Annotated in this window: 41 protein-coding genes, 1 tRNA gene and 3 rRNA genes (2 of these 45 running past the window's edge); 3 read left to right on the forward strand and 42 right to left on the reverse strand. The window is 44.8% G+C overall.

All coding sequences use genetic code 11. The annotated features are described in order from the left end of the window. From gltX to NST83_RS22315, 22 genes are all read right to left on the reverse strand, one after another. Positions 1–46, reverse strand: the beginning of a protein-coding gene (gene gltX / locus NST83_RS22210; protein ID WP_342415680.1) for a glutamate--tRNA ligase. 1,415 nt of this gene lie to the left of the window's left edge; only the first 46 of its 1,461 coding nucleotides appear in the window; it begins with the start codon at positions 44–46; its stop codon lies off the left edge, out of view. Between the two features lie 24 nt (positions 47–70). Beyond that, a complete protein-coding gene (ispF, locus tag NST83_RS22215; RefSeq protein ID WP_342415681.1) occupies positions 71–562 on the reverse strand; it encodes a 2-C-methyl-D-erythritol 2,4-cyclodiphosphate synthase in 492 nt (163 codons plus the stop codon). Then, positions 559–1,257 carry a 2-C-methyl-D-erythritol 4-phosphate cytidylyltransferase gene (gene ispD / locus NST83_RS22220; protein ID WP_342415682.1) on the reverse strand — a complete coding sequence of 233 codons (699 nt, stop codon included), beginning with the start codon at positions 1,255–1,257 and terminating at the stop codon, positions 559–561. Before ispD ends, ispF begins: the two co-directional genes overlap by 4 nt. 70 nt (positions 1,258–1,327) lie before the next feature. After that, positions 1,328–2,413, reverse strand: a complete 1,086-nt coding sequence (locus NST83_RS22225) for a PIN/TRAM domain-containing protein (protein WP_342415683.1) — start codon at positions 2,411–2,413, stop codon at positions 1,328–1,330. A 191-nt stretch (positions 2,414–2,604) separates the two neighbouring features. Further along, positions 2,605–3,351, reverse strand: coding sequence for a CDP-diacylglycerol--serine O-phosphatidyltransferase (pssA, locus tag NST83_RS22230; protein WP_137060435.1), 747 nt, complete (start codon positions 3,349–3,351; stop codon positions 2,605–2,607). A 54-nt stretch (positions 3,352–3,405) separates the two neighbouring features. Further along, positions 3,406–4,482 (reverse strand): DNA integrity scanning diadenylate cyclase DisA, encoded by a 1,077-nt coding sequence (disA, locus tag NST83_RS22235; protein WP_137060436.1) that lies wholly within the window; start codon positions 4,480–4,482, stop codon positions 3,406–3,408. 12 nt (positions 4,483–4,494) lie between these two features. Further along, positions 4,495–5,868, reverse strand: a complete 1,374-nt coding sequence (gene radA, locus NST83_RS22240) for a DNA repair protein RadA (protein ID WP_137060437.1) — start codon at positions 5,866–5,868, stop codon at positions 4,495–4,497. A 301-nt stretch (positions 5,869–6,169) separates the two neighbouring features. After that, positions 6,170–8,614 (reverse strand): ATP-dependent protease ATP-binding subunit ClpC, encoded by a 2,445-nt coding sequence (gene clpC, locus NST83_RS22245; RefSeq protein ID WP_137060438.1) that lies wholly within the window; start codon positions 8,612–8,614, stop codon positions 6,170–6,172. 44 nt (positions 8,615–8,658) lie between these two features. After that, entirely contained in the window at positions 8,659–9,723 is a 1,065-nt protein-coding gene (locus NST83_RS22250) for a protein arginine kinase (protein WP_137060439.1), read from the reverse strand. Positions 9,724–9,752: 29 nt separating this feature from the next. Further along, positions 9,753–10,277: a UvrB/UvrC motif-containing protein gene (locus NST83_RS22255; RefSeq protein WP_342415684.1), complete on the reverse strand. Its 525-nt coding sequence runs from the start codon at positions 10,275–10,277 to the stop codon at positions 9,753–9,755. 63 nt (positions 10,278–10,340) lie between these two features. Continuing rightward, a complete protein-coding gene (locus tag NST83_RS22260; RefSeq protein WP_137060441.1) occupies positions 10,341–10,805 on the reverse strand; it encodes a CtsR family transcriptional regulator in 465 nt (154 codons plus the stop codon). Positions 10,806–11,373: 568 nt separating this feature from the next. Further along, positions 11,374–12,561 carry a GNAT family N-acetyltransferase gene (locus NST83_RS22265; protein WP_342415685.1) on the reverse strand — a complete coding sequence of 396 codons (1,188 nt, stop codon included), beginning with the start codon at positions 12,559–12,561 and terminating at the stop codon, positions 11,374–11,376. Between the two features lie 164 nt (positions 12,562–12,725). Then, a 5S ribosomal RNA gene (gene rrf / locus NST83_RS22270) occupies positions 12,726–12,842 on the reverse strand. 152 nt (positions 12,843–12,994) lie between these two features. Continuing rightward, positions 12,995–15,924, reverse strand: a 23S ribosomal RNA gene (locus NST83_RS22275). Between the two features lie 256 nt (positions 15,925–16,180). After that, a tRNA-Ala gene (locus tag NST83_RS22280) sits at positions 16,181–16,256 on the reverse strand. A gap of 98 nt (positions 16,257–16,354) precedes the next feature. Next, a 16S ribosomal RNA gene (locus tag NST83_RS22285) occupies positions 16,355–17,912 on the reverse strand. The 16S, 23S and 5S rRNA genes sit together here with 1 tRNA gene alongside, the layout of an rRNA operon. Before the next feature lie 394 nt (positions 17,913–18,306). Beyond that, positions 18,307–20,322, reverse strand: a complete 2,016-nt coding sequence (gene ligA, locus NST83_RS22290) for an NAD-dependent DNA ligase LigA (RefSeq protein WP_342415686.1) — start codon at positions 20,320–20,322, stop codon at positions 18,307–18,309. Positions 20,323–20,410: 88 nt separating this feature from the next. Beyond that, positions 20,411–22,735 (reverse strand): DNA helicase PcrA, encoded by a 2,325-nt coding sequence (gene pcrA / locus NST83_RS22295; protein ID WP_342415687.1) that lies wholly within the window; start codon positions 22,733–22,735, stop codon positions 20,411–20,413. 41 nt (positions 22,736–22,776) lie between these two features. After that, complete coding sequence (locus NST83_RS22300; protein ID WP_342418021.1) at positions 22,777–23,487, reverse strand: heptaprenylglyceryl phosphate synthase; 711 nt, start codon at positions 23,485–23,487, stop codon at positions 22,777–22,779. A 184-nt stretch (positions 23,488–23,671) separates the two neighbouring features. Further along, positions 23,672–25,072: an undecaprenyl-phosphate glucose phosphotransferase gene (locus NST83_RS22305; protein WP_342415688.1), complete on the reverse strand. Its 1,401-nt coding sequence runs from the start codon at positions 25,070–25,072 to the stop codon at positions 23,672–23,674. Beyond that, positions 25,069–25,977, reverse strand: a complete 909-nt coding sequence (locus tag NST83_RS22310) for a glycosyltransferase family 2 protein (protein WP_137060448.1) — start codon at positions 25,975–25,977, stop codon at positions 25,069–25,071. Before NST83_RS22310 ends, NST83_RS22305 begins: the two co-directional genes overlap by 4 nt. A gap of 487 nt (positions 25,978–26,464) precedes the next feature. Further along, positions 26,465–27,424, reverse strand: coding sequence for a glycosyltransferase family 2 protein (locus NST83_RS22315; RefSeq protein WP_342415689.1), 960 nt, complete (start codon positions 27,422–27,424; stop codon positions 26,465–26,467). Positions 27,425–28,453: 1,029 nt separating this feature from the next. Between NST83_RS22315 and NST83_RS22320 the strand changes: the two genes are divergently transcribed. Continuing rightward, positions 28,454–29,611 carry an acyltransferase gene (locus NST83_RS22320; RefSeq protein ID WP_342415690.1) on the forward strand — a complete coding sequence of 386 codons (1,158 nt, stop codon included), beginning with the start codon at positions 28,454–28,456 and terminating at the stop codon, positions 29,609–29,611. Between the two features lie 930 nt (positions 29,612–30,541). Here NST83_RS22320 and rfbD read toward each other — a convergent pair. The 13 genes from rfbD to NST83_RS22385 form a co-directional block, all read right to left on the reverse strand. Beyond that, positions 30,542–31,417: a dTDP-4-dehydrorhamnose reductase gene (gene rfbD, locus NST83_RS22325; RefSeq protein WP_342415691.1), complete on the reverse strand. Its 876-nt coding sequence runs from the start codon at positions 31,415–31,417 to the stop codon at positions 30,542–30,544. Position 31,418: 1 nt separating this feature from the next. Next, positions 31,419–32,438, reverse strand: a complete 1,020-nt coding sequence (rfbB, locus tag NST83_RS22330; RefSeq protein WP_342415692.1) for a dTDP-glucose 4,6-dehydratase — start codon at positions 32,436–32,438, stop codon at positions 31,419–31,421. A gap of 114 nt (positions 32,439–32,552) precedes the next feature. Then, on the reverse strand, positions 32,553–33,101 hold the full coding sequence (gene rfbC / locus NST83_RS22335; protein ID WP_342415693.1) for a dTDP-4-dehydrorhamnose 3,5-epimerase: 549 nt from the start codon (positions 33,099–33,101) through the stop codon (positions 32,553–32,555). A gap of 29 nt (positions 33,102–33,130) precedes the next feature. Further along, positions 33,131–33,874, reverse strand: coding sequence for a sugar phosphate nucleotidyltransferase (locus tag NST83_RS22340; protein WP_342415694.1), 744 nt, complete (start codon positions 33,872–33,874; stop codon positions 33,131–33,133). 24 nt (positions 33,875–33,898) lie between these two features. Continuing rightward, entirely contained in the window at positions 33,899–34,264 is a 366-nt protein-coding gene (locus NST83_RS22345; RefSeq protein WP_342415695.1) for an EamA family transporter, read from the reverse strand. Between the two features lies 1 nt (position 34,265). After that, a complete protein-coding gene (locus tag NST83_RS22350) occupies positions 34,266–34,631 on the reverse strand; it encodes a DUF2304 domain-containing protein (RefSeq protein ID WP_342415696.1) in 366 nt (121 codons plus the stop codon). Between the two features lie 8 nt (positions 34,632–34,639). Next, positions 34,640–35,359, reverse strand: a complete 720-nt coding sequence (locus NST83_RS22355) for a glycosyltransferase family 2 protein (RefSeq protein WP_342415697.1) — start codon at positions 35,357–35,359, stop codon at positions 34,640–34,642. Between the two features lie 13 nt (positions 35,360–35,372). After that, positions 35,373–36,815 (reverse strand): DUF2142 domain-containing protein, encoded by a 1,443-nt coding sequence (locus NST83_RS22360; protein ID WP_342415698.1) that lies wholly within the window; start codon positions 36,813–36,815, stop codon positions 35,373–35,375. Between the two features lie 35 nt (positions 36,816–36,850). Then, positions 36,851–37,402: a hypothetical protein gene (locus NST83_RS22365; RefSeq protein ID WP_342415699.1), complete on the reverse strand. Its 552-nt coding sequence runs from the start codon at positions 37,400–37,402 to the stop codon at positions 36,851–36,853. Then, on the reverse strand, positions 37,383–39,620 hold the full coding sequence (locus tag NST83_RS22370; RefSeq protein ID WP_342415700.1) for a glycosyltransferase: 2,238 nt from the start codon (positions 39,618–39,620) through the stop codon (positions 37,383–37,385). Before NST83_RS22370 ends, NST83_RS22365 begins: the two co-directional genes overlap by 20 nt. 4 nt (positions 39,621–39,624) lie before the next feature. Further along, positions 39,625–40,560, reverse strand: a complete 936-nt coding sequence (locus NST83_RS22375) for a glycosyltransferase (RefSeq protein ID WP_342415701.1) — start codon at positions 40,558–40,560, stop codon at positions 39,625–39,627. Then, positions 40,526–41,269 (reverse strand): ABC transporter ATP-binding protein, encoded by a 744-nt coding sequence (locus NST83_RS22380; protein ID WP_342415702.1) that lies wholly within the window; start codon positions 41,267–41,269, stop codon positions 40,526–40,528. Before NST83_RS22380 ends, NST83_RS22375 begins: the two co-directional genes overlap by 35 nt. A gap of 12 nt (positions 41,270–41,281) precedes the next feature. Next, positions 41,282–42,067 carry an ABC transporter permease gene (locus NST83_RS22385; RefSeq protein ID WP_342415703.1) on the reverse strand — a complete coding sequence of 262 codons (786 nt, stop codon included), beginning with the start codon at positions 42,065–42,067 and terminating at the stop codon, positions 41,282–41,284. Between the two features lie 165 nt (positions 42,068–42,232). Here NST83_RS22385 and NST83_RS22390 point away from each other — a divergent pair, with 165 nt between their 5' ends. Further along, the gene (locus NST83_RS22390; protein ID WP_342415704.1) at positions 42,233–44,686 is read left to right on the forward strand and encodes an O-antigen ligase family protein; all 2,454 of its coding nucleotides are present in this window, start codon (positions 42,233–42,235) and stop codon (positions 44,684–44,686) included. A gap of 72 nt (positions 44,687–44,758) precedes the next feature. Here NST83_RS22390 and NST83_RS22395 read toward each other — a convergent pair. From NST83_RS22395 to NST83_RS22415, 5 genes are all read right to left on the reverse strand, one after another. After that, positions 44,759–46,107, reverse strand: a protein-coding gene (locus NST83_RS22395; protein ID WP_342415705.1) for an IS3 family transposase whose coding sequence is annotated in 2 segments (ribosomal slippage) — positions 44,759–45,663 and positions 45,663–46,107 — 1,350 coding nt in all. Because the reading frame shifts where the segments join, the coding sequence is not laid out codon by codon here. Between the two features lie 95 nt (positions 46,108–46,202). After that, positions 46,203–47,096 (reverse strand): UTP--glucose-1-phosphate uridylyltransferase GalU, encoded by an 894-nt coding sequence (gene galU, locus NST83_RS22400; RefSeq protein ID WP_342415706.1) that lies wholly within the window; start codon positions 47,094–47,096, stop codon positions 46,203–46,205. Between the two features lie 193 nt (positions 47,097–47,289). Beyond that, complete coding sequence (locus NST83_RS22405; protein ID WP_342418022.1) at positions 47,290–49,800, reverse strand: DUF3656 domain-containing protein; 2,511 nt, start codon at positions 49,798–49,800, stop codon at positions 47,290–47,292. A 591-nt stretch (positions 49,801–50,391) separates the two neighbouring features. Next, positions 50,392–52,305: a stalk domain-containing protein gene (locus NST83_RS22410; protein ID WP_342415707.1), complete on the reverse strand. Its 1,914-nt coding sequence runs from the start codon at positions 52,303–52,305 to the stop codon at positions 50,392–50,394. 48 nt (positions 52,306–52,353) lie between these two features. Next, positions 52,354–53,595, reverse strand: coding sequence for a trypsin-like peptidase domain-containing protein (locus NST83_RS22415; RefSeq protein ID WP_342415708.1), 1,242 nt, complete (start codon positions 53,593–53,595; stop codon positions 52,354–52,356). 341 nt (positions 53,596–53,936) lie between these two features. On the opposite strand from NST83_RS22415, the gene NST83_RS22420 reads away from it, so the two are divergent. Further along, entirely contained in the window at positions 53,937–55,562 is a 1,626-nt protein-coding gene (locus tag NST83_RS22420) for a nitrite/sulfite reductase (RefSeq protein WP_342415709.1), read from the forward strand. A gap of 157 nt (positions 55,563–55,719) precedes the next feature. Here NST83_RS22420 and NST83_RS22425 read toward each other — a convergent pair whose 3' ends face one another. Then, positions 55,720–56,925, reverse strand: coding sequence for a hypothetical protein (locus NST83_RS22425; protein WP_342418023.1), 1,206 nt, complete (start codon positions 56,923–56,925; stop codon positions 55,720–55,722). 416 nt (positions 56,926–57,341) lie between these two features. Further along, a protein-coding gene (gene uvrA / locus NST83_RS22430) for an excinuclease ABC subunit UvrA (RefSeq protein WP_342415710.1) crosses the window boundary here: on the reverse strand, positions 57,342–57,671 show its 3' portion. 2,532 nt of this gene lie beyond the right edge of the window; 330 of the gene's 2,862 nt are visible here — the last part of the coding sequence; the start codon falls outside the window, past its right edge — the gene reads right to left on this strand; it ends in the stop codon at positions 57,342–57,344.

The following is a 57,671-nucleotide window of genomic DNA, read 5'->3' on the forward strand; positions in this document are numbered from 1 at the left end:
GCCCTGTTGGGCTTGGGGCATAACGTACACGAACTTCCGTGCTCATAAAATCTCCTCCAAATCTTAGTTCTCAAGATGATAGCATACCCTTAACAAGACAGACAACCGATTGAGCAGCAATCCCTTCACCTCGCCCGGCAAAGCCGAGCTGCTCTGTCGTAGTCGCCTTGACGTTTACCTGGGATAGCTCCTCCGCTTCCAGCACACGAGCGATAACTTCATTCATCTGCGGGATGTAAGATGCCATTTTGGGCTTTTGTGCAATAATCGTAGAATCAATATTCCCCAAGCGATATCCCCGCTCTTTGGCCAAACTCCATACATGCTCCAGCAGCTTGAGACTGTCGGCATCCTTGAATTCCGGATCATTATCCGGAAAGTGCTTCCCGATGTCCCCTAGACCGAGCGCGCCCAGAATGGCGTCGCTAACCGCATGCAACAGCACGTCAGCATCGGAATGACCCAGCAATCCCTTTTCATAAGGAATATTCACGCTTCCGATAATGCACGGCCTTCCTTCCACCAACTGGTGAACGTCAAACCCTTGTCCCACTCTGATCATCTGATATCCTCTCCCTCTGTCTTTACCCATAACTCCGCCATATCCAAGTCCTCAGGCGTGGTAATTTTGATATTTTTGTAGCTGCCCTGAACGACAGTAACTGGAATTCCTAATCGCTCGACCAGCATCGAATCATCTGTCCCCAAAAATCCTGCCTGCTCCGCTTCCTCGTAGGCCCGCAGAAGATCGGAAAGACGAAAAGTCTGTGGCGTTTGAATGCTCCACAGACTTCGGCGATCCGGCGTTGCCGTAATGATACCATCCCCGTTCACTTGCTTGACTGTATCCTTTACAGGCACCGCCGCTACAGAAGCACCGGTACGCATAGCTGTCTCCAGACATGAACGTACAAGCTCAGGCTGAATGAGTGGGCGTACACCATCATGCACCATCACCCAATCTGCTTGCAGGTGGCTCAGACCGCGATATACCGAATGCTGACGTTCACTGCCTCCAGGCACTACCTGTACGTTCTTGCCGATTCGGTATTGACGAATCCATTCTTGACAGCGCTCGACATCTTCTGCCCCCGTCACCATCACCATTTCATCCACTTCGGGCATGGCTGCGAATATCTCAAGTGTATGTATGAAGATGGGCTTGTCCCGCAAAAGCAAAAATTGCTTACTTTCCGGCGTTCCCATACGGGAGCCGCGCCCAGCCGCCACAATGACGACTCCTACCCGATTGTTCATTGAAATGACTCCTGCCTTGATCGCTCTTGGACGATCCGTATGATTACACATCTACTTCATCATACAGCGTTTATTGAGCTTTTTCCAATAATTTCGGTTTGGCAAAAATCATACGGCCCGCAGAGGTCTGAAGTACACTCGTAACCAGCACCTCCATCAGAGAACCGATGTAGTCACGACCGCCTTCCACAACGATCATTGTACCATCGTCCAGATAAGCCACACCTTGCCCATGCTCCTTGCCGTCTTTGATAATCTGCACCATAATTTCCTCACCGGGCAGCACTACAGGCTTCACTGCATTTGCCAAGTCATTAATATTCAGCACCGATACACCTTGAAGCTCGCATACCTTATTCAGGTTAAAATCGTTCGTTACCACCTTACCTTGTAGCACCTTTGCCAGTTTGACCAATTTGCTGTCAACCTCTGAAATCTCCTCAAAATCGCCTTCGTAAATCAATACATTTACATCCAGCTCTTTTTGAATCTTGTTCAAAATATCCAGACCACGCCGCCCACGGTTACGCTTGAGCAAATCCGACGAATCTGCAATATGCTGAAGCTCCTCCAGCACAAATTCGGGAATAACAATCGTTCCTTCAATAAAACCCGTCTTGCAAATATCTGCAATACGTCCGTCTATAATCACGCTGGTGTCCAAAATTTTATGTTCCTCCAGCTTGCGTTCTTCCACACCCGTACCTCGACCAAAAAATCCCGAACTCCAAAATGAGGACAGCTCGTCCCGCTTTTCCAGTCCGACCATCAAGCCCACATATCCGCATACGATGGTAACAGCCGTTTGAATCAGTTGACCTGGTGCTCCCAGCCATGACAAGAGCGGATAAACTGCTAAGGAAAGGATCAAGCCCACCGCTAGTCCAATCGCACCTGCCATCATCTCGTTCATCGGAATCCGTACCAAACCTTCAATCCCCTGCTGTAACCGATTGGCCACAGCTGTTCCAGCGAGCGAGCATCCAGCCATAAACAACACAGCTCCCACAATCATCCAAACAGCCATTCCCGGCAAAGAACCATCACTTAACCAATGGGGCAACCATGATACGATGCCTCCTACCCGATGGTATAACGTATAGCCGAACCACGCTCCGCACAAACCTGTAAAAGTTAAAATAGCCTTTCTCCACATCGAGTGTCTATACCTCCTTTGTTTTCTTTTCATACACCCTGTAATTATTGGATATACATCACTTCTCTTACCAGTATGATCCAATTTTCACCCAACTAACCCTATGTATTTGATTTTTATGCATAAAAAAAGCACCTATCTCCCTGAAGTGGTCCAAGGAAATAAATGCTTAATTGATTTCTCGCTTAATACTAATGCTGTGAATGACGATATTGATCATCCTGTTCTTCCTGAGTGGAACGTCCCCGACCGCGCCCACGTCTACGTGACAGCTTACGGATATTGAGTTTCATGCCATACAATGCATACAGCACCAACGGTACGAAAATCAGCTTCGATAATTGATCCGGAAATTTAACCGCCAGTACAACGGCAGCAATTACAACCCATGGAGCGATCCAGATCGCTTTCTTCGGAAGGCCCACCTTTTTTAAGTTCGGATATTTCATCGAGCTGACCATCAAATAAGAGACAAGCAGCATCGCAATCGACATGTATAACAGAGAAATATCGTTATGGAATAAGGACAAAGTGGCTAACACACCACCTGCTGCCGGAATCGGCAAGCCTGTAAAATAACCCGGTACACCGGGACGTACATTAAAACGAGCCAAACGTAACGCTCCGCACATCGGAAAAATAGCCGTAACCGTCCAGGCCAAAGCCGAATTAGCATCATGAAAAGCAACCATGTACATAATAACTGCGGGAGCTACACCAAAAGATATCATATCTGATAAGGAGTCCAGTTCTTTACCGAATTCGCTCTGGGCATTTAGCGCCCGGGCCACTCGTCCATCCAGTCCGTCCAACAGCATGGCGACAATAACCATAATAGCGGCAAGACTGTATTTTCCGTCTACGGCCAATAAAATGGCGATCATTCCGAGAAACAAGTTACCCAAGGTAAACATGTTCGGAATTGATTTGGTAATCATCTCTTCACCTCAATGTATGAATTGTTCCATTATAATCCTTTCACTGTATTACATTTACATTTGCCTGTCAATGAAAACTTGTTCCTGCAATCGTTTGAGTCCCTCTTTAATGGTGCGTGCACGGACTTCTCCAATGCCATCCACTTCATCCAGTTCTTCAATCGTCGCTGTCATGACTTGCGGAAAACGTCCAAAACGCTCTACCAGATTATGAATAATCACATTCGGTAGACGCGGTATTTTGTTCAACACCCGATAACCGCGCGCCACGATATATTCCTCTGATGTCGCAGCCGAAGACGGGTAACCCAGCAAACGCACAATATGATTTGCATCCAGCAGCTCATCGTCCGTGGAACGCTTGAGACCCAATATAATGCCACGGATTTTCTCATCGCTATCGTCTTTGGCATAATCCTTATACAGCAGCCAAGCCTCTTCCTCAATATTACTGACAAGCTCATCCATCTGCATGCTAATCAAACGGCCCTCATTCCCCAGCTCGTTGATAAATCGTTTAATTTCCATTTTGATGCGCAGCACCATTTCGATCCGTTGGATAACATTTACAACTTCAGGCATGGTCACCAACTCTTCAAATTCAGATGCAGTTAAATTCGTTGAGGCTTGCCCCAGCACGGATCTATACTTTTCCAGCGTCTGAATGGCCTGATTAGCTTTCGTTAAAATAACCCCGATTTCCTTGAGCGCATATCGCAGCGTTCCCTGGTACAACGTAATAATATTACGCCGCTGAGAAATCGACACGACTAACTTGCCAGTTTGCTTGGCAACCCGCTCCGCTGTCCGGTGACGAATACCCGTTTCAATCGAGGAGATGGAAGAGTCAGGAATCAGTTGCGTATTTGCGTATAAAATCCGTTTCAAATCCTCACTCAGTATGATTGCGCCGTCCATCTTGGCAAGTTCATACAAATAGTTCGGCGAAAAATCACAGTTAATCGAGAAGCCGCCGTCCACGACCTCCATTACCTCCGGGCTATAGCCAACGACCAGAAGAGCGCCCGTTTTGGCGCGCAACACGTTTTCCAGTCCGTCGCGAAAGGGAGTTCCCGGTGCCACAAGCCGCAGCAAATCATTCATTTTATCCAGTTGGCTCGCTTCTTTCATTCTCATTGCCCCCTAATCTAATGCGGCTGCCAATGCATCTGCCACCGTTCCTACTCCTACAATCTGTATCCCTTTCGGATGCGTCCAGCCCTTCAGGCTCTTTTCCGGCATAATCACCCGTTTAAAACCCAGCTTCTCTGCTTCCCGCACACGCTGCTCCGCTCTGGATACAGCACGCACCTCCCCCGTCAGCCCTACCTCGCCAAAAATCACATCATACGGCTTGGTAGGCGCATCTCGAAAACTGGAAGCAATACTCACCGCTATTGCCAGGTCCACCGCTGGTTCATCCAGTTTTACGCCTCCAGCTACATTTAGATACGCATCCTGATTTTGCAAAAACATGCCCATCCGCTTTTCCAACACGGCTATAATCAATCCCATTCGATGATGGTCAACCCCTGTACCCATTCGGCGTGGAGAAGGAAAATGCGTGGTCGCAATCAGCGCTTGCAGCTCAACCAATACAGGTCGGGTTCCTTCCATACTGGCAACGACAGTCGAACCAGCCACCCCCAGCGGTCGTTCGGACAGAAACAGCTCCGAAGGATTCGACACCTCACGCAAGCCGCTTTCAGCCATTTCAAAAATACCAATTTCATTCGTAGAACCAAAGCGGTTCTTAACTGCACGCAATAGCCGATACGTATGATGACGCTCTCCTTCAAAATAAAGCACGCAATCGACCATATGTTCCAACAGACGCGGGCCTGCAATGGCCCCTTCCTTGGTCACATGTCCTACCAGCACCGTTGCAATACCTAGTCCCTTGGCAATCCGCATAAAACGTGAAGTACATTCCCGCACCTGTGCTACACTCCCCGGCGCACTCGTCACCTCAGGCAAATATACGGTCTGGATAGAATCAATCACCAGAAACTCCGGTTTCAGGCTGTCCACCGCTTCTTCAATCGTCTCCAAATTCGTCTCACATAATACGTATAGGTTGGGGGACAAGGCACCAAGGCGGTCTGCACGCAGCTTCGTCTGGCGGACCGATTCCTCACCTGACACATACAGCACCCTCAGACCGGTTAAGGCCAGCTCATTCGATGTCTGTAGCATAAGCGTAGATTTCCCAATCCCTGGATCACCGCCCACCAGAACCAGTGAACCCGGCACCACGCCTCCCCCGAGCACGCGATTCAATTCGCCAATTCCCGTCAAAATTCGTGCTTCTTTGCCACTCTCCACCTCAATAATAGGGAGTGGCTTATCTTTTGTGCTATGAGTAAGAAGGGAAGAACCCATTCCTTGAGTTTTTACAACGCTTTCCGTTTCCTCCACCATGGAATTCCATGCCTGGCATCCGGGACATTTTCCATACCATTTGGGCGATTCATAACCGCACTCTGTACAGGAAAATTTAGTTTTCACTTTAGCCATACTTTGTTCCTTGGCTCCTTATTTGACAACTATCAATGTCGGATTTATCTTCATACAGCCGGAAAGAGCTGTAACAATAAAAGTTTACCATTGAAGCTTGGCGGACGTAAAGCGATATCACAAACTTTTCCAAAGCTCTTATCCGACCGCTCCACAGAGCTTTATACACAAAAAGGGTGCCCTCGCCACAGCTTTTCAGCCTGCGAGACACCCTTTCGTACTTCTTTTATTGTGCTAACCTATCGTACCTCTATCCTTTTGGGCAAAAGCCGATTGATTATCGTTAACTTTTATTGCCTGCTCAGGACTTCGCGGATACGTTATCCTTTTTTGTAACGGTCAACGCACCGTTCTCTTCATCAATAAAGAGAGAATCACCTTTAGTGATATTACCCGACAGCAACTCCTCAGACAGACGGTCCTCGATATGCTTCTGGATTGCACGACGTAGTGGACGCGCACCATACGCCGGATCAAAGCCTTCCTTCGCAAGGAATGCCTTAGCCTTGTCTGTCAACTCAAAGTCCACCTCGTACTCATTCAGACGCTTACGCAGCTCTTCGGACATGAGGGACACGATTTCGGCGATGTGTTTTTCTTCGAGAGAATGGAAAACGATAATTTCATCAATCCGGTTCAAGAACTCGGGACGGAAGCTTTTCTTCAGTTCATCCATCACTTTGCCCTTCATGTTATCATAATCCGCACCAGCGTCCACAACAGCTGTAAAGCCGAGCGTGGAGTTGCGTTTGATCGCCTGTGCACCCACATTGGATGTCAGGATGATGAGTGTGTTGCGGAAATCGACAACACGGCCTTTGGAATCCGTCAGACGTCCATCTTCCAGCACTTGCAGAAGAATGTTGAATACTTCTGGATGTGCTTTTTCAATCTCATCCAGCAGTACGACGGAGTAAGGTTTACGACGTACCTTCTCAGTCAATTGGCCGCCTTCTTCATATCCAACATATCCTGGAGGCGCTCCTACCAGGCGGGACGTGGAATGCTTCTCCATGTATTCGGACATATCGATTCGGATAACCGCATTTTCATCTCCGAACATGGATTCAGCCAACGCGCGTGCCAGCTCAGTTTTACCAACCCCGGTTGGACCGAGGAAAATAAAGGAGCCGATTGGACGTTTCGGATCTTTCAGTCCGGCACGTGCCCGGCGAATAGCCCGACTAACTGCCTTAACTGCTTCATCCTGCCCAATTACCCGCTCATGCAGCAATTCTTCCATGTTCAACAAGCGATGCGTTTCTTCCTCTTTCAGCTTGCTAACTGGAACACCTGTCCAAATCGCAACGACCTGAGCAATATCCTCCGGTGTTACTTCGGAATCTGTACGTCCCTGTTGCTCTTTCCATTGGTTTTTCGTAACATCCAGCTCTTCACGAATTTTCTGCTCTGTATCACGCAATGCAGCCGCCTTTTCGAACTCTTGGCTTTGTACAGCCGAATCCTTTTCCTTACGAATATCTTCCAGACGGTTTTCCAGCTGTTTCAAGTTTGGCGGTACCGTATAGGAATTCAGCCTTACCTTGGAACCTGCTTCATCAATAAGGTCAATTGCTTTATCCGGCAGGAAGCGGTCGGTGATATAACGATCTGACAATTTTACTGCCGCTTCAATGGCTTCATCCGTAATTTTCACACGGTGATGCGCTTCATAACGGTCACGCAGGCCGTACAGAATTTGAATAGCTTCTTCTGGAGAAGGCTGATCTACCGTAATCGGCTGGAAGCGACGTTCCAAAGCAGCATCCTTCTCAATATATTTGCGGTATTCGTCCAGCGTTGTCGCACCGATGCATTGCAGCTCGCCACGTGCCAGAGCAGGCTTTAAAATGTTGGAGGCATCAATGGCACCTTCAGCTCCACCAGCACCAATCAGCGTATGCAGCTCATCAATGAACAATACGATGTTTCCTGCTTGACGAATCTCGTCCATAATCTTTTTCAAACGATCCTCAAATTCACCACGATATTTGGTGCCTGCTACTACAGAGCCCATATCCAGTGTCATTACACGCTTGTCGCGCAATGTTTCGGGAATCTCATTGGCAATAATTTTTTGCGCCAATCCTTCGGCAATTGCTGTTTTACCTACCCCTGGCTCACCGATCAGAACCGGATTGTTCTTTGTACGGCGACTGAGCACCTGAATTACACGTTCAATTTCCTTACTACGCCCAATGACAGGGTCCAGGTTGTTCTCCTTCGCAGATGCCGTCAAATCACGTGCCAAGCTGTCCAGCGTTGGTGTGCTGACATTAGCTGGAGCACCATGATGGCTGGAAACAGCCTCGCTGCTGCCGAGCAATTGAAGCACTTGCTGACGTGCTTTATTCAGGCTGATACCCAAGTTATTCAGTACACGAGCTGCTACACCTTCGCCTTCACGGATAAGACCAAGCAAAATATGCTCCGTACCTACATAAGTATGGCCCAGCTTACGAGCTTCATCCATAGACAGCTCGATGACCTTTTTGGCGCGTGGAGTATAGGCAATGTTCGTCGGTTGTTCTTGACCGCGTCCAATCAGCGTTTCCACTTCATCCTGAATTTTTTCCAGTCCCAGCCCTAAACCAATCAAGGCTTTCGCTGCAATTCCTTCACCTTCACGAATGAGGCCGAGCAAAATGTGCTCCGTGCCAATGTTGTTGTGTCCCAATCGAACAGCTTCTTCCTGAGCCAAGGCAAGCACTTTTTGTGCGCGTTCCGTAAATCTTCCAAACATCATATATCCTGCACCTCCACAGTGTGTATTTCAGATCATTCTCTATATTAAAGGGTTGTGCCTAATTTTTGCCGGATCAGCTTCGCCCGGTACATATCGCGCTCACCGGTATTCATTTTATCACCAAAGCTTTTTTGCAGAAATCCGGGCTGCGTCATCACATTCAGCTCATTCATCGTTGCCGTGGATGGACGCTCCAAAATCCCCAAGTCTACGCCAAGACGTACATCGGACAACCGCTGTGCGGCTTCCTTAGATTCCAGTACCGCTGCATATGACAAAATACCGAATGAACGCATCACCCGATCTGTAATCCGCAGCATGGACTCATTCATCAGCCGTTCCCTGGCGGAACGTTCATGCTCTATAATTTGCAGCACTACGCCATGCAGATTTTCGATAATTTCCGCCTCGGTCTGTCCCAGTGTAATTTGATTGGATACCTGAAACAGATTGCCGACTGCTTCACTGCCTTCACCATAAATACCGCGAACGGTAAGACCTACCTGTGAAACAGCAGACAAAATGCGGTTAATCTGATGAGTCATGACCAATGCGGGCAGATGCATCATCACCGAAGCTCTCATCCCTGTGCCGACATTCGTCGGACAACTGGTCAGAAAGCCTCTACGATCATCAAATGCATAATCGACATGCGCCTCAAATGCATCATCAATAACCATAGCACGTTCCCAAGCTTCTCTAACCTGACATCCCGGATATAAGCACTGGATACGCAGATGATCCTCTTCGTTTATCATAACACTAACCGATTCATCATCGCTAATCAAAACAGCACCGTTACGAGATTCGTTCGCCAAATTAGGGCTAATCAAATGCTTCTCAACCAGCACCTGCTTGTCGATCTCATCCAACTCGGATATTTTCAGGGTATGAAAGGTACCAAAGCGTCCTAAATCATCATACTGAAGGATATCCGTCAAGCGTTGAAGTGCTTCTTCCGACTGCTGGTTGGTAGCAAGCATGGGAAAAGGCAGATGCTGCAAGTTACGCGCAATTCTTACCCGACTGCTAATGACAATCTCCGAATCCGCAGCATCACCACGCATCCAATCACTTAGCGGCTTTTCCGTAAACCGGATATTGGGCATTACGCATCCCCTCCTACTCTTCACAAACTTTACTCTTCAGTCATTTCTTTTTCAAGCTTTCTGATTTGATCCCTAAGCTCAGCGGCTGATTCAAATTCTTCCTGTACAATATGCTGTTGCATCTCTTTTTTCAGATCATCAATTTGCCGTTTAACCTTCAATCGGCCTCCGGTGCGAACCGGAACCTTGCCCACATGGCTCGTGCTGCCATGCACACGCTTGAACAGCGGGTCCAGACGGCTGTCAAAATATTGATAGCACGACGGGCACCCAAAGCGCCCCAGCTTACTGAACTGTGCATAGGTCATGCCGCAATCCTTGCATTGCAGGTTTTGCGAACCACTGTGGCCTGGAGTCTGGCTCTTTGTGCTGGAGTCAAAATCCAGCATCCCCGACAACAAGCTATGAATCGAAAAGCCGTTAGGTGTTCCAGGGATCATCTCCCCTTTTTCCTTCGCACACGTCTCACAAATATGAAACTCTGTCTTTTCGCCATTCACGATTTTGGTGAAATGCAAAGTTGCCGGCCGTTTATTACATTCTTGGCACAGCATAAAAGCACCTCCTTCAGCGTCAAGATTTTTGAAAATCCCTACATCTAAATCTTGAATCACACGCTATCTGGCCACCAGCAACGAAATCAGCATAGCTTTAAGCAGCCTTGCCCGCAACTGGTCACGATAGGGAAGTTTCAGCAATAATGTGTCCCTTGATAAAGCGGCCTTCATTAAACTAGCTTCCCTTTTGCTTAAAAAATGTGCTTCTTCCAGCTGATAAATCAGACCTTCTGCTGCCGATTGGCTAATTTCCTCTCCAATGCTTTGATGGAGATGGGTATGGATCGCATGCTGTGCGGGCAGTTGAATTCGCTGAATGCGAATGTAACCCCCACCACCGCGCTTACTTTCCACCACATAGCCTTTTTCCAGCGTAAAACGGGTACTGATTACATAATTAATTTGCGACGGCACGCAGGAAAAGCGGTCAGCCAAATCATTACGCTGAATTTCCACTAAACCTTTGGGACTCTCCAGCAATATGCTCTTCAAATATTGTTCAATAATATCGGAAACATTGCGCATTTCATCATCCTCCACTAACGGAAACGCAAATATTCAGTACATTTCACGCTCCACAGAGTCCGCCATATATTGAACTTAACCAAACGGTAAAATCACGAATCTAAGCCTGTATGGAGGCTAATCAGCTCTCTTACCTCACTTAAAAACATCCCGTTTAGTTTCTAGTGTGACCTTTAATCCTAATAAATCATACACCTTCCCTCATCCTCATGAGATTACAGTGACGTTTAACTACAGATCAGGTCTGTCTTTGCATGCTGTGTTGGTGTCAATGTATTATATACGGCTAAAAACTCAGCGAATTCACACCATTCTAATGAAGCATTACAGGCTCCATTGACTTTGACTTTCTTTGACTATATTCACATTATAGCACAAAATATATTTTTGCCAAGGGGTCAATATCATTTTTCGCAATCTAATTATGTTTTATACAATATAAGAAAAACTCTTCCCTTTACGGAAAGAGTTCTGAAAAATATCGTTAAAATCATCCACACCTTATAAAAGGTATTTAAGCTATATTCCCTAAAAAGTAAAGACTCAAGAGCATTTAAGAGCGTTACAATTAGAAAAAATCCAGCAAAAATGTTTGTGTTACCGGTATTACTCGTTCTAATGCAGATACAGACTCGCTGCGCCCTGTAATACGACTCCACTTATACAGATCAATAGGCCGCTGAAAGCCAAGCATCAGGGCCGTCAGCGACTGGATTCCCAGACTCAAGTCAGCTTCTATAGCGCCCTCGAAAGAACTGCTTGAATCTACTCTGTCCAAATGTCCCTGCCCTTCCGCGTTGACCGTCAATGTCCATATTCCTTCATTCCATGGAGCATAACGATCTGTCAGATGTAAGGTCAAACGTATTTCCTCTCCAATGGCCTTAAAAGGGTATTTCTCCACAAAAGCATCAGCATCTACAATACGGCCCATAAAATAAGGCACTATTTCCTGCTGAATTCTCGGATCATCCAGTAGATATGGCAGATTATCATCAGCCGGAATGTAAATGAATTTACCCTGGGTTATCATCGAATCATGATTGGCAAAATACGTCCACAACGCCCGCCGTGCCGTCTCATTAATATATACCAGTTCGTCGCAATTCAGCTGCTTATCTTCAATTTTGTAGAGTGCATATCCCTGAGGATCGCCTGCTTCAGAGTAATACACTGCGGTCCGGTAGTTCTTATTTAATGTCCGCTCTTGCCACCATTCCTTATCTCGTACCAGCGTACCATTATAACGCGAAGCATATGCTTGATATACTTGGTTCAGCTCAGAAATATCTTTTACATCCCGTTTGACTGTACCTTCGGTTTTAAGCTTGGCAGGGAATTTATCGATCGGAATAATATACTTTTTGTATTCAATATACGTTTCCCACCCAAATTTACGATAGAAGGCAAAGGAGAAAGGATGTAGAAAAGAAAGGCTCTGTCCCGCGGTCTTCATCTCTGCAAGTGTATGTGTCAAAAGACGTGAAACCAGACCGCCGCGCCGCTTTTCCGGCCAAGTTGCCACACCAGCAATGCCCCCCATGTCAAAAACCCGACCCTGTATGTATACCTGTAACGGTAGCAAAGTCAGCTTCGCATTCAAGTCATTTCCGTCGAATATCCCCCAAGTTTGTTCTGGTTTGAATTTCTTTTTGGATTTCTCCAGATCCTCCGGGGACATTGTAAACTGAAAAGCATATTGAGACAACTCAATAGCAGCTTCAAATTCCTCACGTTGTAATTGCCTGATTTCCATAAGTTCGTCACCTCGCTCGTATACTTGGACTTCCACAAAAAGATCACACCTTTAGAGTGTCGCAAAGCCTTGGTTCTCTGTCAACCTTAGGAACAGATGGTTATAGTAAAAATGTATAAAAAAAGAACCACAATCTCAAGGAGATCATGGTCCTTCTTCCTTTTGCTTGGCGACGTCCTACTCTCCCAGGACCCTGCGGTCCAAGTACCATCGGCGCTGGAGGGCTTAACGGTCGTGTTCGGGATGGGTACGTGTGGAACCCCTCCGCTATCGCCACCAAACATGAATTTACATCGTAAATTCTTCCGTGCAGATTTCTGGTACCACGCTACTGCGTGTATAGAAATCCAACGTATTCGTATGTATCTTCTACATACCTTCAAGGTATTACACCCTGAAAACTGAATCCGAAACTCCATTGCGTTCTATACTTTAGGATAAGCCCTCGACCGATTAGTATTGGTCAGCTCCATGCATTACTGCACTTCCACCCCCAACCTATCTACCTCGTCGTCTTCAAGGGGTCTTACATACTGGGAAATCTCATCTTGAGGGGGGCTTCACGCTTAGATGCTTTCAGCGCTTATCCCTTCCGTACATAGCTACCCAGCGGTGCTCCTGGCGGAACAACTGGTACACCAGCGGTACGTCCATCCCGGTCCTCTCGTACTAAGGACAGCTCCTCTCAAATTTCCTACGCCCACGACAGATAGGGACCGAACTGTCTCACGACGTTCTGAACCCAGCTCGCGTACCGCTTTAATGGGCGAACAGCCCAACCCTTGGGACCTACTTCAGCCCCAGGATGCGATGAGCCGACATCGAGGTGCCAAACCTCCCCGTCGATGTGGACTCTTGGGGGAGATAAGCCTGTTATCCCCAGGGTAGCTTTTATCCGTTGAGCGATGGCCCTTCCATGCGGTACCACCGGATCACTAAGCCCGACTTTCGTCCCTGCTCGACTTGTAGGTCTCGCAGTCAAGCTCCCTTCTGCCTTTGCACTCTTCGAATGATTTCCAACCATTCTGAGGGAACCTTGGGGCGCCTCCGTTACTCTTTAGGAGGCGACCGCCCCAGTCAAACTGCCCACCTGACACTGTCCTCGCACCGGATCACGGTACCAAGTTAGAACCTAGATACGATCAGGGTGGTATCCCAAGGATGCCTCCTCTCAAGCTGGCGCTCAAGTCTCTCAGGCTCCCACCTATCCTGTACAGATCGTACCCAAATTCAATATCAAGCTGCAGTAAAGCTCCATGGGGTCTTTCCGTCTTGTCGCGGGTAACCTGCATCTTCACAGGTATTAAAATTTCACCGGATCTCTCGTTGAGACAGCGCCCAAGTCGTTACGCCATTCGTGCGGGTCAGAATTTACCTGACAAGGAATTTCGCTACCTTAGGACCGTTATAGTTACGGCCGCCGTTTACTGGGGCTTCGGTTCATAGCTTCGCCCTAAAAGGACTTACCACTCCCCTTAACCTTCCAGCACCGGGCAGGCGTCAGCCCGTATACTTCGCCTTGCGGCTTCGCACAGACCTGTGTTTTTGCTAAACAGTCGCTTGGGCCTTTTCACTGCGGCCCCCTCGGGCTATTCACCCTACCGAGGCACCCCTTCTCCCGAAGTTACGGGGTCATTTTGCCGAGTTCCTTAACGAGAGTTCTTCCGCGCGCCTTAGAATTCTCTTCTCGCCTACCTGTGTCGGTTTGCGGTACGGGCACCTTCTCCTGGCTAGAGGCTTTTCTTGGCAGTCTGAGATCATGACCTTCGCTACTACAATTTTCGCTCCCCATCACAGCCCAGCCTTACGATGTGCGGATTTGCCTACACACCAGCCTCACTGCTTAGACGGACATCCATCAGTCCGCGTCACTACCCTACTGCGTCACCCCATCGCTCATAACGGATTACGGTGGTACAGGAATTTCGACCTGTTGTCCTTCGACTACGCCTTTCGGCCTCGCCTTAGGTCCCGACTTACCCTGAGCGGACGAACCTTCCTCAGGAACCCTTAGGCTTTCGGCGGATCTGATTCTCACAGATCTTTTCGTTACTCATACCGGCATTCTCACTTGAATGCAGTCCAGCGCTCCTTACGGTACACCTTCAACCCGCATTCAACGCTCCCCTACCCCTGATACCTAAGTATCAAGCCATAGCTTCGGTGGCGTGTTTAGCCCCGTTACATTTTCGGCGCAGAGTCACTCGACCAGTGAGCTATTACGCACTCTTTCAATGGTGGCTGCTTCTAAGCCAACATCCTGGTTGTCTGTGCAACTCCACATCCTTTCCCACTTAACACACACTTGGGGACCTTAGCTGATGGTCTGGGCTGTTTCCCTTTCGACAATGGATCTTAGCACTCACTGTCTGACTCCCGGAACCAAGTCTATGGCATTCGGAGTTTGACTGAGCTTGGTAACCCTTGCGGGCCCCGCACCCAATCAGTGCTCTACCTCCACGACTCTTATTCCGAGGCTAGCCCTAAAGCTATTTCGGGGAGAACCAGCTATCTCCGGGTTCGATTGGAATTTCTCCGCTACCCCCACCTCATCCCCGCATTTTTCAACATGCGTGGGTTCGGGCCTCCAGTGCGTGTTACCGCACCTTCACCCTGGACAGGGGTAGATCACCCGGTTTCGGGTCTACGTCCACGTACTCAAGTCGCCCTATTCAGACTCGCTTTCGCTACGGCTACAGTTTTTCACCTTAACCTTGCACGGGAACGTAACTCGCCGGTTCATTCTACAAAAGGCACGCCATCACCCATAGATCGGGCTCTGACTTCTTGTAAGCACACGGTTTCAGGATCTATTTCACTCCCCTTCCGGGGTGCTTTTCACCTTTCCCTCACGGTACTGCTTCACTATCGGTCGCCAGGGAGTATTTAGCCTTGGCAGATGGTCCTGCCGGATTCATACGGGGTTTCACGTGCCCCGCACTACTCGGGATCCGTCTCGGAGGGAACAGGTTTTGAACTACAGGGCTTTTACCTTCTCTGGCGGGCCTTTCCAGACCTCTTCATCTAACCGGTTCCTTTGTAACTCCATGTGAGACGTCCCACAACCCCAAGGAGCAAGCTCCTTGGTTTGGGCTAATCCGCGTTCGCTCGCCGCTACTGACGGAATCACTATTGTTTTCTCTTCCTCAGGGTACTTAGATGTTTCAGTTCCCCTGGTATGCCTCTGTTCTGCCTATGTATTCAGCAGAAAGTGACTGTCGATGAAGACAGCCGGGTTTCCCCATTCGGACATCCCCGGATCAAAGCTTGCTTACAGCTCCCCGAGGCTTTATCGTTGTTCGCCACGTCCTTCGTCGGCTCCTGGCGCCTAGGCATCCTCCGTGTGCTCTTTGTAGCTTAACCTAGCATTTACTTCGTAAATGCGATTTGCTTTGAATTTCGGTTCCACACGAATGTGTGAATGAAATTCAAGGCAGCTACCTTTATTTCACTTGTTTACACAAGATCAGCGTAAAGGAATATTCTAAAACGCAATTTCGTTTCGGTATCCAGTTTTCAAGGTGCAAGACAGTTTCGATGAAACTGTATCCTGTGTGAATATCGATCCAACTCCGAAGAGTGGATGATCATCATCCAGTTTTTTTGATGAAGTTGTAATTGGTGGAGCCAAGCGGGATCGAACCGCTGACCTCCTGCTTGCAAGGCAGGCGCTCTCCCAGCTGAGCTATGGCCCCTCACAAGTTCCATCAAAACTGAACAAATGGAATGATGATGTTTTGAAGCTTACGCTTCATATTTGAATGTTTCCGTTGCAGGAAACGATTCTCCATAGAAAGGAGGTGATCCAGCCGCACCTTCCGATACGGCTACCTTGTTACGACTTCACCCCAATCATCTACCCCACCTTCGGCGGCTGGCTCCCTTGCGGGTTACCCCACCGACTTCGGGTGTTGTAAACTCTCGTGGTGTGACGGGCGGTGTGTACAAGACCCGGGAACGTATTCACCGCGGCATGCTGATCCGCGATTACTAGCAATTCCGACTTCATGCAGGCGAGTTGCAGCCTGCAATCCGAACTGAGACCGGCTTTTCTAGGATTCGCTCCAGATCGCTCTTTCGCTTCCCGTTGTACCGGCCATTGTAGTACGTGTGTAGCCCAGGTCATAAGGGGCATGATGATTTGACGTCATCCCCACCTTCCTCCGGTTTGTCACCGGCAGTCTGCTTAGAGTGCCCAGCTTGACCTGCTGGCAACTAAGCATAAGGGTTGCGCTCGTTGCGGGACTTAACCCAACATCTCACGACACGAGCTGACGACAACCATGCACCACCTGTCTCCCCTGTCCCGAAGGAAAGGTCTATCTCTAGACCGGTCAGGGGGATGTCAAGACCTGGTAAGGTTCTTCGCGTTGCTTCGAATTAAACCACATACTCCACTGCTTGTGCGGGTCCCCGTCAATTCCTTTGAGTTTCAGTCTTGCGACCGTACTCCCCAGGCGGAATGCTTAATGTGTTAACTTCGGCACCAAGGGTATCGAAACCCCTAACACCTAGCATTCATCGTTTACGGCGTGGACTACCAGGGTATCTAATCCTGTTTGCTCCCCACGCTTTCGCGCCTCAGCGTCAGTTACAGCCCAGAGAGTCGCCTTCGCCACTGGTGTTCCTCCACATATCTACGCATTTCACCGCTACACGTGGAATTCCACTCTCCTCTTCTGCACTCAAGCTCCCCAGTTTCCAGTGCGACCCGAAGTTGAGCCTCGGGATTAAACACCAGACTTAAAGAGCCGCCTGCGCGCGCTTTACGCCCAATAATTCCGGACAACGCTTGCCCCCTACGTATTACCGCGGCTGCTGGCACGTAGTTAGCCGGGGCTTTCTTCTCAGGTACCGTCACTCTTGTAGCAGTTACTCTACAAGACGTTCTTCCCTGGCAACAGAGCTTTACGATCCGAAAACCTTCATCACTCACGCGGCGTTGCTCCGTCAGGCTTTCGCCCATTGCGGAAGATTCCCTACTGCTGCCTCCCGTAGGAGTCTGGGCCGTGTCTCAGTCCCAGTGTGGCCGATCACCCTCTCAGGTCGGCTACGCATCGTCGCCTTGGTAGGCCTTTACCCCACCAACTAGCTAATGCGCCGCAGGCCCATCCATCAGTGACAGATTGCTCCGTCTTTCCTCCTCTCCCCATGCAGGGAAAGGATGTATCCGGTATTAGCTACCGTTTCCGGTAGTTATCCCAGTCTGAGGGGCAGGTTGCCTACGTGTTACTCACCCGTCCGCCGCTAGGTTATTTTAAAAGCAAGCTTCTAAAATAACCCCGCTCGACTTGCATGTATTAGGCACGCCGCCAGCGTTCGTCCTGAGCCAGGATCAAACTCTCCATTAAAGACCAACCGAAGCTGGTTTATAGAAAGAGCGATTCGCTCATTTTTAATGCTAGCGATTCTTCTTTAATATAAAGAAGAAATCTTTATTTTCATCATCCATTTGTTCAGTTTTCAAAGAACTTGTCTGTCCTCGTTTCTTCAACGAGTCAGGAATTAGATCATATCATGTCGGTTGCTTTCTTGTCAAATCTTTTTTTGATTTTCTTTTTAGCATCCTCAGCTTCGAGAAATGTTATTCTCAAAGCAACGTCTAATAATGTAACATGCCTAAAGTTATTTAGCAAGCATTTTTTTAATTTCTTTTTCCGTAGCTATTATACCTCCTATCTATACAGTAGATAACAAAACAGCCACCCCGCAATAGAGCGGAATGGCTGTACTCTTGCAAACGAATTATTCTTGCTCCAGCAGTCTGATGAATTCATCCTCATCTTCTATGGTATCAATTCCGAGCTGTTGGGCCTTGGCTAGTTTACTGCCCGCCTTTTCACCAGCTATGACTAGATCCGTCTTTTTCGATACAGACCCGGTCACATGGGCTCCGAGTGCCTCCAGCTTGAAAGCAGCTTCATCACGCGTAAGCTGATGCAAGGTACCTGTAAGCACAACCGTTTTGCCACTGAAAAAGCTGTCTGTCTTCTTCTCCTCTGGAGCTTCGGGAGCCTGAGCCTTCACCCCTAGGGATAACATCTTTTCAATCCCTGCTTGGGTAAATGGATCAGCAAAGAAGGCAACAATACTTTCAGCTACAATCCCGCCTACATCCGGCAATTCTATCAATTCCTCCACTGTAGCGGACATGACCTTGTGCAAATCACGGTAATGGTCAGCCAACATGCGCGTCGTCGCTTTACCTGTATTTGGTATACCGAGGGCATAAAGGAATGATGCCAAATCCCTTTCTTTACTCTTCTCAAGCGCTGCCAAAAGGTTATTGGCTTTTTTCTCACCAAATCGCTCCAGCTTCACAAGATCATCAAATTGGAGTTTATACAGATCCGCAGGCTCGCGCACTTCCAATTCGTCATGCAGTTGGATTGCTGTTTTGTCGCTGAAGGTTTCAATATCCATGGCATCACGTGACGCAAAATGGGAAATACGAGCCACAATCTGCGGCTTGCACCCCAGCTTATTATCGCAGAATAAATGAGCCCCTCGCTGCTGCAATGGGAATCCACAGGCTGGACAATGATCCGGTACGATAATTTCCTCTCCGTCGTCCTCAGACGTAACTTTTCCCAAAATTTCCGGGATGACATCATTCGAACGGCGGATAAATACACGAGCACCCAAAGCGAACTTCAGATTTTTCCGCTCGATATCCCCAGCATTGTTTAGTGTACAATTTTGTACGGTGACTCCCGCCAGCTCTACCGGTTCTACCCTTGCCAGTGGAGTAATTTTACCCGTACGACCTACATTCCACTCAACAGCGTTAAGCACCGTGGTCGTTTCCTCCGCCTCGAACTTATATGCCACTGCCCAGCGCGGAAATTTATCGGTATAGCCAAGAACCTCACGTGTGCGCATATCCGTAATTTTGAGTACCGCCCCGTCAATGAGATAATCCAGTCCGGCACGAGACTCTTCGATATCAGTCAGTTGTTCCATAGCATCATCAAAATCGTCAAAGTAAGTCAGATACGGATTCACCTTAAAATGATTGTCACGCAGGAACGTCATCATCTCCTGGTGGCTACTAAACTGGATGCGGTCCGCGTACCCCACATTGTAGAAGAATGCATTCAGCCGCCGCTCTGCTGTCGCTTTGGGATTCAAATTACGCAGAGCGCCAGCTGCGGCATTGCGTGCATTTTTAAGAGGGTCCACAGCGGTCTCATTATATTTCGCCAGCACAGACAGATTCATAATGCCTTCTCCCTGTACTTCAATGGTCCCATCCTGAAAAGGAATCGTAAGCGGCACAGATTTAATGGTCTTCACCTGTGCCAGTATTCCCTCGCCCACCACGCCATTGCCGCGTGTAGAAGCCTGTACCAGCTTCCCGTCGGTATAAGTCAGGTTCAGCGTCAGTCCATCAAATTTAAACTCTATCGCATATCCCGGAGGCGGTAAAGGCTGCTCTGGGTTCTTGGTGTTGTAATCGTTGACCAGCTTCACGACACGCGCGTTCCAGGCACGCAGCTGCTCCACATTCTGTGCTTTATCCAAGCTCCATAATGGGGCGAGGTGGCGATGCGGTGTGAAGCCTTTGAGTAACTCCCCGCCTACACGCTGTGTCGGCGAATCCGGCAGCACAAGACCGCTCGTCTGTTCAAGCGTTACCAGTTCGTCATAAAGCACATCATATTCTTTGTCGCTGATCTTGGGCTCATCCAGTGTGTAGTAATGATAGTTATATGTGTTCAGTTCAGCAACAAGCTGCTCCATCCTGTGCATTGGGTTCATGCAGGCGTATCCCTCCGGGAACTTCATCAGGGCAGAGGCCTAAACCAAGCTGCCGCTGTGAGGTTCGAGATTTAATGATGTTTGAGATTTATTCTACTTTTGTAATAGGTGCAAAGCCAGCCAGCAGGCGTTTAACTCCTACCGGAGCCGGGAAAGCGATCTGAAGCTCCATATCATTGCCTGTACCTTTTACAGCTACAATGGTCCCAATTCCCCACTTGCCATGCTGTACCTTGTCTCCGGCAACAAAAATGGAGGGGCCTCCTGCCGAAGTAGCCGGAGTTGGTTTCGCGGATGAAGATGTCGTTACTGTTACGCGGGGCGACGCAGAAGCGGACGAGCCACTGCGGCTCATCGTATCAAAGGAACGTTCTCCGCCAAAGTTACTACCGTTGGTATTACCCAGTCCACGTCCGCCATAAGAGCCGCCTACATTGCCTGAGCGGCGATAGCGGTCACGTTTGATAATTGTATCCTCTTTGAGCTCTTCCGGAATCTCTTCAAGAAAGCGGGAAGGCGGATTAGCGGTGGTACGGCCAAACAGCGTGCGCATCTGTGCGCATGTAAGGAACAGTTGCTCCTCTGCACGGGTAATCCCAACATACGCCAATCTGCGCTCTTCTTCCAGCTCTTCATTATCCAAAAAGGCCCGACTGTGAGGGAATACTCCCTCCTCCATACCGACAATAAATACAATCGGAAACTCCAGTCCTTTTGCGCTATGCATGGTCATCAATACAACCGCATCGCTTTGTTCCTCTTCATCGTCATTCATGGAATCTATATCCGCGATAAGAGCAAGATCGGTCAGGAAGGAGACGAGTGACTTGTCCTCCGCTCCTTTTTCAAATTCCATCGTTACCGACAGGAACTCATCAATATTCTCCAAACGTGAGCGTGATTCGAGCGTATTCTCATTTTGCAGTTCCAATCGATATTGGCTGGTTTCTAGCATTTTTTCCGTTAACTCGGTAACCGACAGATAATCCACCATCCGACTCAAGCCTTCGATCATGTCGTAAAACTCGACAAGCGCATTACGTGTACGTCCGGCAAAGCCCAAATCGTCTACCACCTGCAACACACGGAAAATAGAAACTCCACGCTCCGCTGCGGCTGCCTGCAATTTACCGACCGTTGTATCCCCGATACTCCGTTTTGGCACATTAATGATTCGGATCAAGCTGATATCGTCATCAGGATTGGAGAGCAGACGAAGATACGCCAGTAAGTCCTTAATCTCTTTGCGATCATAGAACTTGATGCCGCCAACGATCTGGTATGGAATATCTGATTTGATCAAAATTTCCTCGACAACCCGTGACTGAGCATTGGTACGATACAAAATAGCATGATGGCTATAGGTTTTGCCTGCATTGATATTTTTATGAATTTCCGAGGCGATAAAATAGCCCTCATCATGCTCCGAGTCAGCCCGGTAAACTTTAATCTTGGACCCGCCTTCTTTGTCGGTCCATAGCTTCTTCGGCTTGCGGCCTGTATTTAGTCCAATCACTTCATTGGCAGCATTCAGAATATTCGAGGTTGACCGATAGTTTTGCTCCAGCAAAATGGTACGTGCTTCCGGGTAGTCCTCTTCAAAGTTCAAAATGTTGCTAATATCCGCCCCGCGCCAACGATAGATGGACTGATCACTGTCACCTACTACGCAAATCCGGTGATGCTTGTCAGCCAACATTTTACACAGCATATACTGTGCACGGTTCGTATCCTGATATTCATCGACATGAATGTATTGAAATTTCTTCTGATAGAAGTCCAGCACTTCAGGTACTTCTTTAAATAGTTGAATGGTTGCCATAATCAGATCATCAAAATCCAGAGAGTTGTTGTTTTTGAGACGTTGTTGGTATTTGGTGTATACCTTCGCCACAATTCCCTCAAAATAGTCTCCAATCTTGCGCTCATACATTTCAGGAGTGACCAGTTCATTTTTAGCTGTGCTCATCATGGACTGAACCGCTTTGGGCTCGAACTTTTTGGTGTCTATGTTCAGATCCTTCATGCAGCTCCGAATGACAGACAACTGATCTGTAGAATCGAGAATGCTGAAATTGGAGGTAAATCCAATCCGCTCGATATCTCGGCGCAAAATACGCACACACATGGAGTGAAAGGTGGATACCCACACATCTCTCCCCTGCGGGCCAATCAGCTTGGATACGCGATCCTGCATTTCACGCGCGGCCTTGTTCGTAAAGGTAATTGCCAAAATGCCCCATGGAGCCGTCTTGCGGGTCGCGATGAGGTAGGCAATCCGGTGCGTGAGCACCCGGGTCTTGCCGCTACCCGCGCCAGCCATAATCAGCAGTGGTCCGTCTGTCGCTTCCACTGCCTGACGCTGAGGCGGATTGAGGCGGGCTACAGCCTCGTGTATATCTATTGATTGCATGCGTGCATGCTCCTTTCTGCAAACTTCCATAAAATCAAGTTCTATACTTCCAATTTCACAGCTACCGTTTCCAGCGCTTTCGCCAAGTCACGATAAATGATATTCCCTACTACAATGGTGTCACAAACGGCAGCCGCTTGTAACGCGGTAGATTTATCCACGATACCCCCTCCATATAGGACACGGGCGCGCTCTGTACTGCGGTGTATTTTTTGTACCAGTTCCATATCTCCAAAGGCACCGCTATACTCCACATATACAATCGGCAGATGCATGAGCTTGTCAGCAACCTGTGCATATGAAGCGGCAGACGAAGCATCGAGTGATGCATCCGCTCCGGTAAGCTTGGCCACCGTAGAATCACCATTCAAAACTATATATCCTTCTGTCACAAGTAAATCCCAAGGGATCATATAACCAAACTGCTTAATCGCACGCTGGTGCTGTCCTACGATCCAATTACTGTCCGTGGTATTAAGCACCATTGGAATCATATACAGATCAAACCCAGGCACCACAGCTTCCAGATCGGACACTTCAAGTACACACGGCACCTCATAACGCCGAACCCGCGACAGCAAATCCACCGTATTTTCATAAGTAACGCCCGACGAGCCTCCTACCATTATGGCATCCGTACCAGACATACACACGGCATCCAGCCCCTCATCGTCCAGTTCCTTGTCAGGGTCCAGCTTAAATACATGCCTCCATAATTGAATCGAATCTGCCAACACACATTCCTCCAGCATCCATTGTGCTTTTGCCACGAACCGGTCTAGCCAGATTCCAATATCCAAAAGCGTTCTATGCTAAGTCTATGACAGTGCTTAAAAGGTGTCAATGTTCGTATTCGATGGGAACACTCCGTTCTCACTCAAAACAACTTCCAGACACAAAAACACCCTCCGGCTGAACCGAAGGGTGAATCCTGAATTAATACGCATTCTTGAAGCCGTTACGGATGGTGCGGAAAATAATTTTAATATCGAATAAGAGCGACCAATTCTCAATATAGAAAATATCATGTTTAATCCGTTCCTCAATGGACGTGTCACCGCGAAGCCCGTTGCTCTGTGCCCAGCCTGTAATACCAGGACGAACATGGTGCTTCACCATATATTTTGGAATCTCCTCGCGGAACTGATCCACGTAATACGGGCGCTCCGGGCGAGGCCCCACGACGCTCATATCTCCTAGTAGCACATTAAAAAATTGCGGCAGCTCGTCGAGACTCGTTTTACGAATAAAGGTGCCAAAGCGAGTACGCCGAGGGTCATTGGCCGTCGTCCAGCCTGTATCGTCAGTCCCGGGTGGCAGTACCTTCATTGAGCGGAATTTGTACATCATAAAGGTACGCCGATTCAAGCCCACCCGCTCCTGTTTAAAAATGACCGGGCCTCTCGATGTCGTCATCACGCCAATCGCCACTGCCAGCATAACCGGGGAAGTTAGAATAATAGCGAACAATGAGAACAGAATATCGAACGAACGCTTAAACAATCGGTTCCCCGCCACATCCAGCGGAATATCCCGTACATTAATCATTGGCATACCTGCAAAGTTATCAAAATACGGTCGAGCTGGCAGATAGTCGAAAAAGTCAGGGATAATGAGCGTGCGTACTCCAGCCTTTTCACACATATTGATAATCTTGGGGTACTTATCATGCGCATCCAGCGGAAGAGCCAAAATGACCTCGTCAATCATCATACGTGACAGCGTAGCTTCTAGCTGGTCCAAACCGCCAAGAATTGGACGAAAATTCGCTTCTTCCTCTTCATCCCAGTGGCGTTTATCATCGAGAAAACCCACCACTTCATATCCCAGATCAGGATACTGTCCAAGATTATGATAAAAGCGTTGGCCCAGAGTACCCGCCCCGAGAATGAGCATGAATTGCTTATTGTACCCTTTTTGGCGGAGAGCTTTCAGTACCTGTTTCAGAACATATCGATAAAACAAAATAAGCAGTACGTTCCCAATCATATAGATCGCCAGATAGGACCGCGAAATGTCGATTTGCTTCACAAAAAACATGACACTCAACAGCACGAACAGACCAACAATATGAATCTGGGTGACGCGAAATACGTCGTCTGCAAACCGTTTTTTGCGTTTGGGTGAATAAAGAGAGAATAACATCCCCAGCACCACGGCAATCAGACCGTAGATTAAGCTCCAGCCTCCATATACTTGAATAGGAAGCGGCTCTTGATAGGCAATCCATTCACTTTCAAATTTGAAGAACCAGGCGATCAGAAAGGATAACTGAATGACCGCGAAATCCGCCACAATATACAATTGGGTTAAAAAACGTTGATTTCTGCGTATCATGCTTTCACCTCAGTACGAGATTGTTCGCCACTGTCCGGCTTGGCCGGTGCAGTGAGCTTGTTTTTCAAAAAGGCCATTCCGAATTTCACCGTAATTCCCGCATAGACAGCCATGTTCGTGATCCAGCTATACTGCTGTTTATAATGCTTGCGGTGGAAGACCCACATGGCTCTATGAAACTCGTAAATAATTTTCAAAGGACGACGGCGAGCGCTGCCCCCTTTGATATGAATAATATATGTGCGCGGGTAGTAGTAAATGCCCCACCCTGCTTGCTTAATCCGGTAACACCAGTCAATGTCCTCACCATACATGAAAAAGGTTTCGTCCAAGCCGCCGACCTGTTCAATCGTCTCCCGACGCACCAGCATAAAAGCACCCACCAGCACATCCACTGGATACTCATCATCCGGGCTTAAATGCCCGAGCTGGTATTGATTGTACTTCGGGTTATCCGGGTAACGCTTCGACCAGCCGAAGGCGTAGTAAAAGGATGCAGAAGGCGTAGGAAACCCACGCTTACAAGCCTTATCCAGCGAACCATCTGGCAAAATAACCTTGCAGCCCGATGCTCCCATCTCCGGATGCGTATCCATGAACCGAATCATCGTATCCAGCGTGTCCGGCTGCACCAGCGTATCGGAATTCAACAACAATACGTAACGCCCGCCCGCTACCTCGATGCCCTGATTGTTTGCCTTGGCAAAACCTGTGTTATCCTCATTGGCAATCAACGTAATCTCCGGATATGCAGCACGAATGGCTTCCACAGACCCATCATTGGAGTGATTGTCGATAACAATCACTTCATATCGATATTGCGTCTCTGACGCATACACCGACTGCAAACAATCCAGCGTCAAACGGCATGTATTATAGTTGACGACCAGTATGCTTACATCCATATTTAAAACGCTCCTGACAAATTCAGTAATCTGTTCTACTATCGACTATTATAGCATACCCCACAGGTAACGGGGCGCAAAAAAGCACATAACCTGTAGCCTTACACCGTTAGCAGGATTTTGCAAAATTCTTGAGGTATAAAAATCATCGTGGTAAGATATACATGGAAAAAGGGCTGGTGCCAGCCAGCCCCTGCGCAACCAACGCTCCAAGAGCGGACGGTTTTGGAACATCAGGCCGAAAATAGACCCTTCCTTTCGGGGGCGGTCTATTTTCGTTTGTTAAACTCTAACAGTGTGACGATCAACGCCCCGAACGTCAGCATTAAACTGAGCGCCTCAAACACTGTCACAGGCTTCACCCCCCTCCTCGGGAGAGTTAGCCGACCGCCCTTGTCAGCCTATATCGGTTGCACCCTTCAATTATACTATATTTTTCCATAAAGGAACATGTATTCGATGATGTTTTGTTGAATTCAATATTTTATTAAGCTTTTGATTTATTTTGATGATGACGAAGGGCAATCTTCTTTCTAAGTTGTCTTCTTTTTTCTCGAAGCTCGGGCAGTTCTTTGAAAAAGGCCTTCCAAGCTCCAAACACTTTTGGCTCTCTTAAAAGAAAGTACAGATTACTTGCTATCTCATACGATAGGAGAGAAATAATATTTTTCATCCATTCAGAGAGAGTATCGTTTTTATACATCATTTTATATCGATTAATATATGAGAGCCTTCGTACAAACAACGGTTGGGATGTTCGGCTTGTTTCCTTCCAGCCACGTTCATGGTAGGCTATGGCCCCAGCATCATAATATGCCTCCCAGCCAAGCAAGGCTGCTCGCCAAGCGACATCCACATCTTCTTTGTATGCAAAAAAGCTTCCATCATAAAACTCACCATTTAGAGCAATGTCGTTAATCATTCTCCGTGAATACATGGCTGCTGCACCAGAAACACCAAATACTTTTCCTGACTCAGGCCACCGAACTGAAGACTCTCCTGCTCCCCGATCAAAGGCTCTTCTAGCTGAATTCATAACAATACCCGTGCTATCGATCATCTCCCGGTTCGCTTTACGCAGCAATTGACCTGTAGCGCTGCCTATGTGCTGATTATGCTCCATCACTGCAACCAGGCGCTCAATGTAATCAGGTTCTATAGTAACGTCTGGGTTAAGTACAAGCACATAGTCAGTATCGTTTAATGCTATTGCTTGATTATGGCCAGGAGCAAAACCGACATTTTGGACATTGGAGATATACTTGAGTTTTGAACCAAACAAATCAGCTAATTCTTTAACTTGTTCCCCCGTCTGGTCCCTGGATTGATTATCTATGATAACCACCGCTTGCAGAGGGTGGCTTTGCTTGCTGACAGCCTTTAAACACTCTTTGATATCTTTTTCACTGTTATACGTTACAATATGAACACTTACGGATTTAGTCATAGATTACAAGTTCCTCGTTTATAGGATTTTGGCGTATTTACTCCAAATGTACTTATTCCTATCATAGAGCAAACTTGTATAGTTTCAAAGGGGTATCGAAATTCATAATTTCCCATGTATACTGATAGATACACTCAGCTTGACAAACGGTCAAAAAAAGAAAAGTAGAATATTTTCGAAATCTAGATGTTTGATCAACTTCAAAAAATAAGAGGTTAATAAAATAGATTCCTATTGTTTAATACCGCACTTCCATGCATAATACTCTTTATTGTAAGGAGCCATTCCTCCTGTAATGAATTAATTTGAGATTTGAAAAGAAAAATCGCCTCCTGTATGCTGGGTCTCGAATGCAGTCACATTCTTGCCTGAATTAAAAATAGGGCGCTCACTATGAAGTAAAACCAGTCGGGGAAACAGAATCAACGAATTACAGGAAATAACATGGTTGTCAGTGCAGACATCGCCAAAGAAACACATGTGGCACGCAACATTGATTTTCCCGGGATTGAGTTAGTAAAATATTGTGTGTTTTCAGAGCAACCAAAGTGGGCTAGAGCAACTGATACAGTGGATGAAGGAGGTTCAGCGGGATCATACCCAGAGTGACGCCCTTTTCGGCATCGAGCCCACCGGACACTACTGGTTTACACTGGCTGAATATAAGGAACCAAAGAGAATGGAAGTACGGAGTAGCTGTAAGAACGATTCCATAAGGACAACGACCCCGTAAAGGAGCAAGAAATGGCGTCAAACCTTTAGATAGGCAGAACGAAGGAATGTAAGTGGAAAGCCCCCGCTAGCATGAGAAAGTAAGCCATCAAAAGAAGGGTGTGAATACCCAAAGTGCGATCACCAAGTATCCATAGGCGGGGACAAGCTCTCCAATCCCTATTCCCGACACTGGCGTCACCAAAAAATAATGCCATCCTTACATGACTTACCAATCTCCTAACTAGTTCATGGTTAAAAATCTAAGAACGAGTGAGCAAACAAGAGAAAATTTCGATTAAAAGTAGGAGGGAAACGATGCAAAAAATTAAGTACTTAAATGGGATTAGGGGACTGGCCGCATTATTTGTTGTGGCGAATCATTTTGTAGTAGCTTTCTATCCAGCCTTATATAACAGCGATATCAATCAAATTCATACTGCTAGCGCAGTTGAGTTGCTCATCGCAAAGAGTCCTCTCAACTTATTTTATAATGGAAATTTCGCAGTTTGCATATTTTTTATTTTGAGTGGTTACGTTCTTAGTAATAAATACTTCTCTACAATGGATAACGAAGTACTTGTTGCGAGTGCAGTAAAAAGGTACTTTAGATTGTTAGTACCCGTATTTGTCACTGTGTTATTGGTCTTCTTTTTAATGAAGATTTCCTTTTTCTTCAATAATAAAGCGGGAGCACTCAGTTTTTCAGATTGGTGGTTGGGAAGTTTTTGGAATTTTGAACCCACGCTTTTACATACGCTTCAAAATGCTGTATTCGATGTTTTTTTTAAGTATAATGCTCAATATAATAGTGTATTATGGACAATAACTTATGAAATGTATGGATCATTTTTAGTATTTGGATTCGCTTCCTTATTCGGAGAAATAAAAAAAAGATATCTGTTTTATATCATTTTTATTATTTTATTTTTAAAAACGTACTACCTGGGATTCATATTAGGAATGATTCTAAGTGATTTAAATAATATGGGCCACTTCAACAAAACTGTATATAAAAGTCGGACGTTTAAAACACTTGTTTTAGGAACTGGTTTGTACCTTGGATCATATCCCACTGGGGCCAATGTAGGTAATTCAGTATACAAATATATCGAAACAGCTGATTTTGGTACAGTGATTTTTTACCACATAACTGGAGCGTTTACCACTATGATAGTGTTGCTGAATTCAGATATGCTTCAGAAGTTTTTCTCTTTGAAAACATTTGAGTGCTTAGGTAAGCTCTCTTTCTCACTCTATTTGATTCATCTAATAATCATTGGTTCATTTACGAGTTATATATTTATAAGACTCAATGAACATATGACATACTCTGTTTCAGTTGTCGTCAGCGTGTTATTATCAGTCCCACCAATAGTGATCCTTTCTTATTTAATGTACAAATATGTGGATAAAAAAGGGATTGAACTAGCGAATAACTTATATAGGAATTTTTTTCAAAAAAATAAATACTGAAACAGACAGTAAGCAGTCAGTTCTAAATAGTGGATTATCAGCGTATATCATTCAAATCCATACAAATGTCAAGATTAAAATTTACTATTTAAGACCTGATAGTGTACTAAGTAGATAGTTAATCAGATGGAGATCCTCCTCCAGTTCTGGTTCAGTGACTTCAGCAAAACCTTCCCTTTGGGGAAGGCCCATTCTCGTTGGAGCCTCTCTGCCAGGAAGAGTGGGGATCGGCGAGATAGACCTGATTCAAACGCCCGATTACACTTCTTATTCGTTGGAAATGGCCTTTAGCGTGGTAGTCTCTTATCCTCAGGGTACGTTCCAAACGGCCACCACCGATCGCGGAAAAGAGTTTACTTATCTGTATATGGACAGGTGACAGCGGCTGCACTCATTGCTGAAATCGGCGCGAATATGGAGCAGTTTCCCAGCGCAGAACACTTGTCCTCTTGGGCTGGTGTGGCTCCGGGGAACCATGAGAGCGTCGGTAAAAAAAAGGACAGCCAGCGTCAAAGGCAATTCGTATGCCAAAGTAGCCTTATGTGAAGCGGCTTGGGCCGTCGCGGCAAGAAAAAAGCATGTATCGCGACAGCCAGAAAAATACTTGTGGTTTGCTACCATATGCTCAAGAACAAGCAGTCTTACATGGAGGGAGGGCTCAGGTCATTTTCTTCGGCAGGTTAATTTAATAGGATAATCAACTTCAAAACAAAGTATACATTAGACCTCGTAGAACGGGTGTCTCGGGCATCCTATTGTCTTTTTCGGACCTAAGTCGCTGGGTAAAAACGAAATCCGTTACAGCGAGCTCAGATGATTTTCACAGAAAAAATGGGTAATTAGAAATAAGTGTTGTATACTTCTTTTCAGAGGAACAAAAAATCTCCCTATCATAAAATGATGGGAGATCACTGTAGGTATCGTATACCTTTACTTACTCGAACTTGCTAGATACTCTTTTAAAAAATCCTGCAGTCCTTCACGCCAAGCACGCAAATCATTCAGTCCATTTGTTCGGATAGCAATATGCTCCATCACGGAATTACGTGGGCGAGCTGCTGGTCTAGGAAATTGCTCCGTACTGCATGGTTCCAGTTTTGCTGTGAACTTGGCACCTAATATTTCCGCCGCATCCTGCAAAATAGCTTGCGTAAACTCATACCAGGTACAGGAGCCGCTGTTGGACGCATGATATGCGCCGTACTTCTCGGTTTGAACCAACTCCGCTAAAAAACGGGCCAAATCCACCGTATAAGTAGGTGAACCTTTCTGATCGTTCACAACCTGAAGCTGCGGCTTTTCCTGCCCAAGCTTCAACATCGTTTTAACAAAATTATTCCCGTGCAGTCCATACACCCAAGACGTACGAACAATAAAGTACCTAGAAGAAAGCGTCTGGGTCAATACCTCACCCGCCCGTTTGGACTTTCCGTAGATGCTCTGCGGATTCGTATTATCATACTCATGGTAAGGGTGCTCCGCTGTTCCATCGAACACGTAATCCGTGCTGATATAAACCAGCTTGGCTCCTACTTTTTCAGCAGCGAGTACCATATTACGTGTCCCTGCCGCATTTACTTGATACGCCCCATCTACATCGGACTCCGCTGCATCCACTGCCGTATAGGCTGCACAGTGGATGACAGCGTCAGGTTGATATTGTCCTATGATCTTCACAGCTTGCTCTAAATTCGTTATATCTAGCTGTTCCCGATCGTATCCAAGGACATCATGTCCTTGCTCCTGAAAAACCTTTACTACGTCTTTACCAAGTTGACCGGATGCTCCAGTAACCAGTACCTTCATCTTACGCATCCCCCAGACGGGCACCATACTGCTTAGCATAATATTGTTGATATTCGCCGGATTGGATACGAGTCCACCATTCTTTGTTGTCCAAATACCAACGAATGGTTTCTTTAATACCCGTTTCAAAAGAGTGTTTTGGCTTCCAACCCAGCTCGTTCATCGTTTTGGTTGGGTCAATACCGTAACGGCGGTCATGTCCTGGACGATCCTGCACATACGAAATTAGAGATTCTGGCTTGCCCAGCTCCTCCAATACCGTTTTGACGATATGCACATTCGTCCGTTCGTTATTTCCACCAATATTGTATACCTCACCAAGTTTCCCTTGATGAATGACCAGATCAATTGCGCTACAATGATCCTCTACATACAACCAATCGCGGATGTTCAAACCATCTCCGTACACAGGAAGCTGTTGGTCGCTCAACGCACGTGAGATCATCAGCGGGATCAGCTTTTCAGGAAACTGGTATGGGCCATAGTTGTTGGAACAGCGTGTGATGTTCACAGGCAAACCAAACGTTTCGTGATATGCACGAACCAACAAATCGCCGCCTGCCTTGGACGCAGAGTAAGGACTATTAGGTTGCAGTGGAGTTTCCTCCGTAAACAAGCCAGTTTCACCCAGAGAGCCATACACCTCATCTGTTGATACCTGTACAAACTTGGTCACGTTATATTTCTTGGCTGCGTCCAGGAGCACTTGCGTACCCAATACGTTTGTTTTCACAAACACTTCCGGTTCCAAAATACTTCGATCCACATGTGACTCCGCTGCAAAATTCACCACCACGTCAATTCCCTGCTGCATCAACTGGTCAATCGCTTGTACGTCGGTAATATCTGCTTTCACGAAGGTATGTTTGGGGTGAGTTTCGATGGATTTCAAGTTTTCCAGGTTACCTGCATACGTAAGCGCATCTATATTCACAATTTCGTAATCTGGATGGTGTTTTAGCATATACAATACAAAGTTACTGCCAATAAACCCGGCACCGCCGGTGACAAGAAGTTTCATAAAGGCCTCCTAAACCGTGCTTTAATACATATAAGATATCCTTTTTGAATGAATAAGAAACAAAGATGAGTTTATTATTAGTTCAACTGTGCATATAACTTGCGACTAAATCCTTTAATCAAAATTAATGTCTGCATCAGCCAGAACCGGATGCTTCTGATCTTTCTCTGAAAGGATTGCATGAGAAGTCGGCCAGTCAATTCCTAGTGCAGGATCATTCCACAGGATACCACGATCATTTTCGGGTGAATAATATTCGTCTACCTTATACAGCACCTGGGTATTGGGAACAAGCGTACAGAATCCATGAGCAAAGCCTTTAGGCACCAGTAGCTGACGTCTATTATGCTCGCTCAAAATCACTCCAAGCCATTGACCGAATGTCGGAGAACTTTTACGAATATCCAAAATAACATCGTAGATGGCTCCCGAAATCACACGAATAAGTTTTGTCTGTGCTTTGGGATTACGCTGGTAATGCAAACCACGAATCACACCAGTTTCTACAGATAAGGACTGATTATCCTGAATAAAAGCATGATCAATTCCATTTTCTTTCATGATTTGTTCATTGTAACTTTCCATAAAAAAACCACGGTGATCACCATGAACCACGGGTTCAATGATCTTGGCACCTTTTAGTTTCAGAGGAATTACTTTCATGAATATGTATCCTCCCTTAAATTAAATGATTATAGCTTTAGTTTCCCGAATTCTTCGCCAAAGAAGATATCTTTAGCTAATTCATTAGCACGAGCAAGAGATGGATGGGTTCCAGCATCAGTCCACCAGCCTTGAAGAACATCGTATGTCAAAGTCCCATTACTAATGTATGCATTGTTAACATCAGTGATCTCTAGTTCCCCACGCGCAGAAGGTTTGAGCGTTTTTACAATTTCAAATACATTATGATCAAACATATAAATACCTGTTACTGCAAAATCACTTTTAGGATCTTTAGGTTTTTCTTCAATAGAAACAATTCGTTCCCCTTCCAGCTCAGCCACACCAAAACGATGAGGGTCTTGGACTTGTTGAAGCAATATCTTGGCTCCAGTGATTTGGTTACGGAAATTGTTTACAAAAGGCGCAATATCGTCCTCAAATACATTGTCTCCTAAAATCACAACCATTTGATCATCGCCCACAAATTGCTCAGCCAAGTCAAGAGCTTGTGCGATTCCACCAGCTTCATCTTGTACTTTATAAGTGAATGTTACGCCCATTTCAAGACCACTACCAAGAAGATTAACAACATCCCCCATATGCTCCTTACCCGTAACGATTAGAATATCACGAATATCTGCTTGTTTAAGTTTATATACTGAATGAAAAATCATGGGATACTTACCGACAGGTAGCAGGTGCTTATTTGTCACTTTTGTTAAAGGGTAGAGGCGCGAACCTGTACCTCCTGCAAGAATTACACCTTTCATTGGAAACCTCCATAAAATATAAATTTAATCTAACGCTATCACAAAAACACCTACTAAAATTATTGCTGCTCCAACCCATTTCATCATAGATACAGGCTCATGAAAAATAAACAGTGCTGCTATAATGCCAAAAATGTATGCTAAACTCTGAATTGGATAAGCAACACTCAAAGGCATTCTGGACAACACAACGAACCAAATCAATGTAGCAAAAACGTATAAAAACAATCCAATAATTATATTTGGAACAAATAAAGCTTTCCAAGCATTAGTTAAACTGACTCCTCCTATTTTCTCTAACCCTAGCTTAAAAAAAACTTGTCCACTGCATAACATGACCACATTGAGAATTAGTAATAAAAAATTAACTAGCGTAGGTCCTTTTATCATACTAATTTTCCCTTTCAAGATCCCTAATTTTCTTTAATTCGTGCTTGACTAAACCCAACTCCTGAGATAATTCTTTTATTTTTATTGTAGATTTGGATACCTCTACTGTTAGAGAAAACATGATGACGAAAACTCCAAAAATAGCAAGTAAAAAAAGAGCATTAACAGGTACTTCAATACCCATAATCCTAGAAACATAGTTAAATAAGCTTGGAAAAACGGATAGAATAAGGACCACTATCATTGCTATAATCCAAAGCATTGAATACTTTAGTTCCATTCTATATTTACGCAACAAATTCAATAAAACTAGAAAACAAATAACTGCTCCCGCAATTAATATAATTTGTAATTTAATAGATATCATAACTACTCCTAAACTATTTGATTTCTTAGTCTATCAATTAAAATTGCCAAGGAGACTTTTGTCATGTAGTAAATTGACTTTAACGATGTAATTGATGATTTACCTTCAAGTCTTGCTTCCATATTAACTGGAATTTCTTTAATACAAAAATTATTTCTTTTTAAATACATGATTGATTCAGGTTCAGGATAATCAACGGGATACCTCTTGGAAAAAACTTCAATTACCTTTTTATTACATGCTCTAAATCCAGAAGTAGGATCAGTTATCCATTGACCCGTTAAAGCCCTGAGCATTTTAGAAAAATAGATGATACCTACTCTTCTCATAAAAGATGACTGAAAGCCCTCTTTATTAATATAACGAGACCCTATAACTAGATCTGCCTCATTATTAATTAATGGTTTTACCAAATTTTCCAAGTACTCAGGATTATGCTGCCCATCTCCATCAACTTGCACAGCTATATCGAACTTGTTATAAAATGCATATTTATAACCGGTTTGCACCGCTCCACCAATACCTAAGTTACAAGGTAGATTAACTGTCGGAACATTAAGAGTTTCACATAGTGCCGCCGTTGAATCTGATGAACAATCATTAATAACCAGTATATTCAACTGAGAATTGTTTAATTCTCTAATTGAAGAAATTAGCTTTTCTAAACTTCGTTCCTCGTTGTAGGCAGGAATAATCAGTAAAATTCTTTTTGAATTAATTATAATCATCCCCTTTAAATGGTTATTGGCTTGCAGGTATCCAATATCGAGCAATGACAAATAACAAAGTTAAGACACAAGAAGAATAGCAAAAAGGCATAAGGATTGCATTTATAATTCGAGAAATTCTTTCTTTATAACCACCAAATAAGTCATTAGAATATAATAATATAAAACCAATAATGGAAAAAGGAATGAAATATCTACCTTGAACTCCTGATACTATTTCGTAGCCTACACCACCTACCTCTGGTATAGATGTCCAAATTAAATATAATGATGTTTCAACTAGCACAAATATAGAACAAAAAATTAAGGCATAAAATATTTTATTTCGAATGGTTATTACTATTTCTTTATTCACATCAACTATTGCAACAATAAAAAGAAGAGTTATAAACATAAAAACAAACAATGGAGGTAGATTGGTGTCCAGCCAGCCCAAATTACCTATAAAGCTATTTAAATAGAAAAAACGAAGATGGACAATAGTTCTCATCAAAATTTCGATATAATTAAAAGGATGAGTTAGAATGAATATAAATTGGTCTTTAATATAAATCCCATCCCCTGGTGCAGCGCTACCCGACTTAGAAATTAAAATCCATAGTAAATGTGCTACGATCCCCGACAGTAGGATGAGGAATATTTTTATAATCTTATCTTTTGGTGAAGCAAACTTAGTTCCTGGTATTAAAAATAAAAGAAGTAACAAAGGATAGTAAACTTGTTTCAATTCTATCAAGAATACTGATAGAAAACATAGTAATAAAAATTTATTTTTAGTGATTAATGAAACACTATTGTTGTAAGCTAAATACATAATAAAACTGGTTATTAGCATAGACATACTAATAACCATACTATCGTAGTTAAGTGATGCCGATAATCCTAAAGACATTGGCATAATCGCAATTAACAAAACTAATCTTTTGAAAAAAGGAATAATTTTCAGAGAAAAATAGATACAACCTGCGTAAAACAAAAGATTTCCCAACCTACCTGCATACATGTATGTTACCGGTGACAGCGTCCCCCAACTCGAAAACCCAAAAATATAAGAAGAAAACTTTACCAAAAACATAAAAAATGCTTGTGGAAGATACAATATAGGATGTGTTTTGGAGGTACTATATTGAGTAAAAATCTTTTCTTCATAATTAGCATTTGTAGTAGTATCAGCATAAAACTTTGTATAATCATATTTCTCATTTATATTATTAATTAAATATCTATGAGAAGATTCAGAATCAAGTATAGCTTTCGGGATATAGTTTCCTATCTCTCCTTGGTCGTTTGTTTCAGGAAAAAAATTTAAATTAGAAACTAAATATGCTTTTTTGAAGTGACTATCTTCATCAGCCATTTGGAAAGGTGGTATCACAAAAACAAAAACAATACCAAATATAAACATTAATTTTAAAAACAGCTTATTAATACGATCATCATAATTAATTAGATTCATTAATCCACCTCTATATTCCCAACTTACCTATACTATTAAACCAACCAATCAAGAAAAGTCTTGTTATAGTAGACTATGAATGTCAGATCATCTTGAGCTTGTTTTTTATTATTAATAAACAGTTCTCCTTGCTTATAAGGGTTATTATCAGCCTTATAAGCTGTGATTGAATGCCCTTGTGTACCAGTTGAATTGACATAAAGGTAATATTTTTTGCCCTTAGAATTTTTAATAGGCGGAAAACGTAATTTAAAAAATTGATTATCTTGTATGCTTTTAGCATCAACAGTAGTTGAGTAAATATCTTTATGATCACCTACTAGCCGAAGGCCTACAGTTACGTCTCCTGTGTTCTCTCGCATATATGTCGCCAATTTAATAGATACTCCGCTTAAATCATTGACATCTGCTTGAAATGTCTGCCCAAACTCAAGTCCTTCTGTTATTTCACCTACAGTTTTAGAACCAGTTTCTTGTAAAATAGAAATCGAATATTTACCAATATTACCCACGTAAACATAAATTAGCATAAGAACTATGAGAATAGGGACGATAGCCTTTCTAGCCTTAGACAGAATTTTTTTCATATACCTCTCCGTAATTTCCTTTTATATTTTGAAATCCATACATCTCGATTACATCATTTTGAATATGATTCCACTCTCTCTGTTTAGCAGTGTTAAGACCATTTTTTATTAACCTTTGTCTCAATTCTTCATCTTCACACACTTGATTGATCATATAAAGCGCATTTTCAATATTTCCCTGTTCGTACAGCATGCAATTTTCACCATGCTCTAGATACTCTAAATTGCCCTCATTTGGAGCAACTATTGATATTCCCCCGGTAGCCATCATTTCAAGAGGTGGGTAAGAAAAACTCTCAAGTATACTTGATTTAATTAAAATGTCACATTTCGAATAAATATTACCAACCTCATCATGCGGAACCTTATTCAGAAATTTATCAACTTTATACCATTCCTTTGGCTTACCACTATACGATAAATACCAAATTTCAAATTTTTCACGGTCTAGACTGTTAGTTATTTTAAAACTCTCGTCAACATTCTTATAATAGTCGTTAGAGTTTCCTTCAACAAGGACTTTAATTTTCCCCTTAAATGTTCTATTTCTAAAGGTAAACAAAGACAAATCTATACCATTAGGAGCAAAATTCACTTTTTTATTGTATTTGCTCGTTAACCATGTTTCGCACCACTTAGATATAGTTAAATAATTTATATTGGAAAACGAATTATAAGTTAAGTTAGCCCAAGTCCTCATATGATTGCCCGGCTCGTAAAACCTTGTCTCAAAGTTTTGTACTAAGTAATATTTTTCCTTTATTTTCGGGTATATGTTCAAAAAATGAGTTGTTGACCAAAGGGTTGCAACACATTTTCTAAAATATGAATGAAATGAATGCCGATGATATGAAACCACATTGATCTCTCCGTCATTATTAATAATGTTCTCATCATCTTCACTCATAGAGATTATCGTTACGTCTTTGCCAGCATCACGCAAAATATTACAGTGTTTTATGACTACATTAACTCCTCCACTTATTTGAGTTGAGGGAAGTACAAACGCTATATTCTCATTAAGCTTTGATTCAATAAACTCAAATAGATTGTATCCTGTGCTTAATGTAGTCCAACCATTCATAACATCATTAAATGCTTCTTGGCCTATCATTGATCGAAAAGAATGATCTAAAATGAGCTTATCCAAATAAAACTCCCAATCTTCCGCTGAATCACACAAAACTCCGTTATGTTCATGAGAAATAATCTCATTAAAAGCACCCACATTACTTGCTATTGTCACAACTTTTACTAAGCCTGCCTCCATCCATTTGTTTTCTGATTTAGCTTCGTTGAAAACAGTATGAATTAATGGGGCGAGGTTAATATCTACTTTTGAAATTAGATCAGGAAGATTCGTCCATTCTGTAAATTTTCCAAAAAGTATCCGATCTTTGAAGGCACTTAACTCTTCTGGTATATCTAAAATCCCAACTACCTTTAAGTAAACATTATTATGTTTCTCAAACATCTTTTTCACTACTGGGAGAATCAAATTAAAATCATCATTATGTGTAATACTACCGCTGAAATACCCAAGAATTACTCTATTGGTTATTTCAGGGGTAATTTCCTCTATGTCATTTTTTGGTTTTAGAGCCTTTAAAGATAGTTCTACCATTTTTTCCGATGCAACATTTCTATTAATAAAAACCTCTTCTACATATGGCTTCAGTTCATTGGCAAGTCTACCAGTAGTAGTGATTGCGTAATCACACATACTAAGAGTCTGTCTCGTTCTATTGACTCCATCCATATAAGCGTCGAATTCTTCTTTAGACATATTTTCTAAATATTTAATATCTTTAACATATTGATAATCAATAACCAGATCATCAATGTCAAAAAAAACTTTTTTATTGAAATAGTTTGCTTTTTTTATTAATCCCTCAACTACATCTGTATGGGGGCAGCGAAAGAAAACAAAAGCTCTGTAATAACGAACCATTTCAATATCCAATTCTTCGTAATATACAGTATCGCAAGAATAGCCATTGAAGTGAAGTTGCTCTACTTGATGATCTACTCGATAACGTGGTGGATGTGGGAGTGAGCACCCATTAATAAAAAGAATATCTTTATAATGATAGTTAGACTTCATTTTAGATCTAAGTATTCTTCGTTTCGTATAGTTAAGAGACTTTTTAATAAAGGAGCTAGCCCCCTCATATTTGATCGTAGCAACTGATTTTTTTATTAACATGTTAATACCCAAAATACTATCCCCTTCTAATCTGTTTTTTCAAGAATTCACTTCTAATTTCTTTTTTCCTTAATTTAACATAAGGTTTAACATTTTCCCCACCAGCTGTAGATGTAGGTGATATTCTCCAATGATAAAGTACTTTAGCAATATGCTGAACTTTATTGGTCTTTTCCAAAGCTCTTATAGCTAAATCCCAGTCTTGCACTCCCTCATATCCCTCTCTAAAGCCCCCTATTTTCTTTACTAATAAAGTTTTATAAACAACTAGATGACAAATATAATTAACATGCAGCAGTAATGAGAGATTCCACTTTTTCTTGAAAAAAGGCTGTTTTCTTTCACCATTTTCTAATTTATCTTCGTTACTATATAAAATATCGACATCTGGAAATTTATTTATCCGATTGGCGATCTCATATAATGCATATGGAGATAAAATATCATCGTTATCTAGAAGTGCGATGTACTCACCACGAGCCATTTCTAATGCCGTATTGCTGCAAGCAGAAATATGACCATTTCTACTCCTATATACAACTTGGATTCTTTTATCTTTCAATCGATATTCTTCAAGAACTTTATGTATATGCGAGGAGGTAGAGCAATCATCGGCTATACATAATTCCCAATTTTCATAATATTGATGCAACACAGATTCAATGCATTCTCTTAAATAGCTTTCGTCAACATTGTACACAGGTAACAGAATGGAGATTAGTGGATTCAATTTAAACGAATTGCAATTTTCGATTACATCCTCATCAGTATAAAGCTCATTAGAACTAATCCAATTACCGTACCAGCTATTATTAGTCAGTAATTGCAAAGGGTTATATTTTATTTTAGCACGTATATATAAACTATAAAGAACGTAGTATATACCACATAAATAAGAAAACATTATTTTAAAAAAACTAACTATATTTTGAATAATAAAAATCACAGACATCAGAAATATCACCCACTTTGATCAGCTGCCCCTTTTCAAGAATAGCTCCTCTACTACATAAATTACGAATTTGATCAATAGAATGGGAAACTAATATGACACTTGTTCCATTTTCAACCATATCTTTTATTTTGTTTTCACACTTTTGTTGAAACTTAAAATCACCCACTGACAATATTTCATCGACAATCAAAACATCTGGTGTTGCTGCTGTAGCGATAGCAAAGCCCAAACGTGCATACATTCCCGAAGAAAAATTTTTAACAGGGACATCTATGAACTCTTCTAGCTCAGCAAAATCAACAATTTCTTTAAACTTTTGTTTCATTTCTCTTTTGCTATACCCTAAAACTGCACCATTCAAAAAAATATTTTCTCTTGCTGTAAGTTCCGCATCGAATCCAGCCCCCAGTTCAATTAGAGGCGCTATCTTCCCATATACATTTACACTTCCTTCAGTAGGCTTTAAAACACCAGCAACAACTTTTAAAAGTGTACTTTTACCGGCCCCATTAAGTCCCAAAACTCCAAATAGTTCTCCCTTATTAATTTTAAAGCTAACATTTTTCAAAGCCCAAAATTCAGTATAAGAAATTTGATTTTTAAAGCGTTTTATAAGATATTCCTTAAATGTAGTTATTTTTTCACTTGTCATATTGAAACACATGGAGATATTTTCTATATAGACAATCGTTTCAGGTGTATTCATCAATAAAACTCCTTAAATATATAAAATAAATTTATCTTGTCTTTTCTTGAACAAATACAAGCCTGCTAATAAAGTCACAATAGCGTAACTAGCACATTGCAGATTCAAAGATAACGGTGGAACATGTCCATACAAAAGCGCTTCTCTAAAATGAGCCAAAAAATAAAAGAATGGATTGGCCATAAGCATAAACATATACTTGTCCGGCATAATATTCATTGGATATATTATTGGAGTGGCATACATCCAAGCAGTCATTAGAACCCCATAAATATGTTCAATATCTCTAAAAAACACCACTAAACTACATAAAATAAGTCCTACCCCAAGACTGAAAATAAAAACATATAAAATAGATACAAAACTAAAAATAATATTAATGTTCATTTCAACGCCCGTAACCAAACAAACAATTAAAACTGCACAAAACGAAAACAATAGATTTACAAGTGAATAAATCACTTTAGAAAGAGGGAATATATATTTTGGAATATAAACCTTTTTAATAATTTGCCCCGAAGAGTAAATTGAAGACATAGCCATTGAGGTTGCATCTGAAAAAAAGTTGAAAAGTACTTGCCCACTAATTACATAAGCAGCAAAGTTTTTAACGTTAAATTTAAATAGTTCTTGAAAAACCAACGTTATAATAAGCATAGTTAATAATGGGTTAAGCACGCTCCAAAGAATTCCTAGCACAGACCTTTTATACTTAATTTTTATATCTTTAATAACTAAAAGCTTCAATAAATCTTTGTATCTAAAGAAATTTTTGAAATAACCTTTTAGCTGTTTCATATTTTTATCAAACACCTGCTTCATTTTATTTAACAAACTATTCTAAATGAGTTTTTCCATCTTGCCAAAAAATCAGTTTCAATTGTGTAAATTCCGCAAAGTAGCCCCTTCAACCTACTTATGCTAAAATATTGACGTATCTACAAGAAAAGGAGATTGTAAACCTTGTCGAATCCAGTATACGGGAAACAGGCCAAAACGTCGACCCGTGACGATAAAAGGCCGGCTATTTTTTGGGTGTTAATTGTTGGGATTATTCTCTTTTTGGGTTGGGCCCCCTTCCAGGCTGCACTTTTTAATGGGCAAATGCTCGATTTTGAGAAGCCCCTGTATTGGGCTTTGATCATCAGCACGGTTCTACTGATTTTGGGAATCGTAACCTATTATAAGAAATTCAAATTGGAAGATCAAAGAGACTGGTTGGCGGTGTTTGTTATGTTGCTCCCGCTGACATACGTACTCTCATTGATTTCCGCTGCTTCTCATTATCTCGCGATGAACATGGTATTAGTTCAATGCATCTATGCCTCATTGTTCATCATTACATTGTACGCCTTGCGAGATCGGTTGAGCAACCGGATCATCCAAACGGCGATTATGACCGTAGCTTACCTTATTATAGGCTTCGGATTCATTAACTGGTTCGGGCAGTGGGTGCTGGCTGGTCGCTTGGTAGGATGGTTCTCGTCAATGGTCACTGGCAATCATTACACTGATGCTGTTATGACAGACTCCAACGGTCTACGTCTTACATCAGTGTTTCAGTACGCGAATACATATGCGGCATTTTTGATGGCGTTTTTGTTCGCGGCGGTCTTTTGTCTGATGCAGTCGAAGACGTGGTATAGAAAAGCGGTACACGGCTTTATGCTGGTGCCTATTCTGGTATCACTATTCCTGACTCTTTCACGTGGTGGTCTCGTGATGCTGCCCGTAGTGTTTGTACTGTTACTCTTGTTCTTTAAACCTGCACGTCAAATTTTGTGGATTCTGCATTGTGCAATTGCGGGTGTAGTTTCACTTGCTATTTTGAGCCCTATTACAAACTGGGGATTGCAGCTGAATCAGACCTACAATGGCGCTGAGGCGGCAAAAGGCTGGGGACTGCTGATTGGTGCTTCTGTCGTGACTGCTGTTGTTCTCTGGCTCATACAAGCCTCTCTGGGGTCTCATCTGGAGAAAGGCCTGCAAGGTCTGGCTTCACGCAAGCTGTCAAACCTGTGGCTTCCTGTTGGCTCTGTGATCGTCATTGGTGTAGTTGCGTTCCTGCTGATCGGTACAGGGCTACGGAGCTTTCTGCCAGCCAACGTGGAGACACGTCTGGAAAATATCAACTTCCAGCAGCATAGTGTGCTGGAACGTATAACCTTTTACAGCGATGCTTCCAAGCTGATTGCCGATTATCCGTTGATTGGTGCGGGCGGCGGCGGTTGGGCTACGCTGTATGAAAAATACCAAGATTATGGTTATACAAGCCGTCAGGCACATAACTTCTTCATGCAGTATCTGGTAGAGGTCGGTATTCTTGGATTCATCATTTTTATGGCGTTCATTCTTTATATTTTCTACAAATATATTAAAGGTTACATCAAGAAGGATGAGGAGCATCAGGATAGTCACTTCCTTTACCTGATCTTGACGATGTCTATTTTGCTCCATAGTCTATTGGACTTTAATATGAGTTATGTGTTCATGGGCATGCTGGTGTTTATAGGGTTGGGCGGTATGGCCGCCGCGATGGATACACAGCCTGTAAAACGCTTGGCGATGAAGTCAGAGGGCTTCCGTCCGATTTACAGCATCGTTATCGGTATCCTCAGCATTGTGCTTCTGTTTGCAGGACTGCGCTTTATACAAGCCAGCAGTGCTGCTAGAGAAGCCAAAGCGCTGGAAAGCAGCAATTCTTTTGAAGAAAGACAAGCTGCCTACAATAAGGACTTGGATCTGCGTCCAACTCACATTGATTCAATTGTTGGCTTGTCTCGTATGTATTATCAGGTATATCAGCAAACCAAGCGCGAAGAGTTCTATACAGGCGGTCTTGCCGTTCTCGGCCTGGGATTGAGCGCAGAACCGTTTAATAAAAATATGTTGATCATTGAGATGAGACTTGAACAAGCCAAAGGAAACAATGACAAGGCCTTTGCCATTTTGGAAAATAATCGTGCTAATTTCAATTGGGATTTGGATTGGCACAATTTGCTGATCACTCAAGCGTTTGAGTTTGGTAATAAAGCTCGTTTGGCCAAGGACACTGCGAATGAGAAAAAATACTTTGATGCTGGAATGAGTGCCTATCAACGTATTCTGGATGGTATGGCTCATTTGAAAACTTTACCTCCCACACAGCTCACAGGTCGCCCTTTTGAAATTACACCTTCAATTGCATTGAATGCCGGCAAGATTCAGTTCGTATCAGGTAAGCCTGCTGAGGCTGCCAACATTCTGAAAAACGGCTTGAGGGATGATTTGAGCGATGCTACCGATCGTGAGGTCGCCCGTTACTACATCGCTGCGTTGCAAAAGCAGGGACAGGATGATAAAGCTTTGTACGACAAGCTGATTAAAGCTGATCCGAAGGAGAAAGAGCAAATAGCTCAGTTGAAATCGGAGAAATAGAGCAACATAAAAAGAGACTGCCGTGATATAACACATCATTGAAGTGACCCCGAAAAGTTAGACGGTATATAATTAAGCTATCTTGAGGGTATGAGCCCGGTATTGAGCGGGACTCATGCCCTTTAATCTTGCCTTTATACGGTCGTTATTGTAGTACGTGATATATTGATCAAGTTCCTCTTTGAAGTGTTCGATGCTTTCAAATTCTTGTGTGTATAAAAATTCGGATTTTAGAATGCCAAAGAAGCTCTCGATCACGGCATTGTCATAGCAATTGCCTTTACGCGACATACTTTGTGTTATTCCATGTTCCTTTAACGTGTGTTGGTATGGGCTCATTTGGTAGTGCCATCCCTGATCTGAATGAATCATGAGCGAATCTCCTTCATTTATTTGTTCCAATGCCTTGTCCAGCATCTTGGAAACAAGAGAGTAGACGGGGCGTGATTCCACTGTATACGTAATGATTTCACCGTTAAATAAGTCCAATAGGGGGGATAAATACAGCTTCTCACCAAATAACTTGAATTCCGTAATATCCGTCACCCATTTTTCATTAGGCTTCGTTGCGTTGAAGTCTCGATTTAAAATGTTGGGTGCGATTTTACCAACAGTTCCTTTATATGAACGGTACTTTTTCATTCGTACCGTACATTTCAAACCAAGTTCACTCATGATTCGTTGTACTTTTTTATGGTTGACTTGGAGCTTTTCACTGTGCAATTGATCTCGAATTCGGCGGTATCCATAGCGGCCTTTATGCTCTTGATAAATGGCTTGAATACGGGATTTTAAGTCAGCATCTTTATCTGGTTCTCCGAATGTGTTCACCCAGTAGTAATACGTACTACGTGGTATCTGAGCCAGTTGCAGCAGAGCCGTAACGGGGTATTTCAGCCTTAGTTCAAAAATGACTTTCACTTTGTCTTGCTTTGTGATTTTTCCTTGCTTTGAACTAAGGCATTCAACTTTTTTAAGTAGGCATTCTCCATACGCAAACGTTCTATTTCCGCTTGTAACGCCTCGATAGAGCCTTCAACTGGAGTAGGTTTCTTGGATTCTTCTTTCATGGATGGACGCCCCTTTTTCTTTGATTTGAGGGCATCTACACCTTCTGTCTCTAGTTGGTTCTTCCAACGTAGTACCAGAGAATGTGTTGGTATATTGAAGATCGCAGCTGCTTCGCGGATAGATGTCCCATGTTCGTTTATATAATGAAGCACCTTTAGTTTATCTTCCACGGAATAGGTTGTATAGCCATTTTCAAAACCCTGTTCTCCATGATGTTCGTACTGTCGAATCCATGTTAGGAGTATACTATGCGATACTCCTATACTCCTCGCTATGCTTTTCTGTCCTTCCTTCCCTTCAAGATACCTTTTTACCGCTTGTATTTTTTCTTGTGTGGTCACTTTAGCCATTACAAAAACTGCACCTCCAATGTTAGATGGTGTCTAACAATTGGGGTGCAGTTCACATCTGGCAGTCTTTTTTTATACTGAGGAAGAGGGGCTTATTACGGTGATACTTTTTTTTGCTGATCCATCTTTTCAATAACTTGCCTCATATAAGCCAGCACTTCATCTTTAATCTCATTATGCTGCAGAGCATAATGAATGGTTGTTTCAATGAACCCTAACTTTTCTCCAACGTCATGGCGATTTCCATCAAATTCATAAGCCAGGATCGGATTCTTTTCACCCAGTTTGGACAATGCATCCGTCAATTGAATCTCCCCGCCTACTCCAGCGGATTGCTGACCAAGGATGTCGAAAATATCTGGCGTCAAGATATAGCGTCCCATGATCGCCAGGTTGGAGGTTGCTTCTTCTTTCTTCGGCTTCTCTACCAGACGTTCTGCTTCCGAGATTTTGGCGGTAAGTGCATGCCCTTCAACAATCCCGTAACGATGAACCTCGTTCCAATCCACTTGCTTTACACCTACAACAGAGCGCTGATACTCGTCGAAAACGTCCATCATCTGTTTGAGACATGGATTCTCAGACTCAACAATGTCATCACCTAAAAGCACGGCAAAAGGCTCATCCCCTATGAATTTACGTGCACACCATATAGCGTGACCTAAACCTTTGGGCTCCTTCTGACGGATGTAGTGTATGTCTGCCATTTCTGTCGGCTTGCGCACCTCATTGAGCAGATTCCATTTTTCCTTGGCGGCCAGATTATGCTCCAGCTCAAATGAGTAATCAAAATGATCCTCAATAGCTCTTTTACCTTTACCAGTAACGATAATAATATCTTCAATCCCAGATGCTACAGCCTCTTCGATAATATATTGAATGGTTGGCTTATCTACAATCGGAAGCATTTCCTTAGGCATCGCTTTGGTAGCAGGTAGAAAACGGGTTCCTAATCCCGCAGCAGGAATAATCGCTTTACGGATTTTCATGGGTTAATCTCCTTTGTCTTCAATATAACGGATAGATATACTTCTATGATTATAACAGGAAGGTGGATTCATTTAATAGGCTAAAGAAGAAGACATCTTCCCTCAAAGAGAAAATGTCCTCCAATCACTTACTTGTGCTATATGAATATATTATGCTTCTGTAATCTTTTTGGCTCCATACATATATAACCAATTACTTCACTAGTTGCCCGCGTGTAACACCCAACTGATTCGTTGCTTTAAGCGTCTTCCAGACCTGTGTGCCGCTGATTTCTCCGCGCAGGGCACGGTTGTAGAGGTCAATCACCTCTCGTACCTGCTCCGGTGTCTCCTCCAAAAACTCCACGCGGTAGCGGGACACGCCCAGCTCCATAAAGTTGGACAGGTACTCGGCACCTGATTGCTCGATGGCGTTGTATACCGTGTTGCGGCAGCCTTCGTCCACGCGAACGGGGTGAGACATACCAATCCGGTCGCGCAGGGATGCGCGATGGTCCTCACAAGGACGCCCGCAGTTGGTGTAGTCTGTGCCTTCGCTCATGAAGGTACAATATACGCAATGTTCGGTATGGAACATCGGCATATGCTGCTGGATCACGATCTCCAGCTTATCGGTACGTGTGCGTCTGAGCATATCGACCATTTGCTGGATGTTCAGATCATACGACGGCGTAACCAGGTCGCAGCCTGAATCCAGGAACAAATCAGCCGCTTTGTGGTTGGCGACATTCAACGAGAAGTCACCAATCAGTTGCGGATGATGTGCGTCCGGATTTTCCAGCCGATGACGCATGTAGAAATACAGCGCCCCCGGATTGCGTACCAGCACAGCATCTGGCTTCAGACGCAGGATGTTGTTGTGGTAGCCGTTTTCACCCGGCATGTGAATACGCGGGGTCGCCAGCGCAATTCGGCGCCCTGCGGCGTGTACAGCCTCCACGGCTGCCGGGAATTGCTTGATGAACTCGAAATCGGCGTAGATGAACTCCACGCCGGCCTCCAGCGCAGCCTCAACCTGCGGGAGGCTGCGGCACAGCGCGGTCAGTTCTGCCTGACCGCGTGCCACTGGCGATGCGGGAACCGATGCATCGCCATACACCTCTACCGCCCGCTTCGTGTACACGGGCGGTTTGGGGCGCTCGCCCGCGAGCAATTCCACCGCCTGACGGCGGATACTGTTCAGCTCGCGCATCGGCACGATGACGTCCCCATGCAGGTGGACGTCCATTTCTTCCAGCTGGAACACCGTTCCGCCCAGTCGGCCGAACTGCTCCTCAAGCAGTTCGCGCGTCATTGGACGCTTCTGGGCGGTTTCAAGTTCCAGCTCGGAATCCACACGGACCGTCGTGCCTTTCTGCACATCGGTCCACCAGGTCGACAGCGGCTGCCCTGGAGAGCCGCTGACACGCACATGTACCGGGAAGACGCGGTACGGCTTGTCGGTGTCGTACGTCTGGCGCAAACGCTTGTCCAGCGCCGGGTCGTTGGTCTTCCAAATGCGGTCGCCGACATGTACACGGCGCAGATCGACATCGTTGCGTCCCGCTACGATGTCGATGATCCAGCCTTCTCCGGCTTCGCCTTCGATCTTTACACCCTTGCGACGGATATCGTATACGCGTCCGCCTTCTTCTTTTTGCGTGGGATCTCCCGCATCGAATACAATACCGTCGCCACGCTTCAGCGGTGCATCAATACGGCACACAACGCCGTCACGAAGGATTTGTTCCACCCGGCCCAGATACACACCCCGGCTTTTCGGGAACGTACCATCAACCAGCTTCTTGTTATTCGTTCCTTCCAGAAACCCGTGCGTAAAGCCGCGTGAAAAGCTTTGCTGAAGCTCGCGGATATCTTCTTTGCTGGTCTTGGACGTGTCACCTTCGAAATACTTATCAATCGCCTTACGGTACTTGCTGACCACGTTGGCCACATATTCAGGCGTTTTCAGTCTTCCTTCAATTTTAAAAGAGATGACACCTGCCCCAATCAACTCCGGCAGCAGATCAATTGCAGCCAGATCCTTAGGTGACAGTAGGTACGTCACATCGGCCATCGGCTTTTGCTCGCCATCCACCATCAGATCGTAAGGCAAACGGCATGCCTGTGCGCATTCGCCGCGGTTCGCAGAGCGCCCGCCCCACATTTCAGAAGTCAAGCATTGACCCGAGTAAGATACACATAACGCGCCATGTACAAATACTTCCATCGGAAGTCTCGCTTGCTCCCCTATTTTTTGAATCTGTTTTAAGTTATTCTCACGTCCGAGCACGACCCGTTCAATGTTGTACGGTTTCGTAAACTCTACCGCCTCCGGCGAGGTAATTGTCATCTGGGTAGAACCATGGATCGGAAAATCCGGCGAAATATCGCGGATCATTTTCACCAAGCCCATATCCTGAGCAAGCAACGCGTCCACACCCGCATCCACGCAGGCATCGACCAGTTCCTTGGCGTCCTCCAGCTCGTTTTCAAACACCAATATATTGAATGTCAAAAAACCCTTAACCCCATAGCTATGCAAAAACGCCATAATTTCAGGCAGTTCTTCCATACGGAAATTGTTCGCCCGCGCCCGTGCATTGAACTTTTCTACTCCGAAAAAGATCGCATCGGCTCCATTCGCCACCGCCGCACGCATACAATCCCAGTCACCGGCCGGTGCCAGAAGCTCGACATCTTCTCTTCGTACTGCTGATTTCATCATTGTCCTCCCTATACTGAGAAATAACCTGTTATTCTTTGGTTAAGCGTTATTTTTCAGAGCAGCGATGCTGCTTATTTTAAAATCCTATGAACTATCATCCTATCCGATCATCCCTACTCTGAACCCCAGGCTCACGGGATCAATGGCATCCAACTCAAAAAATCCGCATCACAAATCTGCGGCATAATCATTCTTATCTTGTAACTAATCTAGTGTACCAGACTGCGCCCCAAGCTTCTACACTTTCCAAGCGATTCCTAGCAAGAATATCATACTGAAAACAAAAAAACACCTCCATATCCGTCAAGCAGTGCGTTGGAGGTGAGTCATATAAAACTAGAAAGAAGCGAAGTAAATATCGCTGCTCAGACTACTTCTTAAAAAAAGGAAAAGTAGGTAGGATAGGCAACCTAGTAAAACGTGCTGCCTTTGCTCTTCTCTGCTCACACTTTAAAAAGATTGGCGATCTTATGGCGGGTGCCAGCGGAGCGGGCCATTTGAATCCGGAGAAGCGTCAGCGCTCGAAGGATCAAATGGCCCGCGCAGCGCTCTCCCCACCATAACTCACTAATCTTTTCCCTACACCCTCTACTTCACAAACATAAACGAATTCAGCGTTGAATCCAGTGCATTAGACTGCACGCCCGTGTTGTTCGCGTCATTCAGCGTCGTTGTCACGGTATACGTTTTTCCGTCACGCTCCAGAACGATTTGACGTCCTGTGTAGCCAATGCCTTCTTCCACGCGATGGAATGTAAAGGAAGCTGCCGAAACCCCAGCAAACGTCACGTCCTTAACCTCTTCAACCTTGAGGTTTTTGTAGCTTTTACCCTGCTTATCGTAAAAGTCCTTGAGCTGGGATACCGTTAACTCGAACGATTTGCCATTATCGACTTTGATGGAGAAGCTTCCTCCGGTAAACTGGTACTCCACATCACCCAATTCAAACTGGTCGCTGATCGCTGTCCAGTATCGTGGAATATTCACCGTGTACTCATAGGCTTTGGAGGTCTTTTTGACCGTTTTCGTTTTGTCTGCCAGATAGTCGTCCTCTTCCAGTTGTCCGAAGTTGCTCGCTACAGTTTGGAAGTCGATTTGAAGCGAGGAAATGAGCGCATTGAACTGATCATTCCCTTTGCTCACTTTTTCCGGCACAGCGTATTCAGCCAGATAGCGATATCCATTTTGCTGAATCAGCACACTGTATTCTTTAACCCATCCGTCGCCAAAATTGTATCGATACTCCTGAACCAGCCCCTGAACCCCCGCAACCTCCAGTGGATACGTCTTCTGGGCCTCATAAGCTGTAGATACAAATGAATCGCTCAGCCACTTTTGCAGCTGTTGACTCCAGTTTTCCAACTTGGCATCAGCCGGAGCTGAGGTCACCTTCAAGCGGAAACTCGATCCATCATTGCTTTCGTACTGCATCCGCTGGTCGTCCATTTTCCAGCCTGCCGGTATGCTAAGCGACACACCATAGTCCGGATTTCCAGCCTCTCGTGTGCCCCCTACAACGGTGGACAGATCTTTAATGCTTTTATCCTGTGCATTGAAGGAAGTTTTGAAGGAATTTAACAGACCCGCATACTGTGAGAGATCCTTATAATTCGTTGCTTTGGCATCGGAAAAATAAATGACATACAGTCGCCCGTTGTCATAATACTGACGGTTTTCCCACAGCACGCCGTCTCCATCCTTCGTAATGACACGCGCATAAGGTACCTTCGATTTCGGGAAGGATTTTCGATCTACAACGATTTCTCCCGTCTCCTTGGCGGTTTGCACCAACTGTTGGAGAAGGTCGTCCGCATTCAACGGAACCGGCTGTGAAGCCGTATGCACTTCCATATAATACGCACTATTCTCGTCCATGAATGTAGAGATACTCTCATCCCCGCCACCCTGACCGATGACCAGTCCTGTCGGATAGTTCATGGACCAATCGTAGTAGCTGTTCCCGATCTGCGTCTTGCCCTCATCATTATCAATGCTCGGCGTCTCTTCCGCTACCTTGCCTGCGTCTTCTTGCGCCTCCATCCGAATGATAATTCCCGCACCATTCTTCTCCAGCTTGCCTCCGAGACCCTCTGCTACTTGCCGCAACGGAACCATCAAGATGCCTGACGACATTTCCGGCGGAGCCGGAAGTGTCACCTTGTGACCTCTCACCCAGGCAGTGCGGCTTCCGATGGTCAGCGATACGACGTGAGCGCCGCTGCTAATTTTGACCACATTATCTTCAGCCAGCCGAATTTTGCTGTTAAATGCTTTTTTGAACACACCAGCCGGAACCATCAGTGCACCGCTTTTCGAATAGGGTTTTGCAATATTGGCATTCTGACCGTTCACGATGGCTGTGTTGCTGCCGCCTTGCAGGCGTAGCTCCAAGATCGTTTTATCACTGACCGCCGCAACTGCCGGCAAAGCAGATAGCAGAACGGACAACGCAACAGCGCCAGCTCCCAGCTTATGCATCATTTTTCTTTGAATATGCTTCACAATAATCTCCCTCTAGCTATATTTGATATCATAACGCTCCGTTTTCAATTACTTTCCTGTAACGGTCGCCTGTTGGACTGACTCAGATGCTTCCTTGGAAGGCGCTACATTGCCATCACCAGTTGACTCATCCGAGTCCCCGGAATCCTCTCCGCCCTGAATAGATTCATAGATTTCGCCATTATCCTGTGACAGTACCAACTTGCGTTTTACAATATCGCCGTCCGTCTGCATGAGCAAGCTCACCGTCTGACCCGGCTGATAGCTTTTAAGCAACTCGTTGATGTCGATAGTGGAAGCCACACGCTTGCCGTTTATGCTATACAACTCGTCGCCTTCCTTGATTTTGGCCTGAACAGCACTAGCCGAAGTAATTTTTGTGACTTTCAAAGGGTCCTCCGTAGGCAGCCCCACGATCGCCGACCAGCTCTCTTCCAATCCTAGACCAAGACTCGCACGCCGAACCTCACCATACTTGAAAAATTGAGCAATCACATACTTCACCGTATCTGAAGGAATCGAAAAGCCCATATTTTCAATACCGACAGCCGAAAATTTCATTGTATTGATCCCGATTACCTCGCCCTTGAGGTTTACAAGCGGACCGCCGCTGTTACCAGGATTGATTGCGGTATCGCTTTGGATGAGACGATAGGCAGCGTTGACGCCACGGTTCAATCCGCTGACGACACCCGAAGTTGCCGAATTACGCAGGGAAAAAGAGATAGGCGTTCCGATAGCCACTACCTGCTCTCCCACCTGAAGGTTATTCGGTGAGCCTGCTAGGGTAGCAGGCTTGAGGCCGCTTGCTTTGATTTTAACCAATGCCAAGTCACTGACCGGATCGCTGTAGCTATCTGTAATACCGTAAGATTTACCATCCGATGTCACGACCACAGCATCATTTAATCCTTCAATGACATGGGCATTCGTGACAATCCATCCATCCGCCCGAATGATGACCCCTGTGCCGTGAGCAAGGTTGTAGCGATCCCCGCCTGATACGGCTTGTCCCGTTGCTGAGCGGCCGATAATGCCTACCACAGAGGGAGATACGTTTTTAACCACCTGCGGCACACGATCGGTCGATAACGTATATGTACCATTTGCGCTGTTATACGCGCCGCTGGTTCCTAATGCTTTATTCACATCGCCTACATTCACATAGACTCCGCCGTTAATGATCTTTGCCTTCAAAGCGGTTCCGCTGCTGGCTGCACCTGCTGTTCCAGATACACACAAAGCGCTACCCAAAGCCAGTATGACCGCCCTTTTCCCCATCTTACGCATATGTTCACCTTTTCCTCTCTAACATGACCCTGTTCTATCAGTTAGTCCAAATCTACCATAGAGGAGACACGCATACAATCGCTTTAAGCCCTATCTTTTTCTAAAAAAGCTATAATTGCCGCTTACATGACCCCTCATGTCATTTATACTATAAAATTACCAAATCCTTATATCAAGAAAATAAGCAAAAACGATAAATAATCGTTATAGCGTTTGGGTCATTCCTTCATTTACGGGCACTTCCAACTATGATACCATCACATTATATCTTAGTTCTATTGTCGGAAATAAAAGTATAATCTTGAATCCCTGCAAACAATGCTTATGAAGGAGGCAAATGGATGGCTTACGAACCAATCTGGACCGCTCATCCCGATAAACTGAACAAATTTGAATTTGCCAAGCTGGAAAAGGACGGTCTCGACGTCATACGCACCATTATCGAAAACTATGCGAGCGAAGGCTTCGATTCGATCTCTGCGGACGATATGGACCGTTTCAAATGGGCTGGTGTCTATCAGCAAAAGCCCAAGGATGGTCATTTCATGATGCGTGTCCGCATCAACACAGGTATCATGACATCAGCGCAGGCACATGCATTGGCGGACATAGCCACGCTGTACGGACGCGGCCTCGTTGATGTCACCACCCGTCAGGCTATTCAGTTTCACTGGCTGACGGTTCAAGACTTACCTGATATTTTCAAGCGGCTGGAAAAAGTCGATTTGTACTCTTTTGAGGCTTGCGGCGACTGCCCGCGTACGATTGTTGGCAATCCACTCGCCGGCATTGATCCGAATGAATTGGTCGACACCAAGGACATTGTGGATGAAGTCAACCGTTTTTTTCTATTAAATAGGGACTTCTCCAATCTGCCGCGCAAATACAAAATGTCCATCTCCGGTAATACGTACAATAACGCGCAGGCTGAAATTAACGATTTGTCCTTTACGCCAGCTACTAAAGTCATCGACGGGGAAGAAATCATCGGCTTTCATGTGATGGTCGGTGGAGGTTTATCCGCCAAGCCACATTTGGCGCAATCGCTGGACCTGTTTGTCCGTCCTGATGAAGTTTTGAAGGTTGCCATTGCAGTCACTACCATTTTCCGGGATTACGGCTATCGGGAAAAACGACATCATGCCCGCCTGAAGTTCCTCATCGCCGATTGGGGCCCGGAAAAGTTTTTAGCCAAGCTCACCGAGTATATCGGCGAAATGCCCAGCCGGGGCGAGGATAAAACGATCGGCTGGCAAGCAGCCTACTTTGACGGTGTGCATCCACAAGCGCAACAGGGTCTAAACTATGTCGGTCTAAACGTGCCAGTCGGCCGTCTGGCTGCTGACGAGCTGCATGAGCTGGCTGAGCTGGCTGACCGCTATGGTGATGGACAGATTCGTACCACCATGTCACAAAATATTTTGCTGAGCGGCGTGCCGGACGACCAGGTGAATGAATTACTACAGGCTCCTGTGCTGCAACGCCTGACGCCACAGCCCAAGCATTTTATGAGCCGTACAGTTTCATGTACCGGGAATGAATTCTGCAATCTGGCGATTGTGGAGACTAAAAAGCGGGCGGTTGACGTTGCCGAGTATTTGGATCAGCACATAGAGCTGGATGAAAAAGTGCGCATTCATTTCATCGGCTGCCCGAATTCCTGTGGACACAAGCATATTGCAGACATCGGTCTGCAAGGCTCGCTTATTAAGACACCCGAAGGCATGGTCGACGCGTTCGACATTGCTGTCGGCGGAACGCTTGGACCGGGTGCCCAGTTCAATAAAGCACTCAAAGGCCGCGTACGTGGTGATCAGGTCGGCCCTGTGCTGGCAGAACTGATTCTGTTTTACAAAGAAAATCGAAATGCTGGTGAAACTTTTTATGCGTATGTACAACGGGTAGGCATTCCGACTTTTCAGGAAAAGCTATCTGCTATTTTGCAGTCCAGCACCGTCGCTTCCTGAGGCTTGTAAGTAAGGCTCTTCTATAATATGTTCTCTTAACCTAATAGGCCTTCCAAGGCAGCCTGTTTGTATTTCGCATACAAGCAGGCTATTTTCTTGTGGTCATAACATGGCTACAAAAGGCTCTCTGCTGTGCTTTCGAAAAAAAGACACCGGATTATTCCGGAATCAAAATTTTAGCGAAATCAAGCATGACCGGCTTACGAGCGCCGCCGGATGTGGATGTCACCACTGCATAGCCTGTCGGTATTTTGTATACGAGTCCTGTGTCATATCGGATGCCGAAGGAATTGTCTTCCTTGTAATGGGTAGTGGTTTCCCAAACCTTCGTTCCGTTTCCTTTCAAGCCAGTGATGGTGATCCCATGCATTTTTGTGGTGCTTCCCAGCGGATCATATCGGTCACTAAACTGGACGTACACCTGCTCCTCCGGCAGATATACCCGGTCAGTCGGATAATCCTCAGTATCACCGAACAATTGAAATCCGTTGCTCAAAATCTGTGTACGCTTGCTGTTCCCTTTAAGCCCTGTCACTGCAATATGGCCTCCAGGCAACTCACGTACTTCTGCAATGTCTTTACCCATGCCCAAGTCAAAATGGATGTTACGGATTTCTTGTCCGTACACATCTGCCTGTACTCCTACCGGGCCATGAGGACTGTTCATAAGTGCATAATATCCATCGTGATTCCCGACCAGCCAACCCGAAGTCACTCCGGTCTTCGTCCGTTTCCACAGCTCCTCACCAGTTTCAGAGTATTTGAATACGGTGAATGCTTGCTCCACCCGGTTCAGAGAGGATACAAGAAATCCTCCATCTGCAAGCGGTTCCAATCCTATAAGAGAGTCCTTTCCACGGGATACCAGACCCTCTGTTTGTAACATTTTGGACCATATGGCATTCCCTTCATCATCTAACCGAGAGGCTTGCAGCTCCCTTATCCCATCCGGCTTCGTATAGTCGATCAGCAACAGCGAGCCACCATCCGACGTTTCCCGCTGGACTCCTCTACTATCTGCCCCAGACTGCACATTCAGATCCAGCTCATGTTTCCACACATCCTCCAGCGAGCTGTCCAGCTTGCCATACGTGACATGCACCACGCTTGCCTCGTTGCTGTCTTCGATGTTCAATACCAGAAATCCACCATTCGATGCCGATTGAATATAATTATGAGGGTTCTCTTCATCCTCAAAGCTTCCAATCGCTGCGCTGGTTTCAATTTCAGCCTGCTTGGGCACAGCCGCCTCGGACACCTCGGATGCATAAGACGGAACAGCGCTAACCCCCATGACCAATATCGCTAAAGCAACTCCTGCTGTCCATGAATAAACATGTGTACGTAGAAAATCGTTTCGCATTCCCTTCAAACGTTCCAGCTCCCTTCATGACTTTACCTCAGAGATGTTTTTAAAAACCTTAGATGTGATAACACTACAGATGGCTGCGCTTCAACTTGTAATGGTTGTCACGTGGGCACGGAACTTCATGCGATGCTATACAATTATCGGTTATATATTTACCTCTTCAAGCCCTAGCCCAAACATTTGAAACTCCAAAATGGAGACTACTCCGAGACTTTCTGCCGATGAATATACGTATAGATTTATTATTCCAGCGCTTGGTAAACTAAGTGTCACATGCTTTAACGCAAGATTTGGATAAAAGTTCTCTATTTTCACAAAATAAAGCCCCACCAAGACAAGGGAATGAATACGCTAATTCGCATTCTACCTTCATACCTGTGTGGGGCTTACAAGACTTATATTAAATATGTCTACAGATCGGCTGTCTGGAGCGCCTGGCTGCGCTGTGTATCCCGTTCAAGAATCGGCTTCAAATACCGTCCTGTATAGGATTCTTCGACCTTCACGAGCTGCTCAGGTGTTCCAGCAGCCAAAATCGTTCCACCGCCGCTACCGCCTTCCGGTCCCAAATCAATCAGATAATCGGCTGTTTTAATCACATCCAGATTATGCTCGATGACCAGTACAGTCTCTCCCGAATCAACCAGACGATGCAGTACCGTCAGCAATCGGTCAATATCATGAACATGCAGCCCCGTAGTCGGCTCGTCCAAGATGTAAATCGTCTTACCCGTGCTGCG

Source organism: Paenibacillus sp. FSL R10-2782 (assembly GCF_038592985.1).
Lineage (GTDB): Bacteria > Bacillota > Bacilli > Paenibacillales > Paenibacillaceae > Paenibacillus > Paenibacillus terrae_C.

What these genes read in the sequence shown, in the direction of transcription:
- ispF (WP_342415681.1), bottom strand. Translation starts at nt 562, where the DNA reads ATGATCAGAGTGGGACAAGGGTTTGACGTTCACCAGTTGGTGGAAGGA.
- ispD (WP_342415682.1), bottom strand. Translation starts at nt 1,257, where the DNA reads ATGAACAATCGGGTAGGAGTCGTCATTGTGGCGGCTGGGCGCGGCTCC.
- NST83_RS22225 (WP_342415683.1), bottom strand. Translation starts at nt 2,413, where the DNA reads ATGTGGAGAAAGGCTATTTTAACTTTTACAGGTTTGTGCGGAGCGTGG.
- pssA (WP_137060435.1), bottom strand. Translation starts at nt 3,351, where the DNA reads ATGATTACCAAATCAATTCCGAACATGTTTACCTTGGGTAACTTGTTT.
- disA (WP_137060436.1), bottom strand. Translation starts at nt 4,482, where the DNA reads ATGAAAGAAGCGAGCCAACTGGATAAAATGAATGATTTGCTGCGGCTT.
- radA (WP_137060437.1), bottom strand. Translation starts at nt 5,868, where the DNA reads ATGGCTAAAGTGAAAACTAAATTTTCCTGTACAGAGTGCGGTTATGAA.
- clpC (WP_137060438.1), bottom strand. Translation starts at nt 8,614, where the DNA reads ATGATGTTTGGAAGATTTACGGAACGCGCACAAAAAGTGCTTGCCTTG.
- NST83_RS22250 (WP_137060439.1), bottom strand. Translation starts at nt 9,723, where the DNA reads ATGCCCAATATCCGGTTTACGGAAAAGCCGCTAAGTGATTGGATGCGT.
- NST83_RS22255 (WP_342415684.1), bottom strand. Translation starts at nt 10,277, where the DNA reads ATGCTGTGCCAAGAATGTAATAAACGGCCGGCAACTTTGCATTTCACC.
- NST83_RS22260 (WP_137060441.1), bottom strand. Translation starts at nt 10,805, where the DNA reads ATGCGCAATGTTTCCGATATTATTGAACAATATTTGAAGAGCATATTG.
- NST83_RS22265 (WP_342415685.1), bottom strand. Translation starts at nt 12,561, where the DNA reads ATGGAAATCAGGCAATTACAACGTGAGGAATTTGAAGCTGCTATTGAG.
- ligA (WP_342415686.1), bottom strand. Translation starts at nt 20,322, where the DNA reads ATGAACCCAATGCACAGGATGGAGCAGCTTGTTGCTGAACTGAACACA.
- pcrA (WP_342415687.1), bottom strand. Translation starts at nt 22,735, where the DNA reads ATGCAATCAATAGATATACACGAGGCTGTAGCCCGCCTCAATCCGCCT.
- NST83_RS22300 (WP_342418021.1), bottom strand. Translation starts at nt 23,487, where the DNA reads ATGCTGGAGGAATGTGTGTTGGCAGATTCGATTCAATTATGGAGGCAT.
- NST83_RS22305 (WP_342415688.1), bottom strand. Translation starts at nt 25,072, where the DNA reads ATGATACGCAGAAATCAACGTTTTTTAACCCAATTGTATATTGTGGCG.
- NST83_RS22310 (WP_137060448.1), bottom strand. Translation starts at nt 25,977, where the DNA reads ATGGATGTAAGCATACTGGTCGTCAACTATAATACATGCCGTTTGACG.
- NST83_RS22315 (WP_342415689.1), bottom strand. Translation starts at nt 27,424, where the DNA reads ATGACTAAATCCGTAAGTGTTCATATTGTAACGTATAACAGTGAAAAA.
- NST83_RS22320 (WP_342415690.1), top strand. Translation starts at nt 28,454, where the DNA reads ATGCAAAAAATTAAGTACTTAAATGGGATTAGGGGACTGGCCGCATTA.
- rfbD (WP_342415691.1), bottom strand. Translation starts at nt 31,417, where the DNA reads ATGAAGGTACTGGTTACTGGAGCATCCGGTCAACTTGGTAAAGACGTA.
- rfbB (WP_342415692.1), bottom strand. Translation starts at nt 32,438, where the DNA reads ATGAAACTTCTTGTCACCGGCGGTGCCGGGTTTATTGGCAGTAACTTT.
- rfbC (WP_342415693.1), bottom strand. Translation starts at nt 33,101, where the DNA reads ATGAAAGTAATTCCTCTGAAACTAAAAGGTGCCAAGATCATTGAACCC.
- NST83_RS22340 (WP_342415694.1), bottom strand. Translation starts at nt 33,874, where the DNA reads ATGAAAGGTGTAATTCTTGCAGGAGGTACAGGTTCGCGCCTCTACCCT.
- NST83_RS22345 (WP_342415695.1), bottom strand. Translation starts at nt 34,264, where the DNA reads ATGATAAAAGGACCTACGCTAGTTAATTTTTTATTACTAATTCTCAAT.
- NST83_RS22350 (WP_342415696.1), bottom strand. Translation starts at nt 34,631, where the DNA reads ATGATATCTATTAAATTACAAATTATATTAATTGCGGGAGCAGTTATT.
- NST83_RS22355 (WP_342415697.1), bottom strand. Translation starts at nt 35,359, where the DNA reads ATGATTATAATTAATTCAAAAAGAATTTTACTGATTATTCCTGCCTAC.
- NST83_RS22360 (WP_342415698.1), bottom strand. Translation starts at nt 36,815, where the DNA reads ATGAATCTAATTAATTATGATGATCGTATTAATAAGCTGTTTTTAAAA.
- NST83_RS22365 (WP_342415699.1), bottom strand. Translation starts at nt 37,402, where the DNA reads ATGAAAAAAATTCTGTCTAAGGCTAGAAAGGCTATCGTCCCTATTCTC.
- NST83_RS22375 (WP_342415701.1), bottom strand. Translation starts at nt 40,560, where the DNA reads ATGTCTGTGATTTTTATTATTCAAAATATAGTTAGTTTTTTTAAAATA.
- NST83_RS22380 (WP_342415702.1), bottom strand. Translation starts at nt 41,269, where the DNA reads ATGAATACACCTGAAACGATTGTCTATATAGAAAATATCTCCATGTGT.
- NST83_RS22385 (WP_342415703.1), bottom strand. Translation starts at nt 42,067, where the DNA reads ATGAAACAGCTAAAAGGTTATTTCAAAAATTTCTTTAGATACAAAGAT.
- galU (WP_342415706.1), bottom strand. Translation starts at nt 47,096, where the DNA reads ATGAAAATCCGTAAAGCGATTATTCCTGCTGCGGGATTAGGAACCCGT.
- NST83_RS22405 (WP_342418022.1), bottom strand. Translation starts at nt 49,800, where the DNA reads ATGAAATCAGCAGTACGAAGAGAAGATGTCGAGCTTCTGGCACCGGCC.
- NST83_RS22415 (WP_342415708.1), bottom strand. Translation starts at nt 53,595, where the DNA reads ATGCGTAAGATGGGGAAAAGGGCGGTCATACTGGCTTTGGGTAGCGCT.
- NST83_RS22420 (WP_342415709.1), top strand. Translation starts at nt 53,937, where the DNA reads ATGGCTTACGAACCAATCTGGACCGCTCATCCCGATAAACTGAACAAA.
- NST83_RS22425 (WP_342418023.1), bottom strand. Translation starts at nt 56,925, where the DNA reads ATGCGAAACGATTTTCTACGTACACATGTTTATTCATGGACAGCAGGA.